This is a genomic window from Asanoa sp. WMMD1127 (genome assembly GCF_029626225.1).
Taxonomy (GTDB): Bacteria; Actinomycetota; Actinomycetes; order Mycobacteriales; family Micromonosporaceae; genus Asanoa.
Genome location: NZ_JARUBP010000001.1, coordinates 3865926 through 3920496 on the forward strand (window position 1 = coordinate 3865926; position 54571 = coordinate 3920496).

The window sequence follows — 54571 nt, forward strand, 5'->3', positions numbered from 1 at the left end:
CTTCTGCACCGCGCCCTGACCCTCGCCGCCGCCCGCAGCGCCGCGGTGCCCGTGGGGCGATAGCGCTTGTGTTGACGACGCTGTTGCGCCGACTCGGCGCGGGCCCGTGGACCGACGAGGACTACCTGGCGCTCGGCGAGACGGTGCCACGCGTCGAGCTCATCGACGGCGGACTGTTGATCAGCCCTCGGGGCGAACCGGGGCACCAGCATGTCAGTCGTCAGTTGGCGTTGGCCCTGCATGCCCCGGCCCGGGCGGCGGGGCTGACCATCTATCCGGCGGTAAACGTCCGGCTCCAAGTCGATCGGATCGTGATACCGGATCTGGTCCTGGCCGCGACGGACGAAGACGGTCTGCTGATGAATGCCGCCGACGTCGCACTCGTTTGCGAGATCACCTCCCCGGAGACGGCCGTGACCGATCGAGTGGTCAAGACGCAGCTGTACGCCGACGCCGCCATCCCTTCCTATTTGCTCGTCGAGCGGACTCTGTTTTCGCTCACGCTCACGCTGTTCCAGCTGTGCGGGAGCCGGTATGCGGAGGTCGGCACAGCGCACCCTGGTCAGTTGCTGAGTCTCACCGAGCCGATTCTCGTTGACCTTGAAGTCGATCACCTGAGCTGACAGTGCTCGCGTGGCCGAAGTGGAGCTCCGGGTCGGTGACGCGGTCGGCGCGGAGGAGTTTGACGTCCGTGTGGTAGTTCATCGAGGTCAGCCAGGGCAGGCGGTCGCCCTGGCGAGGCAGCTGGTCGATGACGCGGCGGATGTAGCCGGCGCCGAAGTCCAGGAACGGGCGGGTGGGCATCGCCGGGTCGGCCGGGTCCGGGCGGCAGATCTCGTAGCCGTGCTTGTCCATGTGGGCCAGCAGCAGGCAGAAGTGCTCGCAGAGCAGGCCGACCTTGAGCGTCCACGACGAGTTGGTGTAGCCCACCACGAACGCGAAGTTCGGCACCCCGGAGAGCATCATCCCCTTGTACGCGATCGTGTCCGGGATGTTGACCGGCGTGCCGTCGACGGTCAGCGTCACGCCCGCCAGGGCCTGCACGTTGAGGCCCGTCGCGGTGACGATGACGTCCGCCGGCAGCTCGCGACCCGACGCCAGCCGGATGCCGTGCTCGGTGAACGTCTCGATCCGGTCGGTGACCACCTCCGCGCTACCGTCGCGGATCGACGTGAACAGGTCACCGTCCGGGACGAGGCACAACCGCTGATCCCACGGGTTGTACGGCGGCCGGAAATGCTCGTCGACCGGGTAGCCCTCGGGCAGCTGCCGCGCGTTGAACCAGCGGATCAGGCGGCGGGCCCGCTCCGGGTGCCGCTGGCAGAAACGCCAGATCCAGCGCTGGGTGGCGATGTTCTTGCGCCTCGTCCAGGCGTACCCCTTCTCCGGGCCGAGGTATTTCTTGAGCGCGTTGCCGAGCGCGTCCCTGGCCGGCACGGAGAGGATGTAGGTCGGCGTGCGCTGCAGCATCGTCACGTGGGCCGCGGTGCCCGCCATCGCCGGGACGATGGTGACCGCGGTCGCCCCGCTGCCGACCACGACGACCCGCTTGCCCGCGTAGTCGAGGTCCTCGGGCCAGTGCTGCGGATGCACGATCGCGCCGCGGAACCGTTCCTGGCCCTCGAACCGCGGCGTGAAGCCCTCGTCGTAGCGGTAGTAGCCGCCGGCGCAGAAAAGCCAGCGGGCGGTGAATGTGACCGGCTCGCCGGAGACGTCCACCGTGACCGTCCACAGTGCTGTCCCCGAGTCGAACGCCGCCGCGCGTACCCGGTGGTGGTAGCGGATGTGGGGGTCCAGGCCGTTCTCCGTGGCCGTCTCGCGCAGGTAGGCCAGGATCCGCGGCGCCGACGCGATCGCCTCCTCGTCGCGCCACGGCTTGAACGCGTAGCCGAACGTGTGGAGGTCGGAGTCGGAGCGCGTGCCCGGGTAGCGGAACAGGTCCCAGGTGCCGCCGGACGCGCCGCGGGCCTCCAGGATCGCGAACGTCTTGCCCGGCAGCGACGTCTTGAGGTAGCGCCCCGCGCCGATGCCGGAGATGCCGGCGCCGACGATCAGCACATCGAAATGCTCCACCGCCATCCGTTCATGGTCTGCCTCACCGTCGGGCCGCCGCGAGGACGATCTGCACTCCGATCACCCCTGGCGTGGTGCGAACTGCACCACTAGCCTGCGGGGATGTCGTGGGAACCGCCGTCACCCCGGGTGCGGGAGCTGATCCGGGCGGGTGCCGAGATCGCGCTGCACCCCCGCCCGGAGTGGCTCGCCGAGATCGACGCGGCGACGCTCGCCGGCGAGGCCCGCCGGCCGATCGCCGGCGACCCGGTGCTCGCCGCCGCCACCCGCCGCACCAACCGGTCCAACCTGCTCTTCTGGGCCGCCGCCAACGTCCGCGCGCCGGGCCAGCCGGTGCCGGCCAACGACGAGGCGGCGCCGCTGTCGATCGCCCGCGACCTGGTCCGGCGGGGTCTGGACGAGTCGGCCCTGGATGCCTACCGGGTGGGTGAGGCGGTGGCGGCCCGGCTCTGGACCCAGATCGCCTGCACGCTGACCGACGACACCGCGGAGCTGCGCGAGCTGCTCGACGTCTCGTTGCGGTCGATCGCCGCGTTCGTCGACGCGACGGTGACGGCGATCTCGCTGCGGATGCGGGCCGAGCGGGCGGCGTTGACCCAGGGGAGCCACGCCGAACGTCGGGAGACGGTCATGCTGCTGCTCGACGGCGTGCCGATCACGGGCGCGGACAACAAGCTCGGGTACGCGCTGGACCGCACCCACACCGCCGCCGTGGTCTGGACCGACGACCCGGACGCCGACCTCCGCCAGCTGGACCGGGCCGCCGACGCGCTGGCCGGCCCGGCCCGCCCCCTGATCGTGCTGGCCAGCGCCGCGACCCGCTGGGTGTGGGTGCACGGCGCCGCCGACCCGGCGCGGCTCGACCGGCTTCCGCCGGCGGTCCGGGTCGCGCTCGGCGCTCCGGCGCCCGGCGTCGACGGTTTCCGCCGCAGCCACCTCGACGCGCTCACCACGCAGCGCCTGCTGGCCCGGCTCGGTGCGGCGCACCGGGTGGCCGCGTTCGCCGACGTCGAGGTGGTCGCGCTGCTGACCCAGGACCCGGAGGGCGCCGACCGGTTCGTCACCCGCACGCTGGGCGGGTTGGAGTCGGCGCCCGCCGAGATCAGGGCGGCCGTGCGGGCCTACATCGCGGAGCAGTGCAACGCGTCCCGCGCCGCGGCCCGGCTGTTCACCCACCGCAACACGTTGCTGCGCCGGCTGGCCCGCGCCGACGCGCTGCTGCCCCGCTCGCTCGCGGGCCGCGCCGTCGAGGTCGGCGCGGCCCTCGAGATCCTGCACTGGCGCGGCTAGTCGACGCGCCAGCCGTCGCGGTACTCCACAGTGGTGAGAGCGACCTCGTCGTGCCAGCCGCCGGGCACCGGCGCGACCCGCACGCGCGCCGGCCGGTCGACCAGCACGCAGAGCTCGTCGCCCGGCCACCACCAGCCGGTGGCGCGGGCGAGGTCGGCCCATTGTCCGAAGTGGTCGGACGTGTCGGCGTCCCAGCCGGCTAGGCCGAGACGGCGCAGGGTGTCGTAGTAGCCGATCCAGCACGCGTCCTGCTGGCCGTACCAGCAGACCGGTGTGTCCGGCCCGAGCGCCGCCCGCACCGGATGGCGGAAACCGTTGCCCAGGCTGCGATGCAGGGCGCCGCGGACCGCCTGGTGCAGCACCACCGGCAGTGGCACGCCCCGGGCGAGCGCGTCCAGCGGTGGCAGCTCCGGCCAGCGTTCCTGTTTCTTGCCGGGCCGGCGCGGCGGTGACAGCTCCGGATCGGTGTGGGTCACCCCGGCGCTGAGCGCCGCCCGCAACCGCGACGCGACCGTGGCGACGTCGCTGGCCAGCACGGGCGGGCCGACCGGGCGCCGGATCCACTCGTAGAGGTCGTCCAATGTGGGCCAACCGCGGACCAGGGCGAGCGCCTTGGCGGGGGAGTCGACCCACTCGAACTGGGGCCGGGGCCGGCCGATGCGGGCGTAGATGCCGGCCACGCTGTGTTCGGCGGTCTCCCGGTCAGCGGGCGAGCCGGACAGGCCGTGATCGAGCCATTCCCGGCGAATCAGAACTGCTTCGCGCCAAATGTCAGCGGCGTCACCACGCCGCGCGGGCGCGGTCATCGAACGAGGGCGTCGCCGCCCTTTCGGTAGGAGATCATCCGCTCATGGTGCCACAGCGTCGCCCGCTGTTGGTAGGGTCCCGAAGATCCAGCCGTCCCTTCCCGCGGAGTCGCAATGATCATCTTTGGTGTGTCGGTCTTCTACATCTTCGGCCTGATCGGCACCGGGCACTTCCACTGCCCGCACTGCGGCGGCGACCGGGACTACGAGCACCGCACCGCGCGCCGGTTCTTCACGCTGTTCTTCCTGCCGGTGATCCCGCTCGACAAGGTCGGCGAGGTGGTGCGCTGCAAGACCTGCCGCACCAAGTTCGACCCGATCGTGCTGAGCCGCCCGACCACCGCCCAGCTGGCCAGCGCCCTGCCGGCCGGCATGCGCGCCGCGGCGTCGGTCGTGCTGCGGGCCGGCGGCCTCAACGACGCGACGGCCCGGGCCGCGGTCGACGCGGTCCGCGAGGCCGGCGCGGGCGACTACGACCTCGCCCACGTGCAGGCCGACGCCAACCAGCCGATCGAGTACGCGGCCGAGCCGCTGCGGGCCCTGTCGGCCAACTTCACCCAGGACGCCTGCGAGCGCCAGCTCGCCAACGCCGTGCGGATCGCCCTCGCCGACGGCCCGCTCAGCCAGCCCGAGCGCGACGCCGTCCACTGGATCGCCGACAAGCTCGGCATGACCCCGGCCCACGCCACCGGCGTCATCGCCACCGTGGAACAGTCCATCCGCGGTTAGCCGATGTCCCGCACCTCGATCACCCGGGTCGTCGGGGCGGCGTCGGCGATCGCCTCGCGGTGGGCGAGCCGCTCCGGGTCCCGCATGAACGACTCGTAGCCGGCCCGGTCGGCGAAGCGGATCAGGTGCACCTCGGTCGTGCCGGCGGCGTCGCGGGTCCGGCGTTCGAGCGTCCCGCGGTGCCGGCCGAGCAGCGCCAGCACCTCGTCCTCGTAGCGCCGCCCCGCCTCGGCCTCGGTCATCTCCACGATGGCCACCAGCAGCAGGCCCGACGGCGGGCGCTCCAGCCAGACCTGCCCCGGCCAGCCCGGCCGGTCGCCGGGCTCGCGGCGCAGCTCGGCGAAGCCGAGCCGGGCGTAGAACCGGGCGGCGGGCTCGTTGCCCTCGAGGTACGACAGCCGCACCGGCCGGTCGGGGACGGCGGCGACGAGCGCGGCCAGCAGCGCCCCGCCGGCGCCCCGGCCCTGCGCGGCCGGCCGCACGTAGAGCCGCCAGATGATCGGCACCGGGCCGCGCTCGTCGAGGTTGCCCACGCCCAGCACGTCGTCGCCCTCCGCCGCGACGAGCACCGTGGTCTCCGCGATCGCCCGCCGCGTCGCCTCGGTCGACCACCACGTCGCCAGTCCGTGCGCGACGTAGTCGTCGCCGGCGAACGCGTACGTCGCCGGCCAGGTCTCGTGCCCGACCGCGACGATCGCCGCCACGTCGTCGGGTCCCGCCTTCCTGATCTCCATGAGGACCCAGCCTGCGGCACCGCCGGCCTCAGATCAACGATCCGCCCGCGGCGCGGATGTTCTCGCCGGTGATCCAGCCCGCGTCCGGCGTGGTCAGGAACGCCACCACCGCGGCCACGTCGTCGGGTCGGCCCAGCCGCCCGAGCGCGGTCCACTCCGTCGCCAGGGCCAGCTCCTCGGCGCTGTTGTGGGCCCGCAGCAGGTCGGTGTCGGTGGCGCCCGGCGAGACCGTGTTGACGGTGATGCCGCGCGGCCCGAGCTCCCGGGCGGCGACCGCGGTGACCTGCTCCAGGGCCGCCTTGGTGGCGCAGTAGAGCACGTTGCCCGGCGCGGGGACGGCCGTGTTGAGCGTGGAGATGTTGACGATCCGGCCACCGTCGCGCATCAGCGCGGCCGCCCGCCCGACCGCCAGCAACGGCACCTTGACGTTGGCGGTCATCGCCCGGTCGAACTCCTCGGCGGTGACCTCGCCGATCGCGGCGGGCACGATGATGGCCGCGTTGTTGACGAGGATGTCGAGCCCGTCCTGGACCGGCGCGAACATGGCGTCCAGACAGGACAGGTCGGTCTGGTCGGCCCGCACGGCGACCGAGCCGGGACAGCGGTCGACGACCTCGTCGGCGGCGACCTTGTCGCGCGCATAGGTGAACACGACCCGATGCCCGGCCGCGGCGAGGCGTTCGACGACGGCCCGACCGATGCCCCGCGAGCCGCCGGTGACCAATGCGGTGGATGTCATGCTCCGGGACGCTACGCGCATCACGACCAACTCAGCCGAGTCTGTTACAGATAGCGTGACAGCATGCGGACGATGACCGCCACGGAGGCGGCCCGTAATTTCTCCGGCTTGCTCGACGCCATCGAGTGCGGCGAGACCGTCATCATCACCCGACACAATGATCCCGTTGCCGAGATCGGACCTGCCCGCAGGCGGACCGGTGCCGACCTCCGCACGGCGCTTGCCGACATTCCAGCACCCGACGAGCGGTTCGAGGACGACATCGCGGCTGCGGTCGCATCGCTGGAACCTGAGCGTGGCGACCCGAAGGTCGGCGCCCCGTAGAAGGGCCTGTTCATCGCGGGCGGTCGAGGGCGTAGGCCACCGCCGAGGCCAGGTTGTCGGCCGTGCCCTGGGCCCAGGCCGCGGCGTGCGCGCGGGTGTCCAGGTCGGCGCGGCCGTCGGGCCACGCCGGCACGTACGCCCGCATCCAGGCGGCGCTGGCCAGCGTCTGGAGCTTGCGGGCGGCGGCGACCAGGCGCACCGCCCGGTCCGGCTCGCCCTGCCGCGCCGCCAGGTCGGAGAGGGCCTCCAGGAACAGCGACGCGCCGGCCTCGTCCCGGGCGTCGGCGGCGACCCGCAGGCCCGACTCCAGGTAGGCGTCCGCGGTGTCCGGGCTGCCGCCGGCGAGCGAGGTGACCGCGAGGCTGTAGAGCGCGACCACCTCGCCCAGGTGGTCGTGGGTCTTGCGCGCCATCCGCAGGCCGTCGCCGAACTGCTCGATCGCGGCCGGGTAGTCGCCCTCGTTGAGCGGGACCAGGCCCAGCCGGGCGTAGTAGAGCGAGATCATCCACTCCTCGCCCAGCCGCTCGCTGATCCGCTTGGTCTCCTCCAGCAGCTCACGGGCGACCCCGTACTCCCCGCGGGCGATCGCCAGCTGGCCCAGCATGCCGGCCGCGCGGGCGGTGGCGTCGTCGTCGCCGAGGTCACGCAGCAGCGGGAGGGCGCGTTCCAGCTGGGTCCGGCCGCGCACGTGCTGCCCGGTCATCACCGCGATGGCGCCGTCGCCGAAGAGCGTGTGGGCGTACGCCCGCGGGGAGAGCGAGTCCGCCTTCGCCAGCACCCGCTCGATGTTGCGGGCGCCCTCGTCGGTGTGGCCGCGCAGCCACCACAGCACCCAGACGATCCAGCCCAGCCGCACCGCGTCCTCGAGCTGGTCCGTGTCGATGAACCAGCTCATCGCGGCCCGCAGGTTGTCGTGCTCGAGGTCGAGCTGGTCCACGGCCTGCGGGTTGGTCGACGTGCGGCCCAGCGGCGGCGCGGTGCGCTCCGCGAACTCCAGGTAGTGCCGCGCGTGCCGGTCGTGAGTGCCTTCCCAGTCGCCGGACTCGCGCAGCCGTTCGAGCGCGAAGTCCCGGATGATCCCGAGCATGGTGAAGCGCGGCTCCCGCTCGCCGCGCTCCTGCGTGACGAGGCTGCTCTCGATCAGCGCGGTCAGCGCGTCGAGGCCGGCGTAGCGCTCCGGCACCCCGGCGACCGCGCGCGCCGCGTCGAGGTCGAACGGGCCGGCGAAGACGCCCAGCCGGGCGAACAGCTCCTGCTCGCCCGGCGGGAGCAGCTGGTAGCTCCAGGCGATGGCGTCGCGCAACGTCCGCTGGCGGGCCGGCAGGTCGCGGGCGCCGCCGGTCAGCGTGCCCAGCCGGCTGCCCAGCCGGTTGAGCAGCGCCCCCGGGGTGAGCACGCGGACCTTCGCGGCGGCGAGCTCGACCGCGAGCGGCAGGCCGTCGAGCCGCCGGACGATCTCGGCGATCGCCGCCGCATTCTGCGGATCCAGCGCGAAGTCGGCCTTGACCGCGCGGGCCCGTTCGACGAACAGCCGGGCGGCGCCGTCGCGGCGGACCGCGACCATCGGTTCCTCGCGCGGGTCGGGCAGCGGCAGCGGCGGCACGTCGAACACGTGCTCGCCGGTCAGTCGCAGCGGGATCCGGCTGGTCGCGAGCACCGTGACGCCCGGCGCCGCGTCGAGCAGCGTGGCCAGGGCGGGGGAGGCGTCGGCCAGATGCTCCATGTTGTCGACGACCAGGAGCAGGGAGCGGTTCCGGAGGTACGTGACAACGTCGTCGAGTGGCGGCCGGTTCGGCACCGTACGCAGCCCGAGCGACTGCGCCAGCGCGGCGGCGACGAGGTCGGGGTCGGTGACGCCGGACAGGTCGGCGAACCGCACTCCGTCGGCGAACGTGTTGCGCAGCGCCGAGCCGAGCTCCATCGCGAGCCGGGTCTTGCCGACGCCGCCGGGCCCGGTCAGCGTCACCAGCCGCACGTCGTCGCTGGTCAGCAGCGTGCGCAGCGAGCGCTGCTCGGCACTGCGGCCGAGCAGCGGGTTCGGTGGCACCGGCAGCTCGTCGCGGGGCGCGGGCGCCAGTTCCTCCTCCCCGGCCGGGCGCGGGTTGAAGCGTTCGGTGAGCAGCAGCGCGATGTCCTCGCCGACGACCCGGCGCAGCTCGTCGGCGCTGCGGAAGTGGCGGTAGCTGACCCGGGCGTCGTCGCGTATCCGGTCGAGCAGCGCGGTCAGCCGGGGGTCGCGGTGCGGCGCGGGCGACTTGACGTAGATGAGCTTCGGGAGGTGGCCGGCGATCCCGAACTCCTCCTCGATCCCCGATATCTCGGCGCCGGGCGCCACCCAGCCGTAGCTCTCCCAGTAGACGCCGATGAACAACTGGCTCTGTTCGACGTAGGCGCGGTAGACGTCGCGCGGTCCGTGCGGCCGGGCGCCCAGCTCGAACATCACCGGCACGAGCCGCATCCGGGCGACCGCGTCCCGCACGGCGAGTCGCTCAGGCTCGAGCTCCTCCAGCGTCGACGAGACGAACACCCGCAACCGGTGGTCCGGTGTGTGGATCACCGCCATGAAAAACCATCACATCCCCCCGTGCGGCCAACGAAGCTACCCCCGAGCAGCAGCAATCCGTACGGCTGGTCCCACGCAGTGCGACGGTTTTGGCCCTGAGAGCGCTCCCATAACGGTTTGGGAACGCTCCCAGTACCCGGTATTGACGGGGACGAAACTGATCGGCAATCTCGTGGGAGCGCTCCCGGCGGACCCTGGTCCGACGAATCCGTGTGGCGCCGACCAACCCCACCACTGAACCATCTCCGACCTGAGAGGGGTCCTGGATGAGCGTCACTAGGCGCGGCAACAGGCTGGTCGCGCTCGCCGCAGTTGCCGCTACCGCGCTCGCCGTCACTGCCTGTGGCAATGACGAGGGCGCCGGCAGCAGCAGCGCCGGCGGCAAGCCCGACAAGCTGGTCATCGAGACCTTCGGCGAGTTCGGCTACGACGAGCTGGTCAAGCAGTACGAAAAGGACACCGGCATCAAGGTCGAGCTGCGCAAGACCGCACAGCTCAACGAATACCGTCCCAAGATCGTGCGCAGCCTGGCGACCGGCAAGGGCATCGCCGACATCGTCGCGCTCGAAGAGGGCGTCCTCAACGAGTTCAAGATCAACCCGACCAACTGGGCCGACCTGACCCCGCTGGTCAAGGACCACAGCACCGAGTACCTGCCGTGGAAGTGGGAGCTGGGTAAGGCCGCCGACGGGCGGCTGATCGGCCTGCCCACCGACGTCGGCAGCCTCGCGGTCTGCTACCGCTCCGACCTGTTCAAGGCGGCCGGCCTGCCGACCGAGCGCGACGCCGTCACCGCGCTCTGGCCGGACTGGCCCGCGTTCATCGAGACCGGCAAGAAGTACCGCCAGGCGACCGGCAAGGGCATGCTCGACTCGGTGACCACCGCGGCGAGCGCGATCACCTTCCAGGTCGGCGGGGACATCTTCTACGACAAGGACGACAACATCGTCGCCGACAAGAGCGCGGCCGTGAAGCAGGCGTGGGACACCTCGCTGCAGATGGTCGACGCCAACATCACGGCGAAGACGGCGACCTGGTCGCCGGAGTGGAGCGCGGGCTTCAAGCAGGGCACGTTCGCCGCGACCTTCTGTCCTTCGTGGATGCTCGGCATCGTGCAGGACAACTCCGGCGCCGAGAACAAGGGCAAGTGGGACGTCGCCGGTGTGCCGGGGAAGTCGGGCAACTGGGGTGGTTCGTGGCTGGCTGTGCCTGAACGGGGGAAGCACAAGGCCGAGGCCGCGAAGCTCGCGGAGTGGCTGACCAGCGCGCAGAGCCAGGTTGCGGCGTTCAAGCTCAAGGGCCCACTGCCGACCAACCTCGAGGCGCTGAAGAACCCGGAGTTCCAGGCCTACACGAACCCGTACTTCAGTGACGCGCCCACCGGCAAGATCTTCGGCGGCAGCGTCGAGGGCATCAAGCCGGTCCACCTCGGCCCGAAGCACCAGGCCGTGAAGGAGCAGGCGATGGAGCCGGCGCTCCGGGCCTACGAGAACGGCGAGGCCAACGCCAGCGCCGCCTGGGAACAGTTCATCAAGGACGCCGCGACACAGGGCGCCTTCTGAGCAAGCCCACCCGGAAGGGCCCCTCGATTCCGCAGGGGCCCTTCCGCACGGTCGCAGAAAGGACCCAGGATGGCTCTCGCCACCCCCGCGCGCCCGGCGGCGCCTCCGCCGACGCGGCCCCGGCACCGCACCACCGGCAGCGCCAAGCGCGCCCGCTGGGACATGAAGTACTCGCCGTACCTCTACATCGCACCGTTCTTCCTCGTCTTCGGCGTCTTCGGGCTCTACCCGATGTTGCGCACCGCCTGGATGTCCCTGCACGACTGGGACCTGATCGGCGCGCACACCTTCATCGGCTTCGACAACTACGCGGCGCTGATGAAGGACGAGTACTTCTGGAACGCGGTGGTCAACACCCTCGGCATCTTCGTGGTCGCCACGGTGCCACAGTTGATGCTCGCGCTGTTCCTGGCGAACATGCTCAACCGCACACGGCTGCGGGCCAAGACGCTGTTCCGGATGGCCATCTTCGTCCCGAACATCACCTCGGTGGCCGCCGTGGCGATCGTCTTCGCGATGCTCTTCCAGCGCGACTTCGGCGTCGTCAACTGGCTGCTGAGTTTCGTCGGCGTCGACGCCATCGACTGGGACGCCGAGCGCTGGAGCTCGTGGACCGCGATCGCGTTCATGGTCGACTGGCGTTGGACCGGCTACAACGCGCTGATCCTGCTGGCCGGGATGCAGGCGATCCCGCGTGACCTCTACGAGGCGGCCGCGCTCGACGGCGCGAGCCAGTGGCGCCAGTTCTGGCGGATCACGCTGCCGATGCTCACGCCCACGTTCCTGTTCGTCGTCCTGCTCTCGACGATCGGCGGCCTGCAGCTGTTCACCGAGCCCCTGGTCTTCGGCAACGGCAACATGCGCGGCGGCACGCAGCGCGAGTTCCAGACGATCGCGATGTACATGTACGAGAAGGGCATCAACAGCCTCAACACGGCCGGCTACGGCGCCGCGATCGCCTGGGCGCTGTTCCTCCTCATCGGGATCATCGCCGCGATCAACTTCGCCCTTGTCCGCCGTACCGTGAAATGAGGGAGCGCACGATGGTCGCGGCCTCCGCCCGCCTCTGGAAGACCAGCCCCCTGACCTACATCGCGTTGGTGCTCGCGGTGCTGGCGTCGATCTACCCGTTCTACTACATGTTCGTCATCGCGACGCGCAGCCTGGACTCCATTAACTCGGTGCCGCCACCGTTCACGCCGAGCGGCTCGTTCGGCGAGAACTTCCAGCGTGTGCTCGACAACGACGCCGCCAACTTCGTCAAGGGTCTCGTCAACTCGGTCATCGTGTCCACAGTGGTCACCGTGGCGGTGGTGCTGACCGGGACGCTTGCCGGGTTCGCGTTCGCCAAGCTGCGGTTCCGCGGTCGCGGGCCGCTGCTGGTGTTCATCGTGGTGACGATGATGGTGCCCACCCAGCTCGGCCTGATCCCGCTCTGGGGCATGATGTACGACTTCGGCTGGCACGACAGCCTTCGGGCTGTCACGATTCCGTTCCTGGTCACAGCGTTCGGCGTGTTCATGATGCGCCAGTACGCGACCCAGGCGGTGTCCGACGAGCTGATCGAGGCGGCCCGGGTCGACGGGTGTAGCACGTTCCGGATCTACTGGAACGTCGTGCTGCCCGCGCTGCGCCCGGCCGCCGGGGTGCTCGGCCTGCTCACCTTCATGGACACCTGGAACCAGTTCCTCTGGCCGTACGCGGTGCTGTCCAACGAGAACCCGACGCTGCAGGTCTCGCTGGCCTTCCTGTCATACGCCTACTACACCGACTACTCACAGGTATTCGCGGCCACCGCCGTCGCGACCGTACCCCTGCTCCTCGTGTTCATTTTCTTCGGCCGTCAGATCATCGGCGGCATCATGGAAGGCGCCGTCAAGTCGTGACAACGTTCCCGCCCGACTTCCTCTGGGGCGCCGCCACGGCGGCCTATCAGATCGAAGGGGCGGCCACTGAAGACGGGCGTACGCCCTCCATCTGGGACACCTTCAGCCACACGCCCGGCCGGACGGTGAACGGCGACACGGGTGACGTCGCGTGCGACCATTACCACCGGTGGCGCGACGACGTGAAGCTGATGTCCGAGATCGGGCTCCGCTCCTACCGGTTCTCGCTGTCCTGGCCGCGGATCCAGCCCGGTGGCACGGGCGCAGCCAGCCAGCGGGGGCTCGACTTCTACAAAGGACTCGTCGACGAGCTGCTCGACCAGGGCATCGAGCCGTGGGTGACGCTCTATCACTGGGACCTGCCGCAGGAGCTCGAGGACGCGGGTGGCTGGCCGGCGCGGGACACCGCGCGCCGGTTCGCCGACTACGCCGCGCTGGCCCACGAGGCGCTCGGCGACCGGGTGCGCTACTGGACGACGTTCAACGAGCCATGGTGCTCGGCGTTCCTCGGCTACGGCTCGGGCGTGCACGCGCCGGGCCGGTCCGACCCCGGCGACGCGGTGCGGGCGGCGCACCACCTGATGCTCGGGCACGGGCTCGCGGTGCGGGCTCTCGGCGCCGCGGGCATCACGCTCAACCTCTACGCGATCTCGCCCGCCTCGTCGTCGGCGGTGGATGTCGACGCCGCCCGCCGCATCGACGGGCTGGCCAACCGGATCTTCCTCGACCCCTTGCTGCGGGGCGCCTATCCGGAGGACGTCGTCGCCGATCTGGCCGGCGTGACCGATATGTCCCACGTACGCGATGGGGATCTGGGTCTGATCTCCGCGCCGATGCCGATGCTCGGCGTCAACTACTACAGCCGCCACGTGGTCGCGGGTCCGGTCGAGGGGGTCGAGCCCGAGCCGTACTGGCGCAAGCAGACGTCCTGGCCCGGCAGCGAGGACGTCCGGTTCGTCACCCGTGGGCTCCCGGTCACCGACATGAACTGGGAGATCGACGCGCCGGGCCTCGTCGAGACGCTGACCCGGTTGCACGCTGAGTATCCGGCGGTGCCGCTCTATGTGACGGAGAACGGCGCCGCGTTCGTCGACCAGGTAAGCGACGGCGAGGTGCCCGACCCCGCGCGCGTCGCCTATTTCGACGCCCACCTGCGCGCCTGCCACGAGGCGATCGCCGCCGGAGTGCCCCTGCGGGGCTACTTCGCCTGGTCGCTGATGGATAATTTCGAATGGGCGTGGGGTTACACGAAGCGTTTTGGCATGATCCATGTCGATTACGCGACGCAGCTCCGCACTCCGAAGACCAGCGCCAGGTGGTACGCCGAAGTGATCCGACGTAACGGACTGGCCGCAGAATAAGCGCGGTGGCAGCCGGCGGAGGAGCGAGAAGATGACGACCCAGCGCACCCGGTCCCTCGGCCGACCGACCCTCGACGCGGTGGCCGCGCGGGCCGGGGTCGGCCGGGGCACCGTCTCCCGGGTGGTCAACGGCTCCCCACAGGTCAGCCCGGAAGCCCGGGCGGCGGTGCAGGCGGCGATCGCCGAGCTCGGCTACGTCCCCAACCGCGCCGCCCGGGCTCTGGTCACCCAGCGCACCGACTCGGTCGCCCTGGTCGTCTCGGAGTCCGAGGAGCGGGTCTTCACCGAGCCGTTCTTCGCCGCGATCGTCCGCGGGGTCAGCTCGGGCCTGCTCGACACCTCGATGCAGCTGTGGCTGGCGATGGCCCAGTCGCCGGCCGAGCGCGAGCGGATCGAGCACCACCTGACCAACCAGCACATCGACGGCGTGCTGCTGCTCTCCCTGCACGACGCCGACCCGCTGCCCACGTTGCTGGAGCAGCGCGGCCTGCCGGCGGTCCTGGGCGGCCGCCCGGCGCGGATGCTGGAGCCGGGCGCGCAGGAGGCCTACTACGTCGACGTCGACAACGCCGGCGGCGCCCGCCAGGCGGTGCAATATCTGTTCGGCCGCGGCCGCCGCCGGGTCGCCACGATCGCCGGCCCGCAGGACATGGGCGCCGGCGTCACCCGGCTGGCCGGCTACCGGCAGGCCGTCGAGGCCACCGGCGGCCGGCTCGACGAGAAGCTGATCGCCTACGGCGACTTCAGCGAGGCGAGCGGCACCGCGGCGATGCGCCGGCTGCTGGAGGACAACCCGGAGCTCGACGCGGTCTTCGCGGCGTCGGACCTGATGGCCTACGGGGCGCTGCGCGCGCTGCAGGAGGCGGGCCGCCGGGTGCCGGAGGAGGTCGCGGTGGTCGGCTTCGACGACGCCCCGATCGCCCGCCAGGCCAACCCGCCGCTGACCACGGTCCACCAGCCGGTCGAGGAGATGGGCCGCGAGATGGCCCGGCTGCTGGTCGCGCGCATCCGCCGTGAGGAGATCCCCCAGCCGTACGTCCTGCTCGACACGTCCCTGGTCGAGCGCGAAAGCGCCTGACCGGTGCCCACCGCCCTGTGCGTGCCGCAGTGGCAGGGCTCGAGCGCGGCCAACGCTCTTAGCCTGTCGGCCGGCGCCCACCAGACGGCGGCGCTGCTGCCGTGCGACACGGTGGTGACGGTCCCGGTGGCGTCCGGCCCGGGCGAGTTCGAGCAGGGCGTGAAGGCGCTCGACGTGCTGATCGCCAACCTGGCTGCCACCCGGTCGGCGCTGGCCACGATCGCGGGACCGGTCTTCACGGCGGGCGGTGAGTGTGGGGTCGACCTGGCCCCGATCGCGTCGGCCCGCGCCCGTCACGGCGACGACCTGACGGTGCTCTGGTTCGACGCACACCCGGACCTCTTCACGCCACGCACGCTGCCATCGGGCTCCTTCCACGGCATGGTGCTGCGCACGCTGCTGGGGGATGGCCCGGCGCCGCTGGTGCCGGCCGCGCCGTTGCGGCCCGAGCAGGTGGTGATCGCGGGCCTACGGGCGGGGGACCGGAGCGAGCTCGCCTATCTGGCGGGGTCGGCCATCCGCGCCCACGGTGTCGCGGACCTGGAGCGTGCGGTGGACGGTCTGTCAGGCCCGGTATATGTCCACGTGGATCTGGACGTGCTGGATCCGGCGGCGTTCGGCTCGGTCGGCTATCCGGAGCCGGACGGCGTGGCGCCGGACCGGTTGGCGGCCCTGCGGTCGGGGCTGGACAACGTGGTCGGGGCCGCCATCACCGAACACGCCCCACCCACCGACACCCCTGATCCGGCAGAAGCCGCCATCATCCGCTCATTGGCCGCCGCGCTGCGCTTCGCCTAGCCTTCCGGCCGCTCCACCTCGACCAGCACGCCATCGACCAGGGCACGCCGGCCAGCGTGCAGCCGTGACAAACTGTGAGTGGCACTACGAGAAGAAGCGGGAGGTGCACCAGCCGTGACGGCGACGTCCCTAGAACACGTCGGTCCGTGGACCGAAGACGAGTACTTCGATCTTGGTGAGACCCTCCAGCGCATCGAGCTGTTCGATGGGAGTCTTCTCGTGAGTCCGGCGCCTAGCAAACGCCACCAGCGGGTGAGTCGTCTGTTAGCGGCGATGCTGGACGAGACGGCCGAGCCGGCTGGCCTCACGGTCTACGAGGCGGTCAACCTTCGCCTCAGGGCCAATCGAGTGGCCATCCCGGATCTCGTCGTGGCGGACACCGACGACGAGGGCTCGATCGTCGAGGCCGCTGAGGTGCGGCTCGTGGGCGAGATCGTCCCGCAGAGTAACGCGATCGCCGACCGGGTTCTGAAGCTGCACCTCTACGCGATGGCGGGGATCCCCGCCTACCTCCTCGTGGAGACCGAGTCCGCGGCACCCGTGCTGCGGTTGTTCGTGCTGCACGGCGAGCACTACGTCCTCACGGCCGAGGCAGGTCCCGGCGATCGCCTCCGAGCGACCGATCCCCTGCGGCTGGACATCGAGGTCGCGCGGCTCGTCTAGGCGGAAACTCTAATGATCTGCCGTCCACGGCTGACGACAATTGGCGGATGGACAAGGGCGCCGTTGTCAGGGTCGCTGATCTGCGGGTCGCGGTCGAGCGGCTGCTCGCGGAGGTCGAGCGTGACCGCGGCGCCGAGGTCGACCTGGGGGCCGACTACTACTTGGTGGTTCCGCTGGAAAGCGCCTACGAGCTCCACGCCGGGAGTCCGCAGCTCACGATGGGGCAGCTCAGCGACGACGTCGCTTCCCTGAGGGAGCTTCTCGAGCGCGACGACGTGTGCGTCTGGCATGACCTCGCGCATGTCGTCGGCATCCTGACCAGGCTGGCGGCGCTCGACCTCGCCGCTACTCCTCCCACACGTTGACCAAGGGCAGGCCGCGGGCGGTGCGGGCCGAGTCGACCATCCGCTGGATCAGGGCCGTTTTCGCCTTTGTGTACGCGTCGCCCTCGTCGGCAGAGGCCGCCAGCGCTCGCTTCAGGTCGCCGTAGGCCGCGCGGTCGACCGCGTTCTCCCGCAGGTGGTCGCGGAGCAGGCGTTGGTTGCGGGTCTCCCAGGAGGCCGCGTCGACGATGTGCAGGTGGTAGGCGACCGGCGCCCCTTCGCGGCGGTAGAAGAGGCGGTTCGGCATCGTCGGCTCGCTGCGGTCGAAGCCGATCGCCGCCAGGGCCGCCGAGGCCGACTCGACCGCCGGCACCGACGGCGCCGCGGCCATCAGGTCGATCACCGGCTTCGCCGCCAGGCCCGGGACCGCCGTGCTGCCGATGTGTTCGATCGCCACGACGAGCCCGGCCAGCGCCGCCCGGACCTCGTCGATCGCGCGCGCCGCGTAGGACGGCCAGACAGGGTCGTAGTCCTGGACCTCGATCACGATTGGGCGCGCCATTCGTCGGCGAGCATCGCGAAGGCGACCTCTGTCGTCCACTCGCCCTTGAACCACTCGTTGTGCACCAGCCGCGCCTCCTGGCGCAGGCCCAGGCGGCGCAGCACCTTGGCCGACGGCTCGTTGCGGTCGTCGATGCGGCCGACGATCCGGTGGAGGCCCAGCTCGTCGAAGCCGAGCCGGAGGAGGGCGCGAGCGGCTTCCGTCGCGTACCCGTTGCCTTCGAAAGCGGGGTTGACCACGTAGCCGATCTCGCCGCCGCGGTGCACGCGGCTGTGGAAGAACAGCACCACATCGCCGACCAGCTCGCCGGTCTCGGCGAGCTCGATGCCGAGCGTCAGCGCCTGGCCCTCGTCGGTCAGCGACGTCGTGGCCCAGATTCCGGCCAGCCGGTCGGCGATCACCTCCGCGGACATCGGCGCGAAGGGCACGTAGCGGCACACCTCGGGGAGGCTCCGGTAGGCCAGCAGCGCTTCGGTGTCGGCCGCGGTCAGCGGGCGCAGCAGGAGGCGCTCGGTGCGCACCGGATAGGTCGGATGCAACTCGAGCTTCGGTTCGTGGTTGAGCACGCCGACCATGGTGCCAGGCCACGAGTCCGACATCAGCCCGCTCAGAACGTGATCGAGGTCCGGGCCAGCACGTAGGCCGGCAGGCCGGACGCGAACTCCTCCTCGTCGAGGCCCCGCCAGACAAGCACGACGCCGCCAGCGGCGAATACCCGACCCGGGCCCGTTTCCTCGGCTGCGAGCGCCGCCTCGACACCAGTCTCGCCGCCGATCGTGACCTGCCGTTCCGCGGTCGCCGTTCCACCGAACCCCGGTATGGCCAGCAACGTGTCGAGCGCCCGTCGCGCCTCGCCGTCCTCGTAGGTGTAGACGCGAATGAAGCCCAGCACGCCCGCTGGCTTGGCGTCGATCTCGCACCGCAGCGTCACGCCGTCTTCCGTGAAGCCCACGCCGGAGGCGTCCTTCGGCGTCCAGGCGGCAGCCGTCGACAGCGTCGCCGGGATCGCGCAGGCGGTGCCGGGCCCGATCCGGCCGCCGGCCGCCGCCGGCGCCGGGTCCGTGAACGTGGCGTCAGCCGCGACAGCGTCAGTCGTTGCCGGCGACGCGGTGGATGCGGACGCCGCCGGGTCCGCCACCGTCGGATCCGCGGCGGAACCGGCACCGCAGGCGCCGAGGAGGAACACCGATGCCACCAACGTGGCCAGAGGCGTGATGCGCACGCGGCGATCTTGGCACGGCTCCTCGTGGACAACAATCCGCGGCCGCTAGGCCACCTGCCCGGCCGCCGTGCGAGGCCTGTCCGGCGGACCTCGCCGGACCACCGCCCTGATCCACCGCGAGGCCCTAAGCCACCGACCACTTCCGCAGCTCGCGGCGGGCCAGCGACGCCCGGTGCACCTCGTCCGGGCCGTCGGCCAGGCGCAGCGTGCGGGCTGACGTCCAGAGCGCGGCCAGCGGGGTGTCCTGGCTGACCCCGGCGGCGCCGTGGGCCTGGATCGCCTTGTCGATCACCCACTCGGCCATCGACGGCGTCGCGATCTTGATCGCCTGGATCTCCGTGTGCGCGCCCTTGTTGCCCACCGTGTCCATCAGCCAGGCGGTCTTGAGCACCAGCAGTCGGGCCTGCTCGATCCGGACCCGCGACTCGGCGATCCAGTCGCGCACCACGCCCTGCTCGGCCAGCGGCTTGCCGAACGCCTCGCGCGACGCCACCCGGGAGCACAGCAGCTCCAGCGCCCGCTCCGCCATGCCGATCAGCCGCATGCAGTGGTGGATCCGGCCGGGGCCGAGCCGGGCCTGGGCGATGCCGAAACCGTCACCCTCGGCGGCGATCAGATGCGAAGCCGGCACGCGTACGCCGTCGAAGGTGATCTCCGCATGCCCGCCGTGGGTGCCGTCGGTGAAGCCGAACACGGTCATGCCCCGCAGCACGGTCACACCCGGCGTGTCCCTGGGCACGAGGATCATGCTCTGCTGCTTGTGCCGCTCGGCGTCGGGGTCCGTCTTGCCCATCACGATGAAGATCTCGCAGCGCGGGTCCATGGCACCCGACGACCACCACTTGCGGCCGTCGACCACGTAGGAGTCGCCGTCGCGGCGGATGGTCGTCGCGATGTTGGTCGCGTCCGACGACGCCACCTCGGGCTCGGTCATGCAGAACGCCGACCGGATCGTGCCCTCCAGCAACGGCGTGAGCCAGCGGTCCTGCTGCTCCGGCGACCCGAACTCGGCCAGCAGCTCCATGTTGCCGGTGTCGGGGGCGGCGCAGTTGAGCGCCTCCGGCGCGATGTGTGGGCTGCGACCCAGCAGCTCGGCCAGCGGCGCGTACTGCAGGTTGGTCAGGCCGGCCCCGCGCGCGCCGGGCAGGAACAGGTTCCACAGGCCGCGCCGGCGGGCCTCGGCCTTGAGCTCGTCGATCACCGGCGGCCGGGTCCACGGGTTGTCGGCCTGCGCGACCTGCTCCGCGAAGACCGCCTCGGCCGGATAGACCCGCTCGATGAGGAAGTCGTTGACCGCCTCGTGCAGCTCGCCGGTGCGTTGATCGAACCCGAAGTCCATCAGCCCTCCACGGATGAGAGTGCGGCCAGCCCGTACGAGGTGAGCGGCGCGGCCATGTCGGCGAACCGCTCGAAGCCCTCGCCGACCGTCTGGCCGAGCGTGAATCGGTAGTAGATCCCTTCGGCGATCACGGCCAGCTTGAAGCAGCCGAGCGCCACGTGCCAGTCGAGGGGGCCCACGTCGACGCCACCCGCGGCGACGTAGCGGTCGATCAGCTCGGCGCCGGTCGGGAAGCCGGCCCGCGGCCCCAGCCCGTCGGAGACGACGCCCGCGGCCCCGGCCGCCGCCGGACCGCCGAGCACGTCCCAGTAGGTCAGCAGCAGGCCCAGATCGGTCAGCGGGTCGCCGAGCGTGGCCATCTCCCAGTCGAGCACCGCCCGGATCGCGCCGCCGTCGGGCGCGACGATCAGGTTGTCGAGCCGGTAGTCGCCGTGCACGATCGCGCCGGGTCCGACCGGGTCGGGGATCGTCGCCGCCAGCCGGTCGCGCAGCGCGTCGACATCGGGCAACGGCCGGCTGCGGGACTTGTCGAGCTGCCCGCTCCACCGCTTGACCTGGCGCGCCAGGAAACCGTCGGGCCGGCCGAAGCCGCCGAGCCCCACCTCGTCGGGCTTGACGGTGTGCAGGGCCGCGAGCGTGTCCATCATCGCGTGCGCCAGGTCGCGCCGCCGCGCCTCGCCGAGCGGGTCGGTCTGGGCGCGGCTGCGGAACACGGCGCCGTCGACCCGGCGCATCAGATAGAACGGCGCGCCGATCACCGAGTCGTCGGGACAGAACCGGATCGCCTCGGGTACGGGCACCGGCGTGCCGGCCAGCGCGGAGATCACCCGGAACTCGCGACCCATGTCGTGCGCGGTGGCGAGCACGTGGCCCAGGGGCGGGCGGCGGAGCACGAGGTCCTCGCCACCGGCCACCACGTGGTAGGTGAGGTTGGAGCGGCCGCCCGGGATCAGGGTCGCGGACACGGGGGTGCCCAGGTAGCCGGACAGACTACGCAGATCGAGCCCAGCCGGCCCCTCCGAGGTCATCTGAACAGTTGAGGGCACGCCGTTCACGGTGTCAAGCCGAGGTTGTAGCTGTCGAGACACGGCTCGGCAACAGGGACGAAATGGTCAACCCGCAGGCTGGTACCCAACGCGAGCGAGGGAGACGGGATGTTGTTGCGGCTGCGGGTGACCCTGCCGGACCGCCCTGGAGCGCTCGGTCAGGTGGCGCGCACGCTGGGCGTCGCCGGTGCCGACATCGTCCAGGTGGTCGTGCTGGAACGGCTGGGTGGCCGGGCCGTCGACGACTTCACCGTCGTGTGGCCGGGCAGCAACCGGTTGGAACGCCTGCGCGCCGGACTCGGCGCGATACCGGGCGTGCACGTCGACGGCATCTGGCGGGCGATCGGCGCGCCCACCACCAGCGGCCACGACGCGGAGCTGCTCGGCCAACTCGCCGCCAACCCGGCCGACGGGCTGGCCACCCTGGTCGACGCCGTGCCGGGGCTGCTCGCCGCGGACTGGGCGGCCGCCGCCGTGGTGCCGGCCGACTGGGCGGCCCGGACCGGCTCGGCGCCGGGCGTGCCCCCGGCGGTCGCCTGTGCGAGCTGGCGGGCGCCGGACCCCCTGCGCCTCCCCGAGGTCACCCCGCTGCGGGCCCGACCGATGGACGGCCCCGGCGACCTCAGGTACGCGGCCGCGCCGTTCGGCCGGGCGGGCCTGGTGCTGGTGGCGGCCCGCGGCGCCGGCGACGAACTGCCCGCCGCCGCGTTCCACGTCAGCGAGGTCGACCGACTGGCCCAGCTGGTCCGCGCGGCGGCGGTGATCCTGGGCGACCGGCTCGACCTGGTCGCCGCGCCACCGGTCGCCGCGGCCTGAACCACCGACGACTACAGGAAGGAGGACGGCATGACACTCTGGCGGATCCGCGCGACGGTCGACGACCGTCCGGGCTTCCTCTCCGTGCTGACCGCGAGCCTCGCGCTCAAGGCGGTCAACATCCTCGCCGTCCAGGTGCACACCACCGAGGCCGGCGCGGTCGACGACTTCCTGGTCGACGCGCCCGGCTCGATGACCGAGGCCGACCTGCGGACCGCGGTCGAGCGGGGCCGCGGTCGCGACGCGTGGATCGTTCCCGCCGAGGCGGAGGGGCTGGCCGACGAGCCGACCCGGGCGCTCGGGTTGGCCGCCCGGCTGGTCCGCGACCCGGACGCGCTCGGCGACGCGCTGCGGGCCCTGCTCGACGCCGACACGGTCACCTGGCGGCCGGCCGGCCCGATCCGCCCCGGCATGCGGGCCGGCTCGATGGCGCTGCCGGACCCGACCGGTGGGCGCTACGACGTGGTCCGGACGGCGCCGGGGTTCACGCCCGCCGAGTACGCCCGCGCGCAGGCGCTGGTCGAGGTGGCGGCGGCCGCGGCGGCCCGGGCGGCCGACACCGGCACCCTGCTGCTCCCGGACGGCGCGGAGATCACCCTGCGCCCGGCCACCCCGGACGACCTGGCGGCGCTGATGGCCATGCACGAGCGCTGCTCGCCGGCCACCCGGCGCAGCCGATACCTGACGGGCGACGGCGTGCCGACCCCCGCCCAGCTCGCCCGGCTGCTCGACGCGGGCCGCGTGCAGACGCTGGTCGCCGCCGGCCCCGAGGCCACCTCCGTCGTCGCGATGGCCAACCTGGTCGTGGAGGGCTCACTGGCCGAGCTGTCGGTGATCGTCGAGGACGGCTGGCAGCGCCGGGGCGTGGGCACCGCCCTCGTGCGGCGGGCCTTCGCCCGCGCCGAGCGGCTCGGCAGCGCGGCCGTGCTCGCGCATACGGGCGCCGGAAACCCCGGCCTCGAACGCACGCTGCGCCGGCTCGGGCACGTGGTGCCGGTGCGGCGCGACGGCGCGGTGGCCAGCGTGGCGGTGCCGCTGCAGGGCGGCCAACGGACTCCGGCGTCGACCTGACGCCGGGCAAGGCTCCGACGGAACCGGTTCTGGTGCAGGCCCGGGGACGCCGGGGGTAGGGGATGGGTCCGGGTCCCTTCCCGTGGGACGGCGGGAAGGGGCCCTTCCTCGCGGGCGCGACGCTGGTTCGGCGTCGCGCCCGCGAGGTGTTTCAGGCATAGATAAGGGGGCGGATGCGCCCACATCCGCCCCCTCGTGTCCTCCGCTGCGCGTAGTCGCGCGCGGCTCCACGGACAGCTAAAAGTCTAATGCCCGATAACACCTATGCGTCCCGGCCGAAAGGTCGAAGGGGCTGGTACCACCGTGTGGCGGCACTCGCCGGTGTGGCGGAAACGGGTGTCGTGCGGCAAACGTGCACGGGGCGCGGCCGGGCGGAAATCGGGCGCGCGGGCGGCGTACCGCGGATTAGCCTTTCCAGGATGACGACGTTGACCGGCGCCCTGGTGATCCTCCGCTCGGCGACCGATGCCGACATCGCCCCACTGTCGGTGATCCGCTCCGCGCCCGAGGTCACCCGGTGGTGGGGTGACGAGGACGACTATCCGGCGGCGGTCGCCGAGGACCTCGAGCGCACCTTCGTCATCGAGTTCGAGGGGCACACGGTCGGCGCGGTGCAGACCTACGAGGAAGAGGACCCCATGTACCGGCACGCCGGCATGGACATCTACCTCGAGCCGACCGTGCACGGTAAGGGCATCGGCACCGACGCGGTGCGCACCATGGCGCGGCACCTCGTGCGCACCGAGGGCCACCACCGACTGGTGATCGACCCGGCGGCGGCCAACGCGGCGGCGATCCGGGCCTACGAGAAGGTGGGCTTCAAGCGCGTCGGCGTGCTGCGCCGCTACGAGCGCGGGCCGGACGGCACGTTCCACGACGGGGTGCTGCTCGACCTGCTCGCCGAAGACCTCGACGACTGACTTTTTGACCAGGCGTCGGCAATTGTGGTGAAGTGCGCGGCGTGAGCGACGCGTGGACCGGCCCGGTTCTGGTCACCGGCACCGACAGCGGGGTGGGCAAGACCATCGCGACGGCCGCGATGGCGGTGGCGGCGCAGGCGGCCGGGCTTCGGGTGGCCGTGGTCAAGCCGGCCCAGACCGGTGAGCTGTCCGACGTGGACACCGTGCGGCTGCTGGCCGCGCCGGCCACCGCGCGCACCCTGGCGTCGTTCGCCGAGCCCCTGGCGCCGCTGACGGCGGCCCGGATCGCGCAACAGGAGCCGCTGGAGCTCTACACCGTCGTCGACGCCGTCCGGGCCGAGGCGGAGAAGCACGACGTGGTGCTGGTCGACGGCGCCGGCGGCCTGCTGGTGCCGATGGGCCTGCGTCCCTCCGGCGAGCCCTGGACGATGGCGGACCTGGCCGTCTCGCTGGACGCGCCGGCTGTGGTGGTGGCCAGGGCCGGCTCGGGCACGCTCAACCACATCGCGCTCACGCTGGAGGCGCTCTCCCGCCGGGCGGTCACCGCGGGCGTGGTGCTCGGCGCCTGGCCGGTCGAGCCGGAGCTCGTGCACTGGTCCAACCTGAGCGACCTCGTCGACAACCTGGTCGGCGTGTTGCCCGACGGCGCCGGCTCGATGGAGCCGGGCGTGTTCGGCCGGTCCGCGCCGGGTTGGCTCACCCCGACGCTGCACGGGGTGCTCGACGACTGGCGGGCCTGGGCGGAGAACATCGACTGATGACCGATCTCGTGTACGCGTTCGTCCGGCTGCACGCCCGGCTGGCGCCGGTGCCGCTGACGCCGGAGATCCTGCTGCACCAGGCCGACGAGCCGATCGGGCTGTGGGAGCTGACCGAGGGCGAGTTCCGCAGCGAGCAGCCGCCGCCGTTCTGGGCGTTCGCCTGGGCCGGCGGGCAGGGGCTGGCCCGCTACGTGCTCGACAACCCGGAGGTGGTCGCCGGCCGCCGGGTGCTCGACGTGGCCTGCGGCTCGGGCCTGGTGGCCATCGCCGCCGCCAAGGCCGGCGCCGCCTCCGTGCGCGCCGTCGACATCGACCCGCTGGCGATCGCGGCGGTCACCGCCAACGCGGCCGCCAACGGCGTCCCGGTCACCGCCGAGCGGGCCGACATCCTCGACGGTCCCGCCGACGCCGACGTGGTGCTGGCCGGCGACGTCTTCTACAGCCAGGCGTTCGCGACGCGGATGTTCGGCTTCCTCCGGCGGGCGCGCAAGGCCGGCGCCGACGCGTACGTCGGTGATCCGGGCCGGGCCTTCCGCCCGCACGCGGCCGGCACCGAGGTCGCCTCCTACGAGGTGCCGACGACGATGGCCCTGGAGAGCGTGACCACCAAACGCACGTCCGTCCGGCGCTTCTAGCCGCCCGGCCGGATCAGTCTGATCCCGTTGACCGGGGCGCGGACCATCGACATCAGCGCGGCCGGGGCCTCGTCGAGGGTGAGGTCGTCGGTGACCAGCTCGTCGGGGCGCAGGGTGCCGGCCTCGATGAGCCGGAGCATCTCCGGGTACGCGTGTGCCGGCATCCCGTGGCTGCCCAGCAGCTCCAGCTCGTAGGCGATGACCCGGTCCATCGGCAGCGCGGGGCGCCCGGTCACCGCCGGCAGCAGCCCCACCTGCACGTGCCGGCCCCGGCGGCGCAGGCACTCGATCGAGGTGACGCAGGTGACCGACGAGCCGAGCGCGTCGAGCGACAGGTGGGCCCCGCCGCCGGTGCGGTCGCGCACCGCGGCCGCCACGTCGGCCGGCCCGCCGGGGATCGACGACGCGTCGAGCACCTCGCTGGCCCCCGCCCGGGCGGCCAGCTCCAGCGCCCGCGGCGCGATGTCGACGGCGACCACCCGCGCGCCGGCCGCCGCGGCCACCATCACCGCCGACAGCCCGACCCCGCCACAGCCGTGCACCGCGACCCACTCGCCGGGCGCGACCCGGCCCTGGTGCACCACCGCCCGGAACGCCGTGCCGAACCGGCACCCGAGGCTCACCGCCGCCGCGTCGCTGACCGCGTCGGGCAGCCGCACCAGGTTGACGTCGGCGTGCTCGACCGCGACCAGGTCGGCGAACGAGCCCCAGCGCGTGAAACCCGGCTGGCTCTGGTGCTCGCAGACCTGCTGGTCGCCGGCGAGGCAGCTCGCGCAGTGCCCGCAGGCGCAGATGAACGGCACGGTGACCCGGTCGCCCGCTCGCCAGCGGGTGACGCCCGCGCCGACCGCGGTGACCACGCCGGCGAACTCGTGGCCCGGCACGTGCGGCGTCGTGATGTCGGGGTCGTGGCCCCGCCAGCCGTGCCAGTCGCTGCGGCACAGCCCGGTCACCGACACGCTGATCACCACGCCGCCGGCCGGCGGGGTCGGGTCGGGCACCTCGCAGACCCGCGGCGGGGATCCGAAAGCCTCGTAGTAGACGGCGCGCACGCGGTCAGGTTACGCCGTGTGCGAGCGGTTCTCAGGCTGGCGAGGCCCACCTCGGGTCGCGTCCGAACGCCGCGATCAACTGGTCCTGCGGCAGCGCGTCGGAGGGCACCGGGACGGCCGGCCCGATCGCCCCGCTGGCCCGGTAGCCGCCCTCGTTGGCCGGGAACCAGTCGGCCACCTCGTGCACGAGGTCGGTGTCGAGGTTGCGGTCCGCGCCGGTCGCCGCGGCCAGGTCCCAGCCGTGCACGAGGTGGTCCGCGAGCAGCTGGCGCACGTACTCCTCGGCCGGCGTCATCCCGAACGACAGCTCGACCGTCCGGTTGAGGGCGCCCGGTGCGGTGACCGCCGCGACCGACTCGGCCGCCGCGTCCCGGGCCGCCGACACCGGGTCCGCGCCGAGCAGGTCGCCCTCGAACCGATTGCCCACCGAGCCCAGGCTCGCCCCGTTGAGCAGCGGCACGGACCAGCGGTCCTCGTAGACGAGGTGGTTGACGAGCTCCCGCACCGTCCACTCGGTGCACGGCGTCGGCAGCGACCACTGGTCGGGCTCGATCCGCGCCACCTGGTCGCCGAACCGGCCCAGAGCGCGGCGGTACGCGGCGATGAGTTTCATAGGCCTGATTCTGCTCCGGTCCGGGGCGGCGCCGATGGCGATCGGTCGAACTCAGCCGGTCGTGGCGCCGGCCGGGCGGAGCGTGCCACGGGCGGCCCAGGCGACCGCCGCGCCGGCCGCGACCACGCCGACCGCGCAGGCGCCGGCGACGGTCAGGCCGTGCGGCGTGCCCAGCACCGGCTCGAGGGCGGTGCCGGCCAGCGCCGAGCCGGCCGCGAAGCCCAGGTAGACGGCGGTGTTGGCCCAGGTGAACGCCTCGGCCCGGGACTCGTCCGGCGTCAGCTGGGCGACCAGCGTGAACTCGAGCGTCGTGGTCGGCGCGACGAACAGCCCGGCGAAGAGCAGCAGCACGGCCAGCGTCCACAGGTTCTGCTGGAGCAGGATCACGCCGAAGCCGGCGACGTTGCCGAGCATCAGGATCCCGTACTGGCGCCAGGGCGGGGTGCGGAACGTGCGGCCGGCGTACCAGAGGCCGCCGGCGATCGAGCCCGCGCTCCACACCGCGATCAGCAGGCCGGCCTCGTCGGCGTGGCCCTCGACGGCGGCGTGGGCGGGGATCGCGACCTCCATCAGCCCGTACGCGACGGAGGCGAGCCCGGCCACCGCCAGCACGACCAGCATCCCCGCCGACCGCACCGGGCTGACCCGCCGGCGGCCCGGCGCCGGGGGAGCGGGCCAACCCCGCCGCACCGGGGCCGCGGTGGCCAGGCCGATCGCGCCGGCGGCGGTGACCACGGCGGCCACGAGCGTCGCCACGTACGCGTCGGCCAGCGCGGTGATCAGGCCGACCACGGCGGGACCGACCACATAGGTCAGCTCGACCGCGATGGCGTCCAGGGCGTACGCCATGTGCACGTGCTTCGGGGCGATCCGCGGCAGCACGGCGCGCGTGACGGGGTCGATCGGCGGGTTCACCGCGCCGGCCAGCCCGGCCAGCACCACGGCCAGCCACGCGGATCCGCCGGCCCGCAGGGCGAGCACGAGGCCGACCAACAGGGCCGCCTGGGCGAGGCCGCACCAGACCAGCACGCCCACCGCCCGGCCGCGGTCGGCCAGCCGGCCCAGCACCGGACCGACGACCGCGGTCAGCGCCGAGTTGGCCGCGGTGGCCAACCCGGCGGCGCCGTATGAGCCCGTGCCGGCCGCGACCACCAGCACGAACAGCAGGGTGAGCATGCCGGTGGGCAGGCGGCCGATCACCGACGGCACCGCGACCCGCCCGACGCCGGGCGTCCGGAGCAGGTCGCGGTAGCGACGGAGCGCTGCTGGCACGCCCGCTCAGCCGGCGAGGTTGCGCAGTTGGAGCAGTTCGTCGACCGCGCTGTCGAGCAGGTCGCCGGGGTGGTCGCGGAGGATGCGCGGGGTGGCCAGCAGGGTGTCGTGCCGGCCGGGCGGGCCGGCGAGCACGGGCCAGAGCCCGACGTTGGCGCAGCTCTCGGCCGCGTCGGCGGCCCAGGCGGGCGGATCCACCATGGACACGAAGGAGCCGTCCTCGATGGACAGGATCAGATGGCTGGCGACCAGCGCTGTGGTCAGCGCGACCTCGTGGCCGTCGGCGCCCGCGCGGGTGCGGTTCTCCACCCAGACCCGCAGCCGGAGCGCCGGATGCGGCGCGGGCACGGGCTGGGCGCTCACGTTGAGCATCGCGCACAGCGGTCGCCGGTGCCGGACCACCTGCCCGACCAGCGCGCCGCGGGCGTCGTGCAGCTCGCGGCGGTCGAAGCCGCCGGGCACCCGCACGGTGTGCCGGGCGCCGTGGCCGCGCAGCATCGGGCCGTCCATCTCCAGGCAGACCTCGTGCTCGACGGGCTCGTCCCAGGACGGGACCGCGGCGCCGTCGACCTCGAGGGAGCCGACCGGCTTGAACCGGCCGTGGTCGGGCAGCCAGCGGTAGACGCTGCGCCGGCGCACCTGGAGGAACCGGAGCAGCACGGTGAGCCGGACGTGGTCGCCGGCCTCGACCAGGCACTCGGTCTGCGCGGTGGCCGACAGCGACTCGTCGGCGGCCGAGCGGTCGGCCGGCATCAGGAGGCCGAACTGCCAGCGGCTCGGATCGCGCTGGCCGGCGGCACGGTAGGGCCGGAGGACCGGCCCGGCACGCAGGACGGTGTCGGCGATGGTCCGCGCCGAGTCGATGTCCATGAGCGCTGCGGCACCTCGGATTCTTTGGTGGGCGGCGGTGGTCCCACGGGGCAGCGCGTGGTGGTGCGGAGCTGGGGTCTGGCTTGGTCGGGCAAAAGCGATCATGTCGGCCGTTTCGGCCAGCATATGCCGGCCTCCGTCGATCGCTCAAGACCGCTCCGCCGTGTCGCCCGGACAGTCGTTCACCCGCACGGATGACCAGGGCGGTCACCGCTTGCGGCACTCCGCGATGCCGCGAAAACTTGGGTCCCGCCAACCCTCCGTTGTGGAAGGCGGCGATGGCCCGTGAGCGCGCCGGACGACCTGTCGACTGACCGCACCGCCGAACGCGCGTGGATCTGCGCCCGGCGGATCCGCGAGCGGCGGCGCCAACTCGATCTCACCCAGTCCGACCTGGCCGGTCTGCTGGCCCAGCGCGGCCTGGCGCTCACCAACCGCACGGTGAGCGCGATGGAGAACGGCCGGCGACTCGACCTGGGCAAACTGCCCGACCTCGCGGCGGTCCTGACCTGCTCGGTCACCTACCTGCTGGGCTTGACCCGCGACCCGGCGCGCTGGGAACCCGACTAGAACACGACCACCTGGCGCGTCGTCGCGCCGGTGGCGAGCAGGTCGAAGCCCGCGTTGATGTCGTCCAGCCGTAGTCGACCGCCGAGCAGCAGGTCGGCGGGGAGAAGGCCGGCCTGATAGAGGGCGACGTAGCGCGGGATGTCGCGGCGGGGCACCGCGCCGCCGAGGTAGGAGCCGCGCAGCGTGCGCTCCTCGGCCGTCAACGAGACCGCCGGGATCGACAGCGTCTGCCGCGGGTCGGGCAAACCCACGGTGACCGTGGTCCCGCCTCGGCGGGTGGCGGCGTAGGCGGTCGCGAGCACCGCCGCGCTGCCGACGGCCTCGATCACGACGTCGCCGCCACCCAGGGTCAGATCGCCGACCTCGGCGACGAGGTCCGGCCCGCCGGCGAGGGCGTGCGTCGCGCCGGCCGCCCGGGCGACCGCGTGCTTGGTCGTCACCGGATCCACGGCGACGATCGGGTGGCAACCCGCCGCCCGGGCGCCCATCACCGCAGCCAGGCCGACGCCGCCGAGGCCGAACACCACCGCCGCCGTCCCGGGGCGGGCCTGAGCGGTGTTGACGACCGCACCGACGCCCGTGAGCAGCGCGCAGCCGAACAGCGCGGCCGTGTCCAGCGCGAGCGAACGGTCGACCCGCACGACCGACTCCGCCGCCGCGACCGTGTGCGTGCTGAACGCGGACACGCCGAGGTGGTGGTGCAGGTCGCGGCCGGCCCGCGCGAACGGCCGCCGGCCGGAGAGCAGCGTGCCGGCCGTGTTGGCGGCGGCGCCCGGCTCGCAGAGCGCCGGCCGCCCGGACTGGCACGGCGGACAGCCGCCGCACGCCGGCACGAACGCGAACACGACATGGTCGTCGGGTCGCAGGCCGCGTACGCCCGGGCCCACCTCGGTCACCACGCCGGCCGCCTCGTGGCCGAGCACCATCGGCACCGGCCGTGGGCGCGAGCCGTCGACGACCGACAGGTCGGAGTGGCAGAGACCGGCCGCCGCGACCCGCACGAGCACCTCGCCGGGCCCGGGCGGGCGCAGGTCGAGATCGCCGACGGTGAGCGGGCGGCTCTCGGCGTACGGCCTGGCGCGGCCGCTCTCCTCGAGCACGGCGGCCCTGGTCCTGATCACAGCCCGGAAGCTAGGCAGCGCGTCGTTCCATGTCAACGGCGCTGTAAAAGGTCTCACGTGTGTCGTGGTCCGGGGCGTTGGCGCGGCCCGCCGATACTGAGTCCATGATGGGCAAGTCGCACGCGCTCTCCGGAGCGGTGGGTTGGTTGGGCGGTTGTGCCGGGCTCGTGGCGGCCGGGCAGGCGGTGTCGCCACTGTCGATCGTGGCCGGTGCGGCCGTGGCCGGCGGGTTCGCGCTGCTGCCCGACATCGACCACCCGGGCTCGACGGTGTCGCGCACCCTCGGCCCGATCACCCGGCTGATCTCGCGGGGCGTCTCCGACGCCGCGGCCGCGTTCGGCAAGGCGACCTGCGACCACTGCGAACGGCGGCCCGGCCAGGGTGGGCACCGGCTGATCACGCACACGGTGCCGTTCGCCCTGGGCGTCACCGTGCTGGCCGCGCTGGCGGGCCGGCTGTGGGGCGTGACCACCAGCATCGTGATCGTCGGCTTCGCCGTCTGGCTGGCCACCCACACCGCCCTGCGGCCCAACACCCGTTCTGAGATCGTCGACGCGCTGATCCCGGGGCGGATCCGCGGCCGCCGGGCCCGGAAATACTCGGCGGCCCTCGGCTCGCTGATCGCCGCCGTCGTCGTCGCGGTGACCGTGCGCGAGGTCGCCGAGCCCGGCGCGAGCTGGTGGTGGGTGGGCCTGGCGGCCGGCTGGGGCACGCTGGCGCACTCGCTCGGTGACTCGCTGACCCACTGGGGCAGCCCGCTGTTCTGGCCGGCCCGGGTCCGTGGGTGCACCTGGCGCACGGTCGGCACACCGCGCTGGATGCGCTTCCGGGCCGGCGGTCCGGTGGAACGCTGGCTGGTCGCGCCGGTGATGGGCCTGGTCGGGCTGGCGGCGGCGTACGTCCTGCTGGCGCCCGTCGCCCGGAACTATCTCGGCTATCTCGGGTAGCGCACGCCGGTGAAGTTGACCCGCAGCGTGTAGACCGACGTGGTCGCGGTGATGAAGAGGTGGTTGCGCTGCGGGCCGCCGAACGTCAAGTTGCTGACGATCTCGGGCACCAGCAGCTTGCCGAGCAGGCCGCCGTCGTCGGGGGAGAAGCAGTGCAGGCCGTCGTGCGCGGCGGCCCAGACCCGGCCCTTGGCGTCGACCCGCAGCCCGTCGAAGGAGCCGTTGTCGCACGTGGCGAACACCTCGCCGCCGGTCAGCTCGGCGCCGTCGCCGACCGCGAACCGCCGGATGTGCTTGCGCCGCGTGTCGGCGATGTAGAGGGTCCGCTCGTCGGCGCTGAAGGCCAGCCCGTTGGGGCGTTCGAAGTCGCCGGCGACCAGCCGCACCTCGCCACCCGGGTCGATCCGGTAGACGTGGCAACCGTCGAGCTCCGGGTCGGCCTGGTTGCCCTCGTAGTCGGTGGTGATCCCGTAGCTGGGGTCCGTGAACCAGATCGACCCGTCGGCCCGCTCGACCACGTCGTTGGGACTGTTGAAGCGCTTGCCCTGATAACGATCGGCGAGGACGGTGATCGTGCCGTCGGGCTCGGTGCGGGTGACCCGCCGGTGGCCCTGCTCGCAGCTCACCAGCCGGCCGGCCCGGTCGACGGTGTGCCCGTTGGTGTAGCCGGCCGGCTGCCGCAGCGCGCCGACCGCTCCCGTCGCCTCGTCCCAGCGCAGCAGGCGGTCGTTGGGGATGTCGCTGAACACCAGGTAGCGGCCCGCCGGGAAGTAGGCCGGGCCCTCGGTCCAGCGGCCGTTGGCGAAGAGCCGCTCCAGGAACGCGTCGCCGTCGGTGCGGCCGAACCGGTCGTCGAGCGGCTCGAAGCGAGCCGGCACCCGGTCCACCTCGCGTCGAACGTCGTATGGCGTAAGCATGCGCGTACCGTATCCTGTTCGGTGTTGTCGGCGGAAGATGGGATGGAGTTCGGATGGACCAGGCGGATGCCATTCTGCTCGCGGAGCTGCAGCGCGACGCGGCGCAGCCCTACAGCGCGTTGGCGGCCGCCGCGGGCCTGTCTACGGCGGCCACCCATGATCGGGTACGCAAGCTGCGTGAACGCGGCGTCATCCGGCGCACCACGATCGAGGTCGACCCGGCGGCCGTGGGCGCGTCGGTGCTGGCGTTCGTGCTGGTGCGCAGCGAGCGCTGGGTCGGCGACGCGGACACCCGCGACGCGCTCGCGGCGATCGAGGAGATCGAGGAGGCGCACGTGATCGCCGGCCCGGCGTCGCTGCTGCTCAAGATCCGCACGACCGGGACGGTGGAGCTGCAGGACGTGCTGCGCCGGCTGCACGGCGTCGGCGGCACCGAGACGATCGTGGTGCTCGAGTCCTTCTTCGCCCGCCCCGTGCGCATCACCCGTCCCTAGCTGGCCGAAGCGGCCGTGGGCGGCGGCGTGCTGCTGAATGCTGGAAACATGGCTGAAAACGGGGTTGCTCCGCATTCGTCCAACGGCCACGACGGCAACGGTCGCGGTGACGTGCCCGTCAGCCACGACGAGGACGTCTTCCTGGACGTACCCAAGCTCCAGGTCGACAAGATCGAGCTCAACGTGGCGAACCTGCGGGCGCGGGTGTCGCTCAACGCCGAGGTGCTCAGCCTGCTCAAGCTCAACGTCGGTGTGGATGCCGCGATCGACCAGGTCCACGTGCTCGTCCAGGGCGTGGAGGCGGAGGCGCAGCTCAAGGTCCGGCTGGAGAACGTCGCGCACATCATCGACAGCGTGCTCGGCACCATCGAGGCGCACCCCGAGATCATCACGCCGCTGGTGGAGAGCGCGGGCCAGGCGGTGCGCGAGGTCGGCCGTGGCGCCGGTGGGGCGGTCCGGGAGGTCGGCAGCGGCGCCGGTGGGGCGGTCCGCGACGTCGGTGGTGGGGCCGGTGAGGCGGTGCGTGAGGTCGGCACCGGTGCTGGCGGCGCGGTGCGGGACGTCGGTGGTGGGGCCGGTGACGCGGTCCGCGACGTGGGTGGCGGCGCCGGCGAGGCGACCCGGGAGATCGGTGGCGGGGCCGGTCAGGCCACCCGCTCGGTCGGCGAGGGCGCCGGCGAGGCCACGCGCGACGTCGGCCAGGGCGCCGGTCGGGCCACCGGCGACGTCGGTTCCGGGGCCGGCAAGGCGGCCGGGGACGTCGGGGCCGAGGCGGGCAAGGCGGCGGGGGACGTCGGTGCCGGGGCGGGCAAGGCGGCCGGGGACGTCGGTGCCGAGGCGGGCAAGGCGGCCGGCGGCGTCGGCGAAGGTGCCGGCCAAGCCGCCGGGGAGGCCGCGGGCCAGGCGCCGCGGGCCGCCGGCGAGGCTGCCGGCGCCGGTAAGCAGGTGACCGAGCACGCGGCCGAGGCCGAGACCGAGGGCGACTCCCCGGACATCTCGGCGGAGTCGACGGTGGCGGCCGACCGCGAGGAGAAGAGCGAGGGCGGTAAGCGGCCGCCGCGGCGCGCCGGGTTGCCCCGGCGCAAGCCGCGGAACTGGTGAGCTAGCTCGCCGCGCGGACGCGGGCGCCGGCCTTCTTCGGCGCGGCCTTCGCGGCCTTCTTGGCGGCATTCGTCGCCTGCTCGGCCTCGTCGCCCTGGTCCTCGTCCTGGCCGGACTCGCCCTGGTCGCCCTGGTCCTGGTCGGCCTGGGCATCCTGGTCGGACTGGTCCTCGGGCCGGTCGGCCTGATCTCCGGCCTGGGCCTGCTGATCGTCGCCGCCCTGGTCCTGGTCGCGGTCGTCGTCCTGGACCACCTCGCCGTCGCGGATCTCGCCGCGCCAGCCCTGCACGCTGTCGGGGTCCAGGATCGTGTCGCGCATGACGTGCCGCACGAAGTGCTTCATCTCCAGGCGGGCCCGCCGGCCGGGCGCACGCCAGAGGTTGCCGGTGCGTTCGAAGAAACCCTGCGGGTGATATTCGAGGACCACGAGGATCCGGGTCAGGTCCGGCGTGACCTCGTGGAACGTGACCGTGCCGTCGACGGAGCCCTTGTCGCCCTTGGACTTCCAGACGATCCGCTCGTCGGGCACCTGCTCGACGATCGTGGACTCCCAGGTGCGGTGCGACCAGAACACCTGGGCCTTCCACTTCATCTTCTCCGGGGCCTCCTGGTCGATGTCCTCGACCTTCTTCATGAAGGAGGGGAACTGCTTGAACTCCGTCCAGGTGTTGTAGGCGACCGACACCGGCACCCCGACCTCGATCGACTCGACGATGTTGGTGACCTTGAGGTCGTTCTTGCTGCCCTTGTCGTCGCCGCCACCGCCGCCGCCGAAGGCCTGTTTGACCTCCTCCTTACCGCCGGTCAGCCCGGCGCCGAGCATCGCCTTGACGGGCGAACCGCCGCCCTTCATCGTTTCCAGGCCCTTGTTGAGCGCCGCCTGGCCCGGACCGCTGCCGCCGGCCGCGTACTCCGTGAGCTTGTCGGTCAGGCCGCCCATCCGCTCGTTGACGCGGTCCATCGCGCGGTCCGCCAGCGCGGTGGCCATGCTCTGCAGCCCTTCGACCAGCTTCCCGGTGACCTTGCCGCCGCCGTTGCTGTTCCCGTTCCCGTTGGCTCCCTGGCTCACTTGTCCTCCCCTCCGGCCCCGGTCTGGCGCATGGCGGCCGCCCGCTCGCTGAGCCGCTCACCGATCCGGTCGGCGGAGCGGGTGACGGCCGTGATCGCCGCCGTCTTGCCGGCGCCACCGAGCTTGCCCACCAGCCCTCCACCGGACCTGCCCTGTTTCTGGGCGTCGCCGCCCTGTTCGCCCCCGCCCTGCGGGCCGCCGTTGCCGCCGCGGAGCGCCCGCCCCGTCGCGGCCGCCGCGCCGAGCATGAGCGCGGCCTTCAGCTTGTGTCGCCGACCAAGGACGTATCCGGCGCCGACCGCCAGCGCCGCCTTTCCACCTGGCTTCATGATGCTTGCCTCCGTCGTACCGCCATCTCGGTCGTCTACCCCCAGGCTTAGCGGCGAAACGCGGCGTACGTCCGGAAGGCCGCCTTTGTCGATTGCGGTCGATCTCTGAGTCGTGGAGAGAGTCCTGTGGCGCGAGGCAACTTTCCGGGATGCCGAGCCGTGGTAGGTGCGTGACGGACCACACCACGCCCCTGTCCGCGGCGGACGCGTCCTACGTGGCATTCGTCGAGACGGCCTGGCGACGCCATATCCGGCTGGCCATGCTGCTCACCGGCGATCGGCTGCGGGCCGAGGAGCTGCTCCAGGACAGCCTGGTCAGGATGTACGAGCGCTGGCGCAAGCTGTCGCGGCTCGACGACCTGCACGCGTACCTGCGCCGCTCCCTGGTCAACAACCACACGTCCGGCTGGCGCCGGCGACGCCGGGAGAGCCTCGTCGCCGACCTCCCCGACCGCGCGGGCCCCGGCGTCGACCTCGACCCGGCCGCGGACGAGCTTCGCCGTGCGCTGCTCGCCCTGCCGCCCAGACAGCGGGCCGTCGTGGTGCTGCGCCACTACGAGGACCTGTCGGAGCGGGCGGTCGCCGAGCTGCTGGGCTGCTCGGTCGGCACGGTCAAGAGCCAGCACTCGCGGGCCCTGGAAAAGCTTCGGCAACTCGTGGAACAACCCACCTACAGCAGAAACAGGTGAACCGAATGAACAACCTCGACGAGCGCCTCGCCGACGGGTTGCACGGCATCGTCGACGGCGAAGGCGACTCCGCCCCGCCGGTCGGCACGCTGCTCGAGCGGGGCCGGCGCGCCCGGCGTCGCCGCAGGTCCGCGATCGCGGGCTCGACGCTCGCGGTGGTCGCGCTGGCGGCGGTCGGTGTGGCGGCGGTCGCCCAGCCGAGCCCGGTCGGCGAGCGCACCGCGGCAGCCACGACCCCCACCGGGTCACCGCAACTGCGGTTGGCCTCGGCCTTCGAGACCAGCAAGGACATCAGCTACCGGATCCGGGTGACCACCGGCGAGCTGACCTACGAGGGGGCGTTCGACCCGCGGACCGACACGGGGTACGTCCGGGTGCCGCTCGACGACTCGGTGATGACCGAGCTGCTGGTCGACGGCACGCGGTACGTCGGCGGCGAGCGGCCCCAGGGCGAGCTGCCGCCGGACAAGGACGGGCCGGGCGAGACCTACGGCCGGTACGGCCAGTACCCGGGCCGGCACGACCACCTGTCGCTCGTCGCCGAGGCCGGCACCGTCCTGGGCGCCGCCGCACCCGATCCGGCCGCGCTCGGGGAGGCGCTCCGGCAGGCCGATGCCACGGTGACGGAGAACGGCGACGGCACCCTGCACTTCGCCTACCGGGTCGAGCGCGCGGACGGCTCCAACGCGGTCGCCGGCGACGTCACCCTGGACGCCGACGGCCGGATCGGCAAGGTGACGCTCACGGACACCTGGCAGTCGACGGTGAAGAACAGCACGGGCACGTCGACCGCGACCCTCGACCTCTTCGACTACGGCGTCGAGGTGCGGGTCGACCGCCCGACCGACGTCGTCCCGGCCAACTGACCAACCCCTGGGAGGGCCGCCACGGCGGCCCTCCCGCCTCCTGCTGCGGTCCCGGCGAGCGCTTCTGCCCGCTCGCGGCGGCAAACGCCGCAAGCGTCCCCAGCGCCGGCCTGCCGCGGTATGTCAGGAGCGAACCAGGCCTGGCGGAGCTGGTCAGCCGGCTCGGCTGACGTCTTCGACCGCCAGGTGGTGGAGGTAGCGTGACTGGTCGAGCCAGCTAGTCCGCAGCAGGGGGCCCGCCTCGGTCAGCGGCACGAAGCGGCAGGTGACCGGCAGGCCGGTGTCCCAGGCGGCCGGATCGCCGATCACGGTGTGGGTCCAGGCGTCGCGGGGCTCGTCGGTCTCCAGATGGAAATAGAGCGCGATGAACGGGTTTCCGTTGCCGTAGTGGTCGAGGTCCGTGCCGACCAGCCCGCGGTGGACGAGCGCGCCGCTGATGCCGGTTTCCTCGATCGCCTCTCGGACCGCGCCGTCGTCGGGGCGCTCGCCCGGGTCCACGCCACCGCCCGGGACGTGGTGGCCCGCCTCCGGTCGCGTGGGATAGGCGAAGACCAGCAGCTCGACTCCCGCGGGGCCGGATCGGGTCACATAGGACGATGCCCGTACGCGTGGCTTCTGCACCGCTCGGGTCTACCGTGCGCCCCGCGACGCCGGCAATCCGGTTTTCTCGAACGGGGGCTTTACAGGAACAGTTAACAGTCTTAATAATTGGGCACCCATCGATATGTGGAGGCCCGCATGCGTCGTACCAGATCGATCGTCATGGGTTTGGTCGCGATCGTGGCCGCCGCTGCCGGCGCCGTCGCGATCGCTGGCAGCGCCGCGGCGGCGGGTCCGACCGCCACGTTCACCAAGGTGTCCGACTGGGGGTCCGGGTGGGAGGGGCGCTACACGGTCAGCAACGGCGGCACGACCGCGCTGACCTCGTGGGCCGTCGCCTTCGACCTGCCGGCCGGCGCCAACGTCACCACCTTCTGGGACGCGGACCTGACGCGGTCCGGGCAGCGGTTCACCTTCCGCAACAAGTCGTGGAACGGCAGCGTCGCGCCGGGCGCCTCCGTCTCCTTCGGATTCAACGGGTCCGGTGCGGCGACGCCGACCAACTGCACGCTCAACGGGGCCTCCTGCGGTGGCGGTGGGCCGACGACGCCGCCGACCTCGAACCCGCCGACGTCGAACCCGCCCAACCCGACCGTTCCGGGCGCGCCCGGTTCGCCGCGGGTCACCGGCACGACCAGCAGCTCGATCTCCCTCGCCTGGAACGCGCCCACCGGCACCGTGAGCGGCTACCGGATCTACGAAGGCAGCGCGTTGCGGGCCACCGTCAGCGGGACCAGCGCCACCATCGGCGGCCTGGCCGCCAACACGACGCACACCTATGCCGTCGCCGCCTACAACAGCGTCGGTGAGGGCGCCCGCAGCGCCGGTGTGACCGGCACGACCAACGGGACCACCCCGCCGCCCACCGGCCTGCCCAAGCACGCGCTCATCGGCTACCTGCACGCGAGCTTCGCCAACGGCTCCGGGTATTTGCGGATGGCCGACGTGCCCGCCGACTGGGACATCATCAACCTGGCGTTCGGCGAGCCGACGAGCGTCACCTCCGGCGACATCCGCTTCCAGCTCTGCCCGGCCAGCGAGTGCCCCGGCGTCGAGACCGAGGCCGAGTTCATCGCGGCCATCCGCGCCAAGCAGGCAGCCGGCAAGAAGGTGCTCATCTCGATCGGCGGCCAGAACGGCCAGGTGCAGCTGACCACGACGGCGGCCCGCGACCGGTTCGTCAGCTCCGTCGCCGCCATCATCGACCGGTACGGCCTCGACGGGCTGGACATCGACTTCGAGGGCCACTCGCTGTCGCTCAACACCGGCGACACCGACTTCCGCAACCCGACCACGCCGGTGATCGTCAACCTGATCTCCGCGATCCGGACCCTCAAGCAGCGGTACGGCACGCGCTTCGTGCTCACGATGGCCCCGGAGACGTTCTTCGTCCAGCTCGGCTACCAGTACTACGGCTCCGGCCCCTGGGGCGGGCAGGACCCGCGCGCCGGCTCGTACCTACCGGTGATCCATGCCCTGCGCGACGACATCACGGTGCTGCACGTGCAGGACTACAACTCCGGGCCGATCATGGGGCTCGACAACCAGTACCACACCATGGGCGGCGCCGACTTCCACATCGCGATGACCGACATGCTGCTCGCCGGCTTCCCGGTGGCGGGCAACACGGCCAACGTCTTCCCGCCGCTGCGCGAGGACCAGGTCGCCTTCGGCACCCCGTCGTCGGTCAGCGCCGGCAACGGTTACGTCGCACCGGCCGGCGTGCAGCAGGCGGTGAACTGCCTGGTCAGGGGGCAGAGCTGCGGCGGCTACACCCCGCGCAGCGGCACCAACCCCAACTTCCGCGGCCTGATGACCTGGTCGATCAACTGGGACAAGTTCTACAACTGGGAGTTCCGCCTGGCCCACGAGCCGTTCCTGAACTCCTTGCCATAGCTGAGAATTCATGTAAGGAGCGCTCAGGGAACACTTGACGTTCTTCGCCCTCCGTGATGTTGGCCGACGGCACGCCAGTCATCAGGAGGACACATGGGCCACGGCCATGGGCACCACCACCACCATCATGACGAGGTCGGGAGCGGCGGCGGCGACCTGCCCGCCGCTCTCGACCTGTCGACCCCGGACGAGGAGCTTCGCCCGGAGGACCGGACCCGTCGCGCGTTCCTGCGCCGGGCGGGCCTGCTCGGCGCGGGCGTAGCGGCCGCGGGTGCGTTGGCGGGTGCCGGCGTCAACGCTCTGCCGGCTGCCGCGCACGGCCGGGACGACGAGCACGGCGGCGGGGACGACAAGGACGGGAATGACGGCAAGAGCGGCAGCTTCAGGTGGCTCGCCGGTGACCACCACATCCACACGCTCTACAGCAGCGACGGGCTGTACCGGGTCGTCGACCAGGTCCAGCACGGCCGGGCGTACGGCCTGGACTGGATGGTCATCACCGACCACGGCAGCGCGGCGCACGCCAAGATCGGCGTCGAGAAGGTCAACCCCGACATCCGCAACGCGCGCGAGGCGTTCAAGGACACCCTGGTCTTCCAGGGTCTGGAGTGGAACATCCCGGCGGCCGAGCACGGCACCGTGTTCGTGCACCCGGGCCGCAACGAGGTCTCGGTCCTCAAGGAGTTCGAGAACTCGTTCGACTCGAGCGTCAAGGGCGCCGGCGACTCGACGCCGGCCAACGAGGCGCTGGCGATCTCGGGCCTCAACTTCCTCGAGGACGCCGTGCGGCGGGGCAAGGTCGAGCACGCGCTGTTCCTGGCGAACCACCCGGCCCGCAACGGCATCGACTCGCCCCACGAGGTCCGCGGCTGGCGCGACGCCGCCCCCGGCATCGCGATCGGCTGGGAGGGCGCGCCCGGTCACCAGGCGGCCGGCCTGTCCAAGGCGAACGGCGGCCCCGGCAGCGCCCGCGGCTTCTACGGCAACAGCCCGTCGGCCAACTCGTTCCCGTACCCGCTGGAGAGCTACCGCACCTGGGGTGGCTTCGACTGGTTCACCGCGACCGTCGGTGGCCTCTGGGACAGCCTGCTCGCCGAGGGCAAGCCGTGGTGGATCACCGCGAACTCGGACGCGCACACCATCTTCCTGGAGACCGCGGTCCGGGGCAGCACCGACTTCAACGCACTCGGCCACTACTTCGACCCGGTGCACGGCGGCACGATCAACACCACCAACGGTGACTTCTGGCCGGGCTACTACAGCAAGACCCACGTCGGCGCGACGACCGACAGCTACAAGGCCGTGATGGACGGCCTGCGGCTCGGCCGGGTCTGGGTCGACCACGGTGGCCTGCTGGCCGGGCTCGACATGCGGGTCCGCAAGGCCGGCGACCGGTCGCGCGACGGCGGCACGCCCCTGGGCGGGACCGTCTCCGTCAAGCGGGGCACCGCGCTCGAGCTGGTCATCTCGATCGACCTGGCGGTGCTGCCGAACTTCGCGGAGTTCGTGCCGAAGCTGGCCCGCGTCGACGTGATCCGGGGCAAGGTGACCGGCCGCGTCCAGGACAGGGACACCTTCACCACCCCGAACACCCGCGTCGAGAAGTCCTTCGAGGTCGGCGCGGGCCAGAAGAAGGTCTCCTTCACGTACGCCCTCGGGCGCGCCGACAGCTCTTACTACGTGCGGGTCCGGGGCACCGACGGCAACCGCGTCGCGCCGGGTTACCTCGGCACGTCGGTCGACCCGCACGGCCCGGCCATCGACGTGGTCGGCGACGCGGACCCGTGGGCCGACCTGTGGTTCTACACCAACCCCATCTTCGTCGAGACCCACTGACATGATCCACGTCGGATTCGACCGTGGCGACAGCGACGTGCGGGCGGCGGAGCACTGGCTCGTCGAGCTGATCGGCGACCAACGGGACCGCGTCGTCGCCTGCACCCACCTGTTGCGCGTGCCGAGGCCGCACGTGGCGTTCAGCATCGCGCTGCCGTCGGGGGTCGAGGTGGACCTGCCACCCGTTCCCGGCGGCCTCGCCGACGCGGCGGCCCTGGCCCGGGAGGAGCACCTCTCGGGGCAGGGCGGCCGCGCCTTCGCCTACCCGGGCCGCGACGCCTGCGTCGGCGTGCTGAGCGTCGCGGAGCTGGTGGACCGCAGCGCGATCGAGCGGGTCACCGTCATGGGCGGCGCGCCCGCGACGCCGGACACGCTGGTCGAGACCCGGGACCATGTCCGTCCCCTGTGGATGGCGGGCCGGCTCACCCTGGTCACCCTGCCGCACGTCGGCGGCCGGATCGCGCCGTTCGAGATGCCGGCGGAGATCCCCTGCTGCGCCCTGCACTAGGGTGGCGAGGATGGCGGAGTTCGTACTCGTCCCCGGCGCGCGGCTCGGGGCCTGGGCGTGGGCCGACGTGGTGCCGCAGCTGCGCGCGGCCGGCCACGGCGCCCACCCGTTGACGCTGTCCGGCCTCGCCGAGAAGCGGGGCGTGCCGGCCGGCCAGCAGACCCACGTGCGGGACATCATCGACGAGGTCGAGCGCCAGGACCTGCGCGACGTCGTCCTGGTGGGACACAGCTACTCGGGCATCCCGGTCGGGCAGGCCGCCGAGCGGATCGGTGACCGGCTGGCCCGCGTGGTCTTCCTCGATTCCAGCGTTCCGGTCGACGGCGAGGCGTTCGTCTCGGCCTGGCCGGACGACGGCGCGGCGATGGCGGCACTGTTCGCCGCGAACGGCGGGTTCTGGCCGGTCCCGCCCGCGACCCACTTCGCCGGTCACGGTCTCACCGACGAGCAGATCGCCCGGATCGTCGCGGGCGCGACGCCGCACCCGGGCGCCACCCTGACCGAGCCCGCCAGCCTGGCCGGGTCACTCGGCGAGCTGCCGGCGACCTACGTCCACTGCCTGCTCCCGGGCGACGAGCTCGACGACGACGTGCGCGAGCTGCTGACCAGCGAGCGCTGGCGGCTGGTCACGATGGAGACCGGTCACTGGCCGATGTTCTCCCAGCCCCGCGAGCTGGCGGGGATCCTGCTCGACGCGGCGGAGCGGCATCCACTGATCGGTTGACCCGGCGAATCCACCGCCGCCGCCCGCCGGATCGCCGGCTGGTCGGTGCCCGCGCGGCCCCGGTCCCGGGACCGTTGAGGCATGACAACGGTCATCGAAGTGCACGAGCTGCACAAGAGGTACGGCGCGAAGGTCGCCGTCGACGAGGTGTCGTTCCAGGTCGAGGAAGGCGAGATCTTCGGCATCCTGGGCTCGAACGGCGCGGGCAAGACCACGACCGTCGAGTGCGTCGAAGGGCTGCGCCGCGCCGACCGCGGCACGATCCGCGTGCTCGGGCTCGACCCGGTGCGCGACCGGGCCGAGCTGACCCAGCAGCTCGGCGTCCAGTTGCAGGACGCCCACCTGCCCGACAAGCTGCGGGTCGGCGAGGCGCTCGACCTCTACCGGTCGTTCTACCGGCGACCGGCCGACCCGGCCGCGCTGATGGCGGCGCTGGGGCTCGACAGCATCCGCAACACCCGCTTCAGCAAGCTCTCGGGCGGCCAGCAGCAGCGGCTGTCCATCGCCCTCGCGCTGATCGGCAACCCGCGGGTCGCGGTGCTCGACGAGCTGACCACGGGCCTCGACCCCCGCGCCCGGCGGGAGACCTGGCGGCTCATCGAGGACGTCCGGGCCAGCGGGGTCACGATCCTGCTGGTCACCCACTTCATGGACGAGGCCGAGCGCCTCTGCGACCGGGTCGCGGTGATCGAGGCCGGCCGCGTGCGGGCCGTCGACACCCCGGCCGCACTGATCAAGCGAGCGGCCGCCGACCTCGGTGTCGAGCGGGCCACGTTGGAAGACGCCTTCGTCGCACTCACCGGGGAGCAGACCGATGTCCACTGACGCCCTGCGCCGGCTCACGGCCGCCGAGTTCATCCTGTTTCTGCGGGACAAGGTCGGGCCGATCTTCGGCCTGCTCTTCCCGACCGCGCTGCTGTGCGTCTTCGGCAACATCAACTTCTTCACCGACCCGAAGAACGGCATCGACGGGCAGCCGCTGCTCTACACGTACACGCCGATCCTGGTGGGCTTCGTGATCGCGATGCTCGCGATCAACACGCTGCCGCCGACCCTGGCGACCTACCGGGAGCAGGGGGTGCTGCGCCGGCTGCGGACCACCCCGGTCGGCCCGGCCCGGGTTTTGGCCGCGCAGTTCGTGATCTGCCTGGCGACGGCGCTGGTCTCGGTCGTCCTGTTGCTCGCGGTGGCGCGGCTGGCGTTCGACGTGCCCCTGCCCCGGCAGCCCGTGGCGTTCGCGTTGAGCGCCGTGCTCGCCGCCCTCGCGCTGATCGGCATCGCGGTGCTGGTCGCCGCCGTGACGCCGACCGGCAAGGCGGCCAACGCGATCGGGTCGGTGCTGTTCTACGTGATGATGTTCTTCGCCGGCCTGTGGCTGCCGATCGAGGCGATGCCACCGGTGCTGCGGCACGTGAGCGAGGCCACACCGCTGGGCGCGGCCGTCCAGGCGCTGAGCGACGCCACCGCCGGCGACTGGCCACCGGCGTGGCGGCTGCTCCTGCTCGGCGGCTACGTCGTCGTGACCGCGCTGCTCGGCGTCCGTCTCTTCCGGTGGGAGTAGGTTCCAACCATGCGGAACGCGATGCCGCTGGAGAACATCACCCCCAACGAGGCCCGGTGGTTCCGGTACGCCAACCTCGCGCCGTACGGGCTGCTGGTGATCCTGGCCGCCGTCAGCCCGTCGCTGACCGACTCGCCAGCTGAGACGCTGCTGGTCCTCGGGCTCTGCCTGCTCGCGGCGGTCTGGGTCCTGTGCCTCTACACGCTGCGGCCGGCCGCCCGGGTGCGGCCGGTGCCGATGGTGGTGTTCTTCCTCGGGTTCCTGGCCATCCTGCTGGCGCTGGTGGTGATCGCGCCCTGGTTCGGGTTCCTGACGCCGGCGGGCTACTACTTCGCGTTCGGCGTGCTGCCGTGGCCGTGGCGGATCCCCGGAGTGGCCGCGGTCGCCGTGGCGGCGGGCACCGCGCAGGCGTCCGGCATCTCGATCGACGGCCCGTCCGGAATCGCCTGGCACGTCGCGATCATCCTGGTCAACGCGGCCCCGATGTGCGCCTTCGCCTACGTCGATTGGCACAGCGACGTGGAGCGGGTCGAACGCCGGCGGGCCATGGCCGACCTGAGCGAGGCGAACCGGCGCCTGGAGGCCACCCTGGCCGAGAACGCCGGCCTGCACGAGCGGTTGCTGGCGCAGGCCCGCGAGACCGCTGTCCACGACGAGCGGCAGCGGATGGCGGGGGAGATCCACGACACCCTGGCGCAAGGGCTGACCGGCATCGTCACCCAGCTCCAGGCGGCCGAGCAGGCGGCCGGCGAGCCCGACCGGTGGCGGCGGCACCTGTCGGCCGCCACCGACCTGGCCCGCGAGAGCCTGCGGGAGGCCCGGCGCTCCGTGCACGCCCTGCGGCCGGAGCCGTTGCGGGGCGCCCGGCTGGCCGAGGCGCTGGCCGGGGTCGCCGACCAGTGGTCGGTGCGGCACGGCATCCCGGTCGAGGTGACCACGACCGGCACGCAGCGGCCGATGCCGCCCGACGTCGAGCTCGCCCTGCTGCGGACGGCCCAGGAGGCGCTGGCCAACGTGGCCGCGCACGCCGGCGCCGGGCGGGTCGGCCTGACGTTGTCCTATCTGGACGGTGAGGTCGCGTTGGACGTGCGCGACGACGGGTGCGGCTTCGATCCGGCCGGTCCGCCCGCGTCGGCGAAGGGCGGCGGCTACGGGCTCGTCGCCATGCGGCAGCGGATCGAAGGCGTGTCCGGCACGCTCCAGGTCGAGTCGGAGCCGCGGGTCGGCACGGCGATCTCAGCGGCGGTGCCGGCATGATCACGCTGTTGGTGGTCGACGACCACCCGGTCGTCCGCAACGGGCTGACCGGCATGTTCGCCAGCGATCCCGACTTCGACGTGGTTGGCGAGGCCGGCGACGGCGCCGAGGCGGTGCGGCTGGCCCGGGCGCTGCGGCCCGACGTGATCCTGATGGACCTGCGCATGCCCGGGACGGACGGGGTCACCGCGATCGGCGACCTGGCCCGGCTAGGCGTCGAGAGCCGCGTGCTGGTGCTGACGACCTACGACACCGACAGCTACGTGGTGCCGGCGATCGAGGCCGGGGCGACCGGCTACCTGCTCAAGGACGCGCCCCGCGACGAGCTGCTGCGGGCCGTGCGGGCGGCGGCCCGCGGCGAGTCGGTGCTGGCGCCCGCCGTGGCCGGACGGCTGATGAACCGCGTCCGGGCGCCGGGCGCCGGGCCGCTGAGCCAGCGCGAGCTGCAGGTGCTGGAGCTGGTGGCCGGCGGCCGCACCAACCGCGAGGCGGCCGCGGCGCTGTTCATCAGCGAGGCGACCGTCAAGACCCACCTGCTCAACATCTATGCCAAGCTCGGCGTCGCCGACCGTGCGGCGGCCGTCGCCGAGGCCTTCCACCGGGGCCTGTTGACGCCCAAGGGTTAGGGCCTATCCGGTGGATCATGCCGGCGCTCCGGCGGGCCCAGACGACGACCGACCGCACGTGGGGAGGGGTCGGATACAACACCGGTATCCGACCCCTCCCCACGCACGCCCGGACGCCGCCTGGACCTCGCCGGAGCACCACCCTGATCCACCGGATAGGCCCTAGTCGCGCCGCCGCCCCCTGGGGGAGAGGCGGCGGCGCACGCCGGGTGCTGTGCCGTTCGTGGTGACCCCGGCGGCGGCCGCTCGGCTTTGCGGAGAGAAGCGACCGCCGATGGGTACGCACGGCCGCCGCTCCTGGTTCAGTAGCTGAAGGTGGTCGCTCCTTCGTCGCCGATCCACTGCCACATCGGCACCGTGCCACCGAGCTCGGCGTTGTCGACCAGGTCGCCCTTGTCGAGCTTGCGCGAGTCGAAGCAGATCGGGCAGACGAGCAGCTTGCCGCCCGCGGCGGCATAGCGCTTGACCAGGTCGGCCAGCGGCGGGCAACCCTCGCAGGCGACACCGGTGGCGACCCCGTTGATGGCCAGTCGGGTGGCCTCCTTGGTCAGGAACATCAGTGTCGGCCGGCCCTGCTCCGCGGCCCCGACCGCGACCAGGAAGGCGACGGTGACCTTCTCCGGGTCTTCCAGGCCGGTGATCAGACTGACGACGGCTTTTCCAGGCATGATTCTCCCCCTCGGGTTTGGCTCCTGGCTTACACGCTAGGAAGCCGAGCCGTTCGCGGAATGGGGAGAAATCCCTAACTTGTGTGCGCGGGCCGCCGCCTGCGCCCGGCTGCGCACACCCAGCCGCGCGAGCACCGCCGACACGTGATGGTCCACCGTCTTCGGGGCGAGCCGCAAGCGGCTGGCGATGTCGGCGTTCGACAAGCCGTCGGCGAGGAGCCCGAGCACCTCGGCCTGCCGGGTGGTGAGCCCGGCCGGATGCCGGGCCGTCGTCGCCCGCGGCCCCCGCGGCACGGCGGCCATGCCCCGGCGGCGCAGGTCGCCCCGCAACCACGTGGCCGCCTGGGTGGCGCCGAGCGCGTCGAGGCCACGCAGCGCCTCGCTGGCGGCCGCCCGGTCGCCGAGCGCCAGGGCCTCCCAGCGCAGGAACCGGCCACCGCGCCGGTCCCACTCCGCGGCCGCCGCGGGCCAGTCGCCGGCGATCATCGCGCGGTACGGGGCCAGCGCGTCCACGGGCGCACGGTCGCCGCCGCCGGCCTGCCAGAACCGGAACGCCAGCTCGCCGCTGTGCGGGCCGGCGTGCTCGCGGGTGGCCCGGTCGAGGGCGTGCGACAGCTCGGCGGCGGCCCGCTCGGGTTCGCCGTACCAGCGGAAATGCTCGGCCCGCGCGCTCTTGGCCGGGCCGACCCACTGCATCTCGCGCGACGGGCGGGCGTGCTCGTCGGCCTCGTCGAGGTGTTGGCGGGCCAGGGCGCGCTCGCCGCGGGCGCCGTGGATCCGGCCGAGCACGACCAGCGCCGGCACGCGGCCGATGCCACCCTGCGCCGGGAGCCGCAACGACTCGTCGGCGTCGGCGAGCGCGCCGGCCCAATCGCCGGCCTGGAACCTGACCGTGGCGCGGGCGCCGAGCAGGCACTGGAGATAGCCGGCGAGGTCGTGCTCCCGGGCGTCGGCCACGGCCCGGTCGAGCGCCGGCGCCGCGTCCGTGAACCGCGCCTGCTCGGCCAGGACGCCGGCGATGTTGAGCAGCGCCCGGGTCGCCTGGACGGCGTAGCCGCCCGCGACGGCGGCGGCGTGCGCGGCCTCGAGCTCGGCTCGCCCGCCCGGCCGGTCGAGCTGCATCGCCGAGGTGCCGACGTTGATCGCGGCGTGCACTGCCGTCTCGCGGTCGCCGAACCGCTCGGCCAGCGCCCGCGCCCGGTCGCCCAGGTCGATCGCCTCGTCGAAGGCGTAGTCGAACATCCGCAGGCCCGACTGGTTGCTGTAGGCCATGGCCAGCTCCTGACCCGGCGGCAACGCCTCGAGCACCGCCACCGCGCGGTCCGCCGCGGTGCGGGCCTCCGCGCCTTCGCCGGACCACCAGGCGATGCGGGAGAGCCACCGCCAGGCCGCGCCGATCGGTTCGGGGTCGCCCAACCGCTCGCGGATCGCGATCGCGGCGCGCTGCGGCGCCAGCCCGTCGGCCGCGGCGCCGGCCAGGTAGGCCGCGATCGCGAACCGCTCCAGCAGACCGGCCCGCTCGGCCGGCGGCAGGCGGTCGGCGTGCGCCACGGCCGCCCGGTAGTGCTCGGCCGCCTCCCGCCGAGCGCCCTGCCGGGCGGCCTCGGCCGCCGCGACCTGTCCCCAGTGGAGGGTGGCGGCGGCGTCGCCGGCGGCGCGGGCGTGGTGCGCCACCCGGCCCGGGTCGACGCCGTCCGCCGCGGCCAGCGTCTCCAGCGCCAGGGTGTGCAGGGCGGCCCGCCGCCGCGGGGCCAGCGCCTCCTCGACGGCCGTGCGCAGCAGCTCGTGGCGGTAGGCGACGCCGTCGCCGGCGGGCACCAGCACGCCGCCGGCCACGCAGCGGTCGACCTGGTCGTCACGGCCGACGAGCAGCGCCTTGTCGGCCCGGGTGGGCACCACGGCGACGAGCTCGGCCAGGTCGCGGGCCGCCGCCGGCAGCGCGCGGATCCGGTCGAGGATCAGGCCGCGTACGGTCTCCGGGGCCCCGTCGCCAGCCGTGCCGAGCAGTTCGGTGAGCAGCAGCGGGTTGCCGCCGGTGAGCGCGAGCACCGTCTCGGCGTCCCGTCCGGCCCGGGCGGCCTCGGTGGCGACGCGGGCCGCCGACAGCGGGGTCAGGGTGATCCGCGTGCCGCGCAGGGCGGCCAGCACGCGGTGCAGCGGGTGGGCCGCGCCGACCTCGTCGTCGCGATAGGTGACGACCAGCAGCGCGTTGCGCCGGCCGATCCGGCGGCCGAGCAACACGAGCAGGTCGAGGGTGGCCTCGTCGGCCCAGTGGGCGTCCTCGACGACCAGGATCGGGCGCACCGCCGGGTGGTCGAGGTCGTCCAACAGCGCCGCGAGGATCTCCTCCGGTGTCGCGCCTGCCGCGAGCCGGTCGGCGAGCGGGCCACCGCCGCGCTGGCGGGCGATGTCGTGCACGGGACCGAGCGCCCGCGGGGTGACCAGCGGGTCGCACCATCCCCAGTGGAACCGGGCCCGGCCGCCGGCCCGCCGGGCGAACTCGGTCACCAGCGCGGACTTGCCGACGCCGGCCTCACCGGCGACCAGCGCGACCCGCCCACCGGCCGCGCTGGCCCGCAGCAGCTCGTCGAGCACGCCCAGCGGGGCCGCTCGCTCCCACAGCTCCACAGGCCGATGGTCCCACCCCGTGGCACCGCGCACCCATGGCCGAACGGCTCGACGAACGCGGGCCGGGCGCTGGGCGCGGCGGTCATTCCCCGGCTGGGCCGGGATCCGGTGCCGCCGGGGTGGTGTTCGTGCCGATCGCGCCCCCAGCCGTCGCGCCGGGTCTTCGCGCTGTGGCGGGCGCCACGGCGGCGCGGCCGTCAGTCGTCGCGGTCGTCGACGCGCTGCAACAGGCCGTGGGTGAACCAGAGCCGGTGGCGGTCGGTCTCGACGAGCCAGCGGGCGGGGACCTCGGGGTCGACCTGGCGGGCGTCGGGCCAGCGGGCGAGGGTGTCGGCGACGACGCATGACCAGGGTGCGGGCGTCTCGGGCAGCGGCGGGGTCGGCGTGTCCGGCCCGCGGGCCAGGGTGCCGTCGATGACGACGTTGGCCGCGCCGACGATCGCCTGCCAGCGGAGGTCGGGCCAGAGGGGGAGGCGCCAGTGGCAGACGGTCGCCGTGACGTCGCCGAGGCGTACGGCCTCGAGGTGGTCCTCCGGGCCTAGCACCGCGTGCAGCAGGTCCAGGCCGCGCGGGGCGCGCGGCGAGTGGAGCATGGTCTGCCACCGGTTGAAGGCGGCGAGGTAGTCGGCCTTCGTGGCGCCGAGCCGGGTGTACGCGTTCCTGACCAGCTCCGGTTGGTAGTCGGCCATGCGCCGCAGCAGGGTCATGGTGAACTCCCGGCGCGCGAACCCGTACACCCGGTCGAGGCTATTCGCTCAGGCAGAAGGGGTGACCCTCCGGGTCGGTGAGGACGACCCAGGTGTCGCCGGGCTGGCGGTCGGGCCTGGTGGCGCCGGCGGCGATGGCGCGGTCGACCGCCTGGCCGAGGTTGTCGACGGACAGGTCGAGGTGCACGTGCGTGCCCGGCGCCGGCCAGCTCGGGCCGCGGTAGTCGGCGACCCGCTGGAAGCCGAGCTTGATCGGGCCCTCGCCGAACACGTGGAAGTCGTCGTCCTGGTGGGTGGCCGGCCAACCGGTCAGCTCGGCGTAGAAGGCGGCCAGCTTGGCCGGGTCGGCGCTGTCGAAAACGATCGTGGAGATGTCCATGGCTCTCAGCGTCGCGGCTTCGTGGTGCGGGCGGCTTGAAGATTCTTGTCGTACGTGGGTCGTAGCGTGCTCGCATGCAATCCGGGCGGCGGCTCGCGGCGGGGTCGGGGTTCACGATCACGTCGATGACCTGCACCGACGACCACACCCGCTGGTCGCCGGTCGAGTCCCGCACCGGGCACGCGGTCGTGCTCCCGGTGCGTGGGCGGTTCCGCCGCATGGTCGACGGGGTGGGCGTCGACCTCGACCGCACGGTGGGCTATGTCGCGGTGCCCTTCGCCGAGGAGCGCTTCGCCCACCCGGTCGGGGGCGACCTCTGCACCGCGGTGGCGGTGTCGGCCTCGCTGTGGCGTTCGGTCGCCGGCGATCGTCGCCCTCGGGCCGCTGTCTACGTCGACGGCCCGTTGGAGCTGGCGCACCGGCGTCTCCTGCGGGCGACGGCGTCTCCTGATCGGGACTACCGGTTGGTCGAGGAGTTGGTGGCGGTCCTGGGCCGGGTGGCTCGGCAGGTCTCCACCGCGCCGGTGCCGGCCGGGGTCGGGGCCTCGGCGGCCGATCGGGTGCTCGTCGCTCGGGCTCGTGGCCTGCTCGCCGGTGACGACCCGTCGGCTCGGGGGCTGATCCCGTTGGCTGCCGGCCTGGGGGTTTCGCCTTATCGGCTGAGCCGGGCGTTCTCGCGGGAGATGGGGGTGTCGTTGACGCACTACCGCAACCGGCTGCGGGTGGGGCGGGCACTCGACCGGCTGTCCGCCGGCGAGGCCGACGGGGCCCGGCTGGCGGCGGAGCTGGGCTTCGCCGACCAGGCCCATCTGTGCCGCACCGTCCGCACCCACCTGGGCCACACCCCCACGGAGGTGCGGATGCTACTGAGCGGATAGCGGCGAAGCCGCCGGCGCCAGGCGGCGGGTCACGACGTGGAGGGCGTGGATGGCGTAGCCGACCAGGCAGGCGGCCAGGATCGGATGCACCAGCACGGCCAGCAGCGCGGCGAGGGCGACGACGCCCGTCGCGCCGGCGACCGCCGCGGGCCGCGCGGCCGCGGCCTCCCGCAACGCGCCCCGCCACCCGACGACCGCACCCGACGCGGCGCCGCCGGCGGCCGCGCCAAATCCCGCGCCGGCGGCCGCGCCAAATCCCGCGCCGGCGCCCGCGGCGGCGCTGACGCGGTCGCCGGTCGCCGGCGCGCGTCCGCCGATTGCGGTGGCGGCGAGGTTGCGGCCGAGGGCGACCAACGCGAGCGCCGCATACCCCGCACCCAAGCCGGCGATCACGGCGGTCACCCCCAACAGCACCGCCCCGCCCGGCACCGCGCCGCCGGACAGGGCGGCGACGTCGACGGCGATCAGCCACACCCCACCCGCGACCACCGCGGTGGCCAGGGCCCCGGGAAGCAGGGCGCGGCGGAAGACCCGCGCCGCCGCGCGGATGCCCGGCCAGCGGTCGTGCACGAGGAAGTGGTGCATGGCGTAGCTGGCCGTGGCGAGCGCCGCCCCCGCCGTCAGCACGGCCAGCGACGCCACCACCGTCAGGAGGCCGAGGACCGCTACATCGGTGGCGACGCGTACGGTGTCGCGCCAGTCGGGCTTCATCCCTTCAGGCCGCTCGTGTTGATGCCTTCGACCAGCAGGCGTTGGAAGGCCACGAAGAACAGGAAGACGGGCACCAGCGACAGCAGCGACATCGCGAACATCGGGCCGACCGCGCTCTCGCTCGTGGAGTCGATGAACAGGGTCAGCGCCACCGGGACGGTGTAGTCGCCCAGGTCCGACAGGAACACCAGCTGGCGGAAGAAGTCGTTCCAGGTCCAGATGAACGAGAAGATCGCCGTGGTGACCAGGGCGGGCCGGCTCAGCGGCACGATCACGTGGGTGAAGACCGTGTAGGGCGACGCTCCGTCGATCTTCGCGGCCTCGTCGAGCTCGTAGGGGATGCCGCGCATGAACTGGACCATGAGGAAGACGAAGAACGCCTCGGTGGCCAGGAACTGGGGGACCAGCAGCGGCAGGTACGGCCACGGTCCGCCGACCCAGTCGAGCTGCTTGAACAGCACGTACTGCGGGATGATCAAGACATGCCCGGGCAGCAGCAGCGTCCCGATCATGATGGCGAACCAGAACTTGCGCAGCCGGAAGCGCAGGCGGGCGAACGCGTAGGCGGCGACCAGGCAGGAGACCGCGTTGCCGACCACGGTCAGCAGCGCCACCATCGCGCTGTTGGCGAAGAAGCGGCCGAAGCTCACGTCGAAGTTCTGCCAGCCGTCGCGGAAGTTCCCGGGCGTGAACACGTCCGGCCACAGCCCGATGTTGGTCGCGATCTCCTCGCGCGACTTGACCGACGTGCCGATCATCCACAGCAGCGGATACAGCACCACCGTGAGGATCACGATCAGGATCACCAACCGCACGACGGTACGGCTGCCCGTGCGCGTCACCGGTCCTCCCCGTCCGCGTAGTGGACCCAGAACCGGCCCGTGGTGAACAGCACCACCGTGATCAGCGCGATCGCCACCAGGAACACCCACGCCAGTGCCGACGCGTAGCCCATCCGCAGCTCGGTGAAGCCCTTGATGTAGAGGTTGAGTGTGTACATCAGCGTCGAGTCGACCGGCCCGCCGGTCCCGTTGCTGAGCACGAAGGCGGCCGTGAAGCCCTGGAAGCCGTTGATCGTCTCCAGCACCAGGTTGAAGAAGATGACCGGCGACAGCATCGGCAGGGTGACCGCCCGGAACTGCCGCCACGCGTTGGCGCCGTCGACCGACGCCGCCTCGTAGAGCTCGACCGGGATCTGCTTCAGCCCGGCCAGGAAGATCACCATCGGGGCGCCGAACTGCCAGATCGCCAGCGCCATCAGGGTTTCGAGCGCGAAGCGCGGGTCGTTGACCCACGGGGCGCCCTCGATGCCGAACAGGCCGAGCAGCGAGTTGAACGCGCCGTCGCGGTTGAACATGTTGACCCAGACGATGGCGAGCGCGACGCTGCCGCCGAGCAGCGACGGCAGGTAGAACAGCCCGCGGAACAGGCCGACACCGCGGAACGCCCGGTTGAGCAGCAGCGCGACGCCGAGCGCGGCGGCCAGCTTCAACGGCACGGCGACCACCGCGAAGGTGATCGTCACCCGCACCGCGTGCCAGAACGACGGGTCGGCCGTGAACATCGTGCGGTAGTTGTCGAAGCCCACCCACTCGACCGCGGAGAAGTCCGAGAGCGCGTCGTAGTTGGTGAAGGAGAGATAGAGGGACAGCAGCATCGGGACGGCGGTGATGCCCATCAACCCGAGCAGCCACGGCGACAGGAAGACGTAGCCGGCGAGGTTCTCCCGGCGGCGCGGGCCACCCCGGCCCCGCCGACTGGCGGGACCGGGGGAGGCGGGGCCGGTGGGCAGGGCCGCCGGCGGCGCGGTGCTGATGGCCAAGGGTCAGGCCTGTCCGATCGCGGCCTTGCAGGCGGCGATGTATGCCGCGGCGGCCTGTTCCGGACTCTGGCGACCGAACTGCACCTCTTCGGCGGCCTTGATGAGCTCGGAGCGCACCTTGCTGTGCCCCTTGAGCGGCACCTGCGGCGACGCGCCGAACTTCGCGCCGAGCTCGGTCTGCACGGCGATGGACTGCTTCATGTTGGCGTCCGTCACGGTCTCCGACACCGCCTTGCGAATGTCCAGGTTGGACGGCAGGCCGCGGTCGGTGCCGAGCACCTGGGCCGCCTCGGGGTCGTTGGACAGGAAGTTGATGACGTCGACCGCGATGTCCTTGTGCTCGCTGCCGCGGAACACCGAGAAGTACATGGACGCCCGGGCCCACTGCGCGCTCGGGTCACCGGGGTAGGCGACCACGCCCAGCTCGTCCTTGGTGTTCTTCTTCAGCTCCGGCATCTGGTTGGCCCACACCCACGAGGTGCCGGCCTTGCCGGTGACCACCAGCTGCTTGCTGATGTCGGTGACGTTGCCCTCGTGGATGACGTCGGGCGTCGGGGTC

At 72.7% G+C, this 54571-nt stretch carries 60 protein-coding genes (2 of these 60 only partly in view); 33 read left to right on the top strand and 27 right to left on the bottom strand.

The genetic code is table 11. The features are described 5' to 3' along the window. Together O7635_RS18455 and O7635_RS18460 are read left to right on the top strand one after the other, a co-directional pair. On the top strand, positions 1–63 hold the end of the coding sequence (locus O7635_RS18455) for a hypothetical protein (RefSeq protein WP_278081675.1). The gene continues 909 nt to the left of window position 1, outside the view; only the last 63 of its 972 coding nucleotides appear in the window; its start codon lies beyond the left edge, outside the window; its stop codon occupies positions 61–63. Between the two features lie 8 nt (positions 64–71). After that, positions 72–623 (top strand): Uma2 family endonuclease, encoded by a 552-nt coding sequence (locus O7635_RS18460; protein WP_278081676.1) that lies wholly within the window; start codon positions 72–74, stop codon positions 621–623. Here O7635_RS18460 and O7635_RS18465 read toward each other — a convergent pair. Then, the gene (locus O7635_RS18465; RefSeq protein WP_278081677.1) at positions 577–2079 is read right to left on the bottom strand and encodes an NAD(P)/FAD-dependent oxidoreductase; all 1503 of its coding nucleotides are present in this window, start codon (positions 2077–2079) and stop codon (positions 577–579) included. The genes O7635_RS18460 and O7635_RS18465 overlap by 47 nt on opposite strands. Before the next feature lie 96 nt (positions 2080–2175). Between O7635_RS18465 and O7635_RS18470 the strand changes: the two genes are divergently transcribed. Then, on the top strand, positions 2176–3363 hold the full coding sequence (locus O7635_RS18470; RefSeq protein ID WP_278081678.1) for a PucR family transcriptional regulator: 1188 nt from the start codon (positions 2176–2178) through the stop codon (positions 3361–3363). Here O7635_RS18470 and O7635_RS18475 read toward each other — a convergent pair. Continuing rightward, positions 3360–4169, bottom strand: a complete 810-nt coding sequence (locus O7635_RS18475; protein WP_278081679.1) for a hypothetical protein — start codon at positions 4167–4169, stop codon at positions 3360–3362. The two genes, O7635_RS18470 and O7635_RS18475, sit on opposite strands and share 4 nt — an antisense overlap. 114 nt (positions 4170–4283) lie before the next feature. Here O7635_RS18475 and O7635_RS18480 point away from each other — a divergent pair, with 114 nt between their 5' ends. Further along, entirely contained in the window at positions 4284–4898 is a 615-nt protein-coding gene (locus tag O7635_RS18480; protein WP_278081680.1) for a zinc-ribbon domain-containing protein, read from the top strand. Here O7635_RS18480 and O7635_RS18485 read toward each other — a convergent pair. Beyond that, positions 4895–5632 carry a GNAT family N-acetyltransferase gene (locus O7635_RS18485; RefSeq protein ID WP_278081681.1) on the bottom strand — a complete coding sequence of 246 codons (738 nt, stop codon included), beginning with the start codon at positions 5630–5632 and terminating at the stop codon, positions 4895–4897. The genes O7635_RS18480 and O7635_RS18485 overlap by 4 nt on opposite strands. A gap of 28 nt (positions 5633–5660) precedes the next feature. Continuing rightward, positions 5661–6371, bottom strand: a complete 711-nt coding sequence (locus O7635_RS18490) for an SDR family oxidoreductase (protein WP_278081682.1) — start codon at positions 6369–6371, stop codon at positions 5661–5663. 63 nt (positions 6372–6434) lie between these two features. Here O7635_RS18490 and O7635_RS18495 point away from each other — a divergent pair, with 63 nt between their 5' ends. Next, entirely contained in the window at positions 6435–6695 is a 261-nt protein-coding gene (locus tag O7635_RS18495) for a type II toxin-antitoxin system prevent-host-death family antitoxin (RefSeq protein WP_278081683.1), read from the top strand. 10 nt (positions 6696–6705) lie between these two features. Here O7635_RS18495 and O7635_RS18500 read toward each other — a convergent pair whose 3' ends face one another. Further along, positions 6706–9258, bottom strand: a complete 2553-nt coding sequence (locus tag O7635_RS18500) for a DUF4062 domain-containing protein (RefSeq protein ID WP_278081684.1) — start codon at positions 9256–9258, stop codon at positions 6706–6708. 266 nt (positions 9259–9524) lie between these two features. On the opposite strand from O7635_RS18500, the gene O7635_RS18505 reads away from it, so the two are divergent. The 8 genes from O7635_RS18505 (at position 9525) to O7635_RS18540 (ending at position 16971) form a co-directional block, all read left to right on the top strand. Then, positions 9525–10820, top strand: coding sequence for an extracellular solute-binding protein (locus tag O7635_RS18505; RefSeq protein WP_278081685.1), 1296 nt, complete (start codon positions 9525–9527; stop codon positions 10818–10820). A gap of 69 nt (positions 10821–10889) precedes the next feature. Next, positions 10890–11852 carry a sugar ABC transporter permease gene (locus O7635_RS18510; RefSeq protein ID WP_347405290.1) on the top strand — a complete coding sequence of 321 codons (963 nt, stop codon included), beginning with the start codon at positions 10890–10892 and terminating at the stop codon, positions 11850–11852. A gap of 11 nt (positions 11853–11863) precedes the next feature. Then, positions 11864–12706: a carbohydrate ABC transporter permease gene (locus O7635_RS18515; RefSeq protein WP_278081686.1), complete on the top strand. Its 843-nt coding sequence runs from the start codon at positions 11864–11866 to the stop codon at positions 12704–12706. Continuing rightward, on the top strand, positions 12703–14067 hold the full coding sequence (locus O7635_RS18520) for a GH1 family beta-glucosidase (protein ID WP_278081687.1): 1365 nt from the start codon (positions 12703–12705) through the stop codon (positions 14065–14067). The genes O7635_RS18515 and O7635_RS18520 overlap by 4 nt, the downstream gene beginning before the upstream one ends. 31 nt (positions 14068–14098) lie before the next feature. Further along, a complete protein-coding gene (locus O7635_RS18525) occupies positions 14099–15145 on the top strand; it encodes a LacI family DNA-binding transcriptional regulator (protein WP_278081688.1) in 1047 nt (348 codons plus the stop codon). Between the two features lie 3 nt (positions 15146–15148). Further along, entirely contained in the window at positions 15149–15943 is a 795-nt protein-coding gene (locus O7635_RS18530) for an arginase family protein (protein WP_278081689.1), read from the top strand. A gap of 114 nt (positions 15944–16057) precedes the next feature. Beyond that, the gene (locus O7635_RS18535; RefSeq protein ID WP_278081690.1) at positions 16058–16606 is read left to right on the top strand and encodes a Uma2 family endonuclease; all 549 of its coding nucleotides are present in this window, start codon (positions 16058–16060) and stop codon (positions 16604–16606) included. A gap of 47 nt (positions 16607–16653) precedes the next feature. Beyond that, positions 16654–16971, top strand: a complete 318-nt coding sequence (locus tag O7635_RS18540; RefSeq protein WP_278081691.1) for a hypothetical protein — start codon at positions 16654–16656, stop codon at positions 16969–16971. Here O7635_RS18540 and O7635_RS18545 read toward each other — a convergent pair. The 5 genes from O7635_RS18545 to O7635_RS18565 all read right to left on the bottom strand — a co-directional run bounded on the left by O7635_RS18545 (position 16952) and on the right by O7635_RS18565 (position 21080). Next, complete coding sequence (locus tag O7635_RS18545) at positions 16952–17491, bottom strand: GrpB family protein (protein ID WP_278081692.1); 540 nt, start codon at positions 17489–17491, stop codon at positions 16952–16954. The two genes, O7635_RS18540 and O7635_RS18545, sit on opposite strands and share 20 nt — an antisense overlap. Further along, a complete protein-coding gene (locus tag O7635_RS18550; protein WP_278081693.1) occupies positions 17473–18090 on the bottom strand; it encodes a GNAT family protein in 618 nt (205 codons plus the stop codon). The genes O7635_RS18545 and O7635_RS18550 overlap by 19 nt, the downstream gene beginning before the upstream one ends. Positions 18091–18098: 8 nt before the next feature. Beyond that, positions 18099–18713 (bottom strand): lipoprotein, encoded by a 615-nt coding sequence (locus O7635_RS18555; protein WP_278081694.1) that lies wholly within the window; start codon positions 18711–18713, stop codon positions 18099–18101. A 124-nt stretch (positions 18714–18837) separates the two neighbouring features. Next, complete coding sequence (locus O7635_RS18560; RefSeq protein WP_278081695.1) at positions 18838–20052, bottom strand: acyl-CoA dehydrogenase family protein; 1215 nt, start codon at positions 20050–20052, stop codon at positions 18838–18840. Then, positions 20052–21080, bottom strand: coding sequence for a phosphotransferase family protein (locus O7635_RS18565; protein ID WP_278085524.1), 1029 nt, complete (start codon positions 21078–21080; stop codon positions 20052–20054). Before O7635_RS18565 ends, O7635_RS18560 begins: the two co-directional genes overlap by 1 nt. A 126-nt stretch (positions 21081–21206) precedes the next feature. On the opposite strand from O7635_RS18565, the gene O7635_RS18570 reads away from it, so the two are divergent. The 5 genes from O7635_RS18570 to O7635_RS18590 all read left to right on the top strand — a co-directional run bounded on the left by O7635_RS18570 (position 21207) and on the right by O7635_RS18590 (position 25301). Beyond that, positions 21207–21914, top strand: a complete 708-nt coding sequence (locus O7635_RS18570) for an amino acid-binding protein (RefSeq protein WP_278081696.1) — start codon at positions 21207–21209, stop codon at positions 21912–21914. 30 nt (positions 21915–21944) lie between these two features. After that, positions 21945–22985, top strand: coding sequence for a GNAT family N-acetyltransferase (locus tag O7635_RS18575; protein ID WP_278081697.1), 1041 nt, complete (start codon positions 21945–21947; stop codon positions 22983–22985). A gap of 419 nt (positions 22986–23404) precedes the next feature. Continuing rightward, positions 23405–23905, top strand: a complete 501-nt coding sequence (locus tag O7635_RS18580; RefSeq protein ID WP_278081698.1) for a GNAT family protein — start codon at positions 23405–23407, stop codon at positions 23903–23905. Between the two features lie 32 nt (positions 23906–23937). Continuing rightward, on the top strand, positions 23938–24663 hold the full coding sequence (gene bioD / locus O7635_RS18585) for a dethiobiotin synthase (RefSeq protein ID WP_278081699.1): 726 nt from the start codon (positions 23938–23940) through the stop codon (positions 24661–24663). Further along, positions 24663–25301: a 50S ribosomal protein L11 methyltransferase gene (locus tag O7635_RS18590; RefSeq protein WP_278081700.1), complete on the top strand. Its 639-nt coding sequence runs from the start codon at positions 24663–24665 to the stop codon at positions 25299–25301. Before bioD ends, O7635_RS18590 begins: the two co-directional genes overlap by 1 nt. On the opposite strand, the gene O7635_RS18595 is transcribed toward O7635_RS18590, so the two are convergent. The 4 genes from O7635_RS18595 to O7635_RS18610 are packed head-to-tail and all read right to left on the bottom strand — an operon-like array spanning position 25298 to position 29108. Next, positions 25298–26353 carry a zinc-dependent alcohol dehydrogenase family protein gene (locus tag O7635_RS18595; RefSeq protein WP_278081701.1) on the bottom strand — a complete coding sequence of 352 codons (1056 nt, stop codon included), beginning with the start codon at positions 26351–26353 and terminating at the stop codon, positions 25298–25300. The genes O7635_RS18590 and O7635_RS18595 overlap by 4 nt on opposite strands. 31 nt (positions 26354–26384) lie before the next feature. Beyond that, the gene (locus O7635_RS18600; protein WP_278081702.1) at positions 26385–26966 is read right to left on the bottom strand and encodes a TIGR03086 family metal-binding protein; all 582 of its coding nucleotides are present in this window, start codon (positions 26964–26966) and stop codon (positions 26385–26387) included. Between the two features lie 51 nt (positions 26967–27017). Further along, positions 27018–28238 carry an MFS transporter gene (locus O7635_RS18605; RefSeq protein WP_278081703.1) on the bottom strand — a complete coding sequence of 407 codons (1221 nt, stop codon included), beginning with the start codon at positions 28236–28238 and terminating at the stop codon, positions 27018–27020. Between the two features lie 6 nt (positions 28239–28244). Next, the gene (locus O7635_RS18610) at positions 28245–29108 is read right to left on the bottom strand and encodes a hypothetical protein (protein ID WP_278081704.1); all 864 of its coding nucleotides are present in this window, start codon (positions 29106–29108) and stop codon (positions 28245–28247) included. A 285-nt stretch (positions 29109–29393) separates the two neighbouring features. On the opposite strand from O7635_RS18610, the gene O7635_RS18615 reads away from it, so the two are divergent. Next, positions 29394–29678, top strand: coding sequence for a helix-turn-helix transcriptional regulator (locus O7635_RS18615; protein ID WP_278081705.1), 285 nt, complete (start codon positions 29394–29396; stop codon positions 29676–29678). Here O7635_RS18615 and O7635_RS18620 read toward each other — a convergent pair. Beyond that, positions 29675–30799, bottom strand: a complete 1125-nt coding sequence (locus O7635_RS18620; protein WP_278081706.1) for a zinc-binding dehydrogenase — start codon at positions 30797–30799, stop codon at positions 29675–29677. The genes O7635_RS18615 and O7635_RS18620 overlap by 4 nt on opposite strands. 104 nt (positions 30800–30903) lie before the next feature. Between O7635_RS18620 and O7635_RS18625 the strand changes: the two genes are divergently transcribed. Then, positions 30904–31746, top strand: a complete 843-nt coding sequence (locus O7635_RS18625) for a metal-dependent hydrolase (RefSeq protein ID WP_278081707.1) — start codon at positions 30904–30906, stop codon at positions 31744–31746. Here the strand turns inward: O7635_RS18625 and O7635_RS18630 are convergent. Then, positions 31734–32663: an SMP-30/gluconolactonase/LRE family protein gene (locus O7635_RS18630; protein WP_278081708.1), complete on the bottom strand. Its 930-nt coding sequence runs from the start codon at positions 32661–32663 to the stop codon at positions 31734–31736. The two genes, O7635_RS18625 and O7635_RS18630, sit on opposite strands and share 13 nt — an antisense overlap. A 53-nt stretch (positions 32664–32716) precedes the next feature. On the opposite strand from O7635_RS18630, the gene O7635_RS18635 reads away from it, so the two are divergent. Beyond that, positions 32717–33157 carry an Lrp/AsnC family transcriptional regulator gene (locus O7635_RS18635; RefSeq protein ID WP_278081709.1) on the top strand — a complete coding sequence of 147 codons (441 nt, stop codon included), beginning with the start codon at positions 32717–32719 and terminating at the stop codon, positions 33155–33157. A gap of 48 nt (positions 33158–33205) precedes the next feature. Beyond that, positions 33206–34258, top strand: a complete 1053-nt coding sequence (locus O7635_RS18640) for a hypothetical protein (protein WP_278081710.1) — start codon at positions 33206–33208, stop codon at positions 34256–34258. 1 nt (position 34259) lies between these two features. Here the strand turns inward: O7635_RS18640 and O7635_RS18645 are convergent, their stop codons facing one another. Together O7635_RS18645 and O7635_RS18650 are read right to left on the bottom strand one after the other, a co-directional pair. Continuing rightward, positions 34260–35327, bottom strand: a complete 1068-nt coding sequence (locus O7635_RS18645; RefSeq protein ID WP_278081711.1) for an SRPBCC family protein — start codon at positions 35325–35327, stop codon at positions 34260–34262. After that, on the bottom strand, positions 35324–35656 hold the full coding sequence (locus tag O7635_RS18650) for a hypothetical protein (protein WP_278081712.1): 333 nt from the start codon (positions 35654–35656) through the stop codon (positions 35324–35326). The genes O7635_RS18645 and O7635_RS18650 overlap by 4 nt, the downstream gene beginning before the upstream one ends. Positions 35657–35826: 170 nt before the next feature. Between O7635_RS18650 and O7635_RS18655 the strand changes: the two genes are divergently transcribed. Further along, a complete protein-coding gene (locus O7635_RS18655) occupies positions 35827–36345 on the top strand; it encodes a SigE family RNA polymerase sigma factor (protein ID WP_278081714.1) in 519 nt (172 codons plus the stop codon). A gap of 5 nt (positions 36346–36350) precedes the next feature. Next, entirely contained in the window at positions 36351–37211 is an 861-nt protein-coding gene (locus O7635_RS18660) for a hypothetical protein (protein WP_278081715.1), read from the top strand. A gap of 153 nt (positions 37212–37364) precedes the next feature. Here O7635_RS18660 and O7635_RS18665 read toward each other — a convergent pair whose 3' ends face one another. Further along, the gene (locus O7635_RS18665; protein WP_278081716.1) at positions 37365–37832 is read right to left on the bottom strand and encodes an NUDIX domain-containing protein; all 468 of its coding nucleotides are present in this window, start codon (positions 37830–37832) and stop codon (positions 37365–37367) included. Between the two features lie 117 nt (positions 37833–37949). Between O7635_RS18665 and O7635_RS18670 the strand changes: the two genes are divergently transcribed. The 8 genes from O7635_RS18670 (at position 37950) to O7635_RS18705 (ending at position 46219) form a co-directional block, all read left to right on the top strand. Beyond that, positions 37950–39707: a cellulose binding domain-containing protein gene (locus O7635_RS18670; protein WP_278081717.1), complete on the top strand. Its 1758-nt coding sequence runs from the start codon at positions 37950–37952 to the stop codon at positions 39705–39707. A 93-nt stretch (positions 39708–39800) separates the two neighbouring features. Then, positions 39801–41543, top strand: coding sequence for a PHP domain-containing protein (locus O7635_RS18675; RefSeq protein ID WP_278081718.1), 1743 nt, complete (start codon positions 39801–39803; stop codon positions 41541–41543). 1 nt (position 41544) lies between these two features. Continuing rightward, positions 41545–42051: a hypothetical protein gene (locus tag O7635_RS18680; protein ID WP_278081719.1), complete on the top strand. Its 507-nt coding sequence runs from the start codon at positions 41545–41547 to the stop codon at positions 42049–42051. A gap of 10 nt (positions 42052–42061) precedes the next feature. Next, entirely contained in the window at positions 42062–42775 is a 714-nt protein-coding gene (locus tag O7635_RS18685; protein WP_278081720.1) for an alpha/beta fold hydrolase, read from the top strand. Positions 42776–42856: 81 nt separating this feature from the next. Continuing rightward, positions 42857–43600 carry an ABC transporter ATP-binding protein gene (locus O7635_RS18690; RefSeq protein ID WP_278081721.1) on the top strand — a complete coding sequence of 248 codons (744 nt, stop codon included), beginning with the start codon at positions 42857–42859 and terminating at the stop codon, positions 43598–43600. Then, on the top strand, positions 43590–44336 hold the full coding sequence (locus tag O7635_RS18695; RefSeq protein WP_278081722.1) for an ABC transporter permease: 747 nt from the start codon (positions 43590–43592) through the stop codon (positions 44334–44336). The genes O7635_RS18690 and O7635_RS18695 overlap by 11 nt, the downstream gene beginning before the upstream one ends. A gap of 9 nt (positions 44337–44345) precedes the next feature. Further along, entirely contained in the window at positions 44346–45593 is a 1248-nt protein-coding gene (locus O7635_RS18700; protein WP_278081723.1) for a sensor histidine kinase, read from the top strand. Continuing rightward, positions 45590–46219: a response regulator transcription factor gene (locus tag O7635_RS18705; RefSeq protein WP_278081724.1), complete on the top strand. Its 630-nt coding sequence runs from the start codon at positions 45590–45592 to the stop codon at positions 46217–46219. The genes O7635_RS18700 and O7635_RS18705 overlap by 4 nt, the downstream gene beginning before the upstream one ends. A gap of 302 nt (positions 46220–46521) precedes the next feature. On the opposite strand, the gene O7635_RS18710 is transcribed toward O7635_RS18705, so the two are convergent. The 4 genes from O7635_RS18710 to O7635_RS18725 all read right to left on the bottom strand — a co-directional run bounded on the left by O7635_RS18710 (position 46522) and on the right by O7635_RS18725 (position 50601). Next, positions 46522–46887, bottom strand: coding sequence for a DsrE family protein (locus O7635_RS18710; RefSeq protein WP_278081725.1), 366 nt, complete (start codon positions 46885–46887; stop codon positions 46522–46524). Positions 46888–46923: 36 nt separating this feature from the next. After that, on the bottom strand, positions 46924–49515 hold the full coding sequence (locus O7635_RS18715; protein ID WP_278081726.1) for a LuxR family transcriptional regulator: 2592 nt from the start codon (positions 49513–49515) through the stop codon (positions 46924–46926). 197 nt (positions 49516–49712) lie between these two features. After that, positions 49713–50252, bottom strand: coding sequence for a hypothetical protein (locus O7635_RS18720; RefSeq protein WP_278081727.1), 540 nt, complete (start codon positions 50250–50252; stop codon positions 49713–49715). Between the two features lie 10 nt (positions 50253–50262). Then, positions 50263–50601 (bottom strand): VOC family protein, encoded by a 339-nt coding sequence (locus O7635_RS18725; protein ID WP_278081728.1) that lies wholly within the window; start codon positions 50599–50601, stop codon positions 50263–50265. A 74-nt stretch (positions 50602–50675) separates the two neighbouring features. Here O7635_RS18725 and O7635_RS18730 point away from each other — a divergent pair, with 74 nt between their 5' ends. Continuing rightward, positions 50676–51479, top strand: a complete 804-nt coding sequence (locus tag O7635_RS18730) for an AraC family transcriptional regulator (protein ID WP_278081729.1) — start codon at positions 50676–50678, stop codon at positions 51477–51479. Here O7635_RS18730 and O7635_RS18735 read toward each other — a convergent pair. The 4 genes from O7635_RS18735 to O7635_RS18750 all read right to left on the bottom strand — a co-directional run. Further along, a complete protein-coding gene (locus tag O7635_RS18735) occupies positions 51465–52190 on the bottom strand; it encodes a hypothetical protein (RefSeq protein ID WP_278081730.1) in 726 nt (241 codons plus the stop codon). The two genes, O7635_RS18730 and O7635_RS18735, sit on opposite strands and share 15 nt — an antisense overlap. Next, complete coding sequence (locus tag O7635_RS18740; RefSeq protein ID WP_278085525.1) at positions 52187–52948, bottom strand: carbohydrate ABC transporter permease; 762 nt, start codon at positions 52946–52948, stop codon at positions 52187–52189. The genes O7635_RS18735 and O7635_RS18740 overlap by 4 nt, the downstream gene beginning before the upstream one ends. Positions 52949–53028: 80 nt before the next feature. Further along, positions 53029–54012 (bottom strand): sugar ABC transporter permease, encoded by a 984-nt coding sequence (locus O7635_RS18745; protein WP_278081731.1) that lies wholly within the window; start codon positions 54010–54012, stop codon positions 53029–53031. A gap of 3 nt (positions 54013–54015) precedes the next feature. Beyond that, on the bottom strand, positions 54016–54571 hold the 3' end of the coding sequence (locus O7635_RS18750; RefSeq protein WP_278081732.1) for an extracellular solute-binding protein. The gene runs 800 nt beyond the window's last position; the window shows 556 of its 1356 coding nt (coding positions 801–1356); its start codon lies off the right edge, out of view; it ends in the stop codon at positions 54016–54018.

Excerpts from the sequence above, each read along its gene's own strand:
- O7635_RS18570 (WP_278081696.1), top strand. The coding sequence starts at position 21,207 with ATGTTGTTGCGGCTGCGGGTGACCCTGCCGGACCGCCCTGGAGCGCTC.
- O7635_RS18590 (WP_278081700.1), top strand. The coding sequence starts at position 24,663 with ATGACCGATCTCGTGTACGCGTTCGTCCGGCTGCACGCCCGGCTGGCG.
- O7635_RS18630 (WP_278081708.1), bottom strand. The coding sequence starts at position 32,663 with ATGCTTACGCCATACGACGTTCGACGCGAGGTGGACCGGGTGCCGGCT.
- O7635_RS18690 (WP_278081721.1), top strand. The coding sequence starts at position 42,857 with ATGACAACGGTCATCGAAGTGCACGAGCTGCACAAGAGGTACGGCGCG.
- O7635_RS18700 (WP_278081723.1), top strand. The coding sequence starts at position 44,346 with ATGCGGAACGCGATGCCGCTGGAGAACATCACCCCCAACGAGGCCCGG.
- O7635_RS18740 (WP_278085525.1), bottom strand. The coding sequence starts at position 52,948 with ATGATCGGCACGTCGGTCAAGTCGCGCGAGGAGATCGCGACCAACATC.
- O7635_RS18680 (WP_278081719.1), top strand. The coding sequence starts at position 41,545 with ATGATCCACGTCGGATTCGACCGTGGCGACAGCGACGTGCGGGCGGCG.
- O7635_RS18650 (WP_278081712.1), bottom strand. The coding sequence starts at position 35,656 with ATGAAGCCAGGTGGAAAGGCGGCGCTGGCGGTCGGCGCCGGATACGTC.
- O7635_RS18465 (WP_278081677.1), bottom strand. The coding sequence starts at position 2,079 with ATGGCGGTGGAGCATTTCGATGTGCTGATCGTCGGCGCCGGCATCTCC.
- O7635_RS18735 (WP_278081730.1), bottom strand. The coding sequence starts at position 52,190 with ATGAAGCCCGACTGGCGCGACACCGTACGCGTCGCCACCGATGTAGCG.
- O7635_RS18495 (WP_278081683.1), top strand. The coding sequence starts at position 6,435 with ATGCGGACGATGACCGCCACGGAGGCGGCCCGTAATTTCTCCGGCTTG.
- O7635_RS18725 (WP_278081728.1), bottom strand. The coding sequence starts at position 50,601 with ATGGACATCTCCACGATCGTTTTCGACAGCGCCGACCCGGCCAAGCTG.
- O7635_RS18480 (WP_278081680.1), top strand. The coding sequence starts at position 4,284 with ATGATCATCTTTGGTGTGTCGGTCTTCTACATCTTCGGCCTGATCGGC.
- O7635_RS18675 (WP_278081718.1), top strand. The coding sequence starts at position 39,801 with ATGGGCCACGGCCATGGGCACCACCACCACCATCATGACGAGGTCGGG.
- O7635_RS18550 (WP_278081693.1), bottom strand. The coding sequence starts at position 18,090 with ATGTCGGACTCGTGGCCTGGCACCATGGTCGGCGTGCTCAACCACGAA.
- O7635_RS18500 (WP_278081684.1), bottom strand. The coding sequence starts at position 9,258 with ATGGCGGTGATCCACACACCGGACCACCGGTTGCGGGTGTTCGTCTCG.
- O7635_RS18635 (WP_278081709.1), top strand. The coding sequence starts at position 32,717 with ATGGACCAGGCGGATGCCATTCTGCTCGCGGAGCTGCAGCGCGACGCG.
- O7635_RS18640 (WP_278081710.1), top strand. The coding sequence starts at position 33,206 with ATGGCTGAAAACGGGGTTGCTCCGCATTCGTCCAACGGCCACGACGGC.
- O7635_RS18485 (WP_278081681.1), bottom strand. The coding sequence starts at position 5,632 with ATGGAGATCAGGAAGGCGGGACCCGACGACGTGGCGGCGATCGTCGCG.
- O7635_RS18515 (WP_278081686.1), top strand. The coding sequence starts at position 11,864 with ATGGTCGCGGCCTCCGCCCGCCTCTGGAAGACCAGCCCCCTGACCTAC.
- O7635_RS18510 (WP_347405290.1), top strand. The coding sequence starts at position 10,890 with ATGGCTCTCGCCACCCCCGCGCGCCCGGCGGCGCCTCCGCCGACGCGG.
- O7635_RS18580 (WP_278081698.1), top strand. The coding sequence starts at position 23,405 with ATGACGACGTTGACCGGCGCCCTGGTGATCCTCCGCTCGGCGACCGAT.
- O7635_RS18695 (WP_278081722.1), top strand. The coding sequence starts at position 43,590 with ATGTCCACTGACGCCCTGCGCCGGCTCACGGCCGCCGAGTTCATCCTG.
- O7635_RS18560 (WP_278081695.1), bottom strand. The coding sequence starts at position 20,052 with ATGGACTTCGGGTTCGATCAACGCACCGGCGAGCTGCACGAGGCGGTC.
- O7635_RS18710 (WP_278081725.1), bottom strand. The coding sequence starts at position 46,887 with ATGCCTGGAAAAGCCGTCGTCAGTCTGATCACCGGCCTGGAAGACCCG.
- O7635_RS18545 (WP_278081692.1), bottom strand. The coding sequence starts at position 17,491 with ATGGCGCGCCCAATCGTGATCGAGGTCCAGGACTACGACCCTGTCTGG.
- O7635_RS18660 (WP_278081715.1), top strand. The coding sequence starts at position 36,351 with ATGAACAACCTCGACGAGCGCCTCGCCGACGGGTTGCACGGCATCGTC.
- O7635_RS18490 (WP_278081682.1), bottom strand. The coding sequence starts at position 6,371 with ATGACATCCACCGCATTGGTCACCGGCGGCTCGCGGGGCATCGGTCGG.
- O7635_RS18730 (WP_278081729.1), top strand. The coding sequence starts at position 50,676 with ATGCAATCCGGGCGGCGGCTCGCGGCGGGGTCGGGGTTCACGATCACG.
- O7635_RS18525 (WP_278081688.1), top strand. The coding sequence starts at position 14,099 with ATGACGACCCAGCGCACCCGGTCCCTCGGCCGACCGACCCTCGACGCG.
- O7635_RS18475 (WP_278081679.1), bottom strand. The coding sequence starts at position 4,169 with ATGACCGCGCCCGCGCGGCGTGGTGACGCCGCTGACATTTGGCGCGAA.
- O7635_RS18670 (WP_278081717.1), top strand. The coding sequence starts at position 37,950 with ATGCGTCGTACCAGATCGATCGTCATGGGTTTGGTCGCGATCGTGGCC.
- O7635_RS18625 (WP_278081707.1), top strand. The coding sequence starts at position 30,904 with ATGATGGGCAAGTCGCACGCGCTCTCCGGAGCGGTGGGTTGGTTGGGC.
- O7635_RS18540 (WP_278081691.1), top strand. The coding sequence starts at position 16,654 with ATGGACAAGGGCGCCGTTGTCAGGGTCGCTGATCTGCGGGTCGCGGTC.
- O7635_RS18705 (WP_278081724.1), top strand. The coding sequence starts at position 45,590 with ATGATCACGCTGTTGGTGGTCGACGACCACCCGGTCGTCCGCAACGGG.
- O7635_RS18505 (WP_278081685.1), top strand. The coding sequence starts at position 9,525 with ATGAGCGTCACTAGGCGCGGCAACAGGCTGGTCGCGCTCGCCGCAGTT.
- O7635_RS18600 (WP_278081702.1), bottom strand. The coding sequence starts at position 26,966 with ATGAAACTCATCGCCGCGTACCGCCGCGCTCTGGGCCGGTTCGGCGAC.
- O7635_RS18575 (WP_278081697.1), top strand. The coding sequence starts at position 21,945 with ATGACACTCTGGCGGATCCGCGCGACGGTCGACGACCGTCCGGGCTTC.
- O7635_RS18610 (WP_278081704.1), bottom strand. The coding sequence starts at position 29,108 with ATGGACATCGACTCGGCGCGGACCATCGCCGACACCGTCCTGCGTGCC.
- O7635_RS18565 (WP_278085524.1), bottom strand. The coding sequence starts at position 21,080 with ATGACCTCGGAGGGGCCGGCTGGGCTCGATCTGCGTAGTCTGTCCGGC.
- O7635_RS18470 (WP_278081678.1), top strand. The coding sequence starts at position 2,176 with ATGTCGTGGGAACCGCCGTCACCCCGGGTGCGGGAGCTGATCCGGGCG.
- O7635_RS18685 (WP_278081720.1), top strand. The coding sequence starts at position 42,062 with ATGGCGGAGTTCGTACTCGTCCCCGGCGCGCGGCTCGGGGCCTGGGCG.